The 57,671-nt window shown below is 35.2% G+C and carries 46 protein-coding genes and 1 riboswitch (1 of these 47 only partly in view); of the genes, 6 read left to right on the top strand and 40 right to left on the bottom strand.

The genetic code is table 11. The annotated features are described in order from the left end of the window. From feoB to BQ5367_RS07655, 19 genes are all read right to left on the bottom strand, one after another. Positions 1-1,463: the 5' portion of a ferrous iron transport protein B gene (gene feoB, locus BQ5367_RS07745; protein ID WP_202615282.1), read on the bottom strand. It extends 868 nt beyond the left edge of the window; the window shows 1,463 of its 2,331 coding nt (coding positions 1-1,463); its start codon is at positions 1,461-1,463; the stop codon falls past the left edge of the window. A 48-nt stretch (positions 1,464-1,511) separates the two neighbouring features. Beyond that, a complete protein-coding gene (locus BQ5367_RS07740) occupies positions 1,512-1,733 on the bottom strand; it encodes a FeoA family protein (RefSeq protein ID WP_071441965.1) in 222 nt (73 codons plus the stop codon). A gap of 9 nt (positions 1,734-1,742) precedes the next feature. After that, the gene (locus tag BQ5367_RS07735; protein WP_071441964.1) at positions 1,743-1,955 is read right to left on the bottom strand and encodes a FeoA family protein; all 213 of its coding nucleotides are present in this window, start codon (positions 1,953-1,955) and stop codon (positions 1,743-1,745) included. A 151-nt stretch (positions 1,956-2,106) separates the two neighbouring features. Then, complete coding sequence (locus BQ5367_RS07730; protein ID WP_071441963.1) at positions 2,107-3,090, bottom strand: Gfo/Idh/MocA family protein; 984 nt, start codon at positions 3,088-3,090, stop codon at positions 2,107-2,109. Between the two features lie 14 nt (positions 3,091-3,104). Continuing rightward, complete coding sequence (locus BQ5367_RS07725; RefSeq protein ID WP_071441962.1) at positions 3,105-3,926, bottom strand: Cof-type HAD-IIB family hydrolase; 822 nt, start codon at positions 3,924-3,926, stop codon at positions 3,105-3,107. 81 nt (positions 3,927-4,007) lie between these two features. Beyond that, positions 4,008-4,598 carry an energy-coupled thiamine transporter ThiT gene (locus tag BQ5367_RS07720; protein WP_071441961.1) on the bottom strand — a complete coding sequence of 197 codons (591 nt, stop codon included), beginning with the start codon at positions 4,596-4,598 and terminating at the stop codon, positions 4,008-4,010. Positions 4,599-4,627: 29 nt separating this feature from the next. Then, a riboswitch (TPP riboswitch) is annotated at positions 4,628-4,714 on the bottom strand. A gap of 47 nt (positions 4,715-4,761) precedes the next feature. Beyond that, complete coding sequence (locus tag BQ5367_RS07715) at positions 4,762-5,490, bottom strand: gamma-glutamyl-gamma-aminobutyrate hydrolase family protein (protein ID WP_161940483.1); 729 nt, start codon at positions 5,488-5,490, stop codon at positions 4,762-4,764. 124 nt (positions 5,491-5,614) lie between these two features. Beyond that, on the bottom strand, positions 5,615-6,799 hold the full coding sequence (gene tuf, locus BQ5367_RS07710; RefSeq protein WP_071441959.1) for an elongation factor Tu: 1,185 nt from the start codon (positions 6,797-6,799) through the stop codon (positions 5,615-5,617). A 76-nt stretch (positions 6,800-6,875) separates the two neighbouring features. Next, on the bottom strand, positions 6,876-8,945 hold the full coding sequence (gene fusA / locus BQ5367_RS07705) for an elongation factor G (RefSeq protein ID WP_071441958.1): 2,070 nt from the start codon (positions 8,943-8,945) through the stop codon (positions 6,876-6,878). A gap of 14 nt (positions 8,946-8,959) precedes the next feature. Then, positions 8,960-9,430, bottom strand: coding sequence for a 30S ribosomal protein S7 (gene rpsG, locus BQ5367_RS07700; protein WP_071441957.1), 471 nt, complete (start codon positions 9,428-9,430; stop codon positions 8,960-8,962). Between the two features lie 22 nt (positions 9,431-9,452). After that, positions 9,453-9,872 (bottom strand): 30S ribosomal protein S12, encoded by a 420-nt coding sequence (gene rpsL / locus BQ5367_RS07695; RefSeq protein ID WP_071441956.1) that lies wholly within the window; start codon positions 9,870-9,872, stop codon positions 9,453-9,455. Positions 9,873-10,204: 332 nt separating this feature from the next. Further along, entirely contained in the window at positions 10,205-10,678 is a 474-nt protein-coding gene (locus BQ5367_RS07690; RefSeq protein ID WP_161940482.1) for a PTS sugar transporter subunit IIA, read from the bottom strand. Positions 10,679-10,696: 18 nt separating this feature from the next. Continuing rightward, positions 10,697-11,656: a DUF7916 family protein gene (locus tag BQ5367_RS07685; RefSeq protein WP_071441954.1), complete on the bottom strand. Its 960-nt coding sequence runs from the start codon at positions 11,654-11,656 to the stop codon at positions 10,697-10,699. Continuing rightward, on the bottom strand, positions 11,656-13,050 hold the full coding sequence (locus tag BQ5367_RS07680; RefSeq protein ID WP_071441953.1) for a PTS transporter subunit EIIC: 1,395 nt from the start codon (positions 13,048-13,050) through the stop codon (positions 11,656-11,658). The genes BQ5367_RS07685 and BQ5367_RS07680 overlap by 1 nt, the downstream gene beginning before the upstream one ends. A 126-nt stretch (positions 13,051-13,176) precedes the next feature. Next, the gene (locus BQ5367_RS07675; protein ID WP_071441952.1) at positions 13,177-14,007 is read right to left on the bottom strand and encodes a PRD domain-containing protein; all 831 of its coding nucleotides are present in this window, start codon (positions 14,005-14,007) and stop codon (positions 13,177-13,179) included. A 238-nt stretch (positions 14,008-14,245) separates the two neighbouring features. Then, on the bottom strand, positions 14,246-15,436 hold the full coding sequence (locus tag BQ5367_RS07670; RefSeq protein WP_071441951.1) for an aminopeptidase: 1,191 nt from the start codon (positions 15,434-15,436) through the stop codon (positions 14,246-14,248). Between the two features lie 15 nt (positions 15,437-15,451). After that, positions 15,452-16,798, bottom strand: coding sequence for an MATE family efflux transporter (locus BQ5367_RS07665; RefSeq protein ID WP_071441950.1), 1,347 nt, complete (start codon positions 16,796-16,798; stop codon positions 15,452-15,454). An 82-nt stretch (positions 16,799-16,880) separates the two neighbouring features. Then, complete coding sequence (locus BQ5367_RS07660; RefSeq protein ID WP_071441949.1) at positions 16,881-18,026, bottom strand: DUF3810 domain-containing protein; 1,146 nt, start codon at positions 18,024-18,026, stop codon at positions 16,881-16,883. Positions 18,027-18,036: 10 nt separating this feature from the next. Next, positions 18,037-18,567: a DUF402 domain-containing protein gene (locus tag BQ5367_RS07655; RefSeq protein WP_071441948.1), complete on the bottom strand. Its 531-nt coding sequence runs from the start codon at positions 18,565-18,567 to the stop codon at positions 18,037-18,039. 103 nt (positions 18,568-18,670) lie between these two features. On the opposite strand from BQ5367_RS07655, the gene BQ5367_RS07650 reads away from it, so the two are divergent. Genes BQ5367_RS07650 through BQ5367_RS07640 form a run of 3 tightly spaced genes read left to right on the top strand, consistent with a single transcriptional unit; the run spans position 18,671 to position 19,616 of the window. Then, positions 18,671-18,874 (top strand): hypothetical protein, encoded by a 204-nt coding sequence (locus BQ5367_RS07650; RefSeq protein ID WP_071441947.1) that lies wholly within the window; start codon positions 18,671-18,673, stop codon positions 18,872-18,874. Continuing rightward, a complete protein-coding gene (locus tag BQ5367_RS07645; RefSeq protein WP_071441946.1) occupies positions 18,874-19,140 on the top strand; it encodes a spore coat protein in 267 nt (88 codons plus the stop codon). Before BQ5367_RS07650 ends, BQ5367_RS07645 begins: the two co-directional genes overlap by 1 nt. Positions 19,141-19,175: 35 nt before the next feature. Next, positions 19,176-19,616: a GAF domain-containing protein gene (locus BQ5367_RS07640; protein WP_071441945.1), complete on the top strand. Its 441-nt coding sequence runs from the start codon at positions 19,176-19,178 to the stop codon at positions 19,614-19,616. Positions 19,617-19,638: 22 nt separating this feature from the next. On the opposite strand, the gene BQ5367_RS07635 is transcribed toward BQ5367_RS07640, so the two are convergent. From BQ5367_RS07635 to BQ5367_RS07620, 4 genes are all read right to left on the bottom strand, one after another. After that, the gene (locus BQ5367_RS07635) at positions 19,639-20,271 is read right to left on the bottom strand and encodes a hypothetical protein (protein ID WP_071441944.1); all 633 of its coding nucleotides are present in this window, start codon (positions 20,269-20,271) and stop codon (positions 19,639-19,641) included. A gap of 80 nt (positions 20,272-20,351) precedes the next feature. Next, on the bottom strand, positions 20,352-21,119 hold the full coding sequence (locus tag BQ5367_RS07630; RefSeq protein WP_071441943.1) for an AAC(3) family N-acetyltransferase: 768 nt from the start codon (positions 21,117-21,119) through the stop codon (positions 20,352-20,354). Between the two features lie 11 nt (positions 21,120-21,130). Continuing rightward, positions 21,131-21,589 (bottom strand): phosphatidylglycerophosphatase A family protein, encoded by a 459-nt coding sequence (locus tag BQ5367_RS07625; RefSeq protein ID WP_071441942.1) that lies wholly within the window; start codon positions 21,587-21,589, stop codon positions 21,131-21,133. A gap of 83 nt (positions 21,590-21,672) precedes the next feature. After that, positions 21,673-21,963 carry a hypothetical protein gene (locus BQ5367_RS07620; protein ID WP_143052369.1) on the bottom strand — a complete coding sequence of 97 codons (291 nt, stop codon included), beginning with the start codon at positions 21,961-21,963 and terminating at the stop codon, positions 21,673-21,675. 133 nt (positions 21,964-22,096) lie between these two features. On the opposite strand from BQ5367_RS07620, the gene BQ5367_RS07615 reads away from it, so the two are divergent. From BQ5367_RS07615 to BQ5367_RS07600, 3 genes are all read left to right on the top strand, one after another. Beyond that, positions 22,097-22,717 carry a TetR/AcrR family transcriptional regulator gene (locus BQ5367_RS07615; RefSeq protein ID WP_071441940.1) on the top strand — a complete coding sequence of 207 codons (621 nt, stop codon included), beginning with the start codon at positions 22,097-22,099 and terminating at the stop codon, positions 22,715-22,717. Between the two features lie 262 nt (positions 22,718-22,979). Further along, complete coding sequence (locus tag BQ5367_RS07610; RefSeq protein WP_071441939.1) at positions 22,980-23,465, top strand: hypothetical protein; 486 nt, start codon at positions 22,980-22,982, stop codon at positions 23,463-23,465. An 891-nt stretch (positions 23,466-24,356) separates the two neighbouring features. Continuing rightward, positions 24,357-25,853 carry a carboxypeptidase M32 gene (locus BQ5367_RS07600; protein ID WP_071441937.1) on the top strand — a complete coding sequence of 499 codons (1,497 nt, stop codon included), beginning with the start codon at positions 24,357-24,359 and terminating at the stop codon, positions 25,851-25,853. 19 nt (positions 25,854-25,872) lie between these two features. Here BQ5367_RS07600 and BQ5367_RS07595 read toward each other — a convergent pair whose 3' ends face one another. The 17 genes from BQ5367_RS07595 to BQ5367_RS07515 form a co-directional block, all read right to left on the bottom strand. Next, positions 25,873-26,736, bottom strand: a complete 864-nt coding sequence (locus tag BQ5367_RS07595; RefSeq protein WP_071441936.1) for a DUF4097 family beta strand repeat-containing protein — start codon at positions 26,734-26,736, stop codon at positions 25,873-25,875. Continuing rightward, positions 26,733-27,368 carry a DUF1700 domain-containing protein gene (locus BQ5367_RS07590; protein WP_071441935.1) on the bottom strand — a complete coding sequence of 212 codons (636 nt, stop codon included), beginning with the start codon at positions 27,366-27,368 and terminating at the stop codon, positions 26,733-26,735. Before BQ5367_RS07590 ends, BQ5367_RS07595 begins: the two co-directional genes overlap by 4 nt. After that, positions 27,361-27,681 (bottom strand): PadR family transcriptional regulator, encoded by a 321-nt coding sequence (locus BQ5367_RS07585; protein ID WP_071441934.1) that lies wholly within the window; start codon positions 27,679-27,681, stop codon positions 27,361-27,363. The genes BQ5367_RS07590 and BQ5367_RS07585 overlap by 8 nt, the downstream gene beginning before the upstream one ends. 85 nt (positions 27,682-27,766) lie before the next feature. Beyond that, complete coding sequence (locus BQ5367_RS07580) at positions 27,767-33,322, bottom strand: beta-N-acetylglucosaminidase domain-containing protein (protein ID WP_071441933.1); 5,556 nt, start codon at positions 33,320-33,322, stop codon at positions 27,767-27,769. Between the two features lie 24 nt (positions 33,323-33,346). Further along, complete coding sequence (locus tag BQ5367_RS07575; RefSeq protein ID WP_071441932.1) at positions 33,347-38,839, bottom strand: discoidin domain-containing protein; 5,493 nt, start codon at positions 38,837-38,839, stop codon at positions 33,347-33,349. Between the two features lie 179 nt (positions 38,840-39,018). Next, positions 39,019-45,378: a discoidin domain-containing protein gene (locus BQ5367_RS07570; RefSeq protein WP_071441931.1), complete on the bottom strand. Its 6,360-nt coding sequence runs from the start codon at positions 45,376-45,378 to the stop codon at positions 39,019-39,021. A gap of 619 nt (positions 45,379-45,997) precedes the next feature. After that, positions 45,998-46,267: a hypothetical protein gene (locus BQ5367_RS07565; RefSeq protein ID WP_083383202.1), complete on the bottom strand. Its 270-nt coding sequence runs from the start codon at positions 46,265-46,267 to the stop codon at positions 45,998-46,000. Positions 46,268-46,382: 115 nt separating this feature from the next. Further along, on the bottom strand, positions 46,383-48,473 hold the full coding sequence (locus tag BQ5367_RS07560) for an elongation factor G (protein ID WP_071441930.1): 2,091 nt from the start codon (positions 48,471-48,473) through the stop codon (positions 46,383-46,385). 10 nt (positions 48,474-48,483) lie between these two features. After that, positions 48,484-49,152, bottom strand: a complete 669-nt coding sequence (locus BQ5367_RS07555) for an ankyrin repeat domain-containing protein (protein WP_071441929.1) — start codon at positions 49,150-49,152, stop codon at positions 48,484-48,486. A gap of 225 nt (positions 49,153-49,377) precedes the next feature. Further along, positions 49,378-51,621 carry a peptidase U32 family protein gene (locus BQ5367_RS07550; RefSeq protein WP_071441928.1) on the bottom strand — a complete coding sequence of 748 codons (2,244 nt, stop codon included), beginning with the start codon at positions 51,619-51,621 and terminating at the stop codon, positions 49,378-49,380. Beyond that, on the bottom strand, positions 51,609-52,049 hold the full coding sequence (locus BQ5367_RS07545) for a threonine/serine exporter family protein (protein WP_071441927.1): 441 nt from the start codon (positions 52,047-52,049) through the stop codon (positions 51,609-51,611). Before BQ5367_RS07545 ends, BQ5367_RS07550 begins: the two co-directional genes overlap by 13 nt. 1 nt (position 52,050) lies before the next feature. Further along, positions 52,051-52,803 carry a threonine/serine exporter family protein gene (locus tag BQ5367_RS07540; RefSeq protein ID WP_071441926.1) on the bottom strand — a complete coding sequence of 251 codons (753 nt, stop codon included), beginning with the start codon at positions 52,801-52,803 and terminating at the stop codon, positions 52,051-52,053. 132 nt (positions 52,804-52,935) lie between these two features. After that, on the bottom strand, positions 52,936-53,421 hold the full coding sequence (locus tag BQ5367_RS07535; RefSeq protein ID WP_071441925.1) for a hypothetical protein: 486 nt from the start codon (positions 53,419-53,421) through the stop codon (positions 52,936-52,938). A gap of 43 nt (positions 53,422-53,464) precedes the next feature. Continuing rightward, complete coding sequence (locus BQ5367_RS07530) at positions 53,465-54,046, bottom strand: hypothetical protein (RefSeq protein WP_071441924.1); 582 nt, start codon at positions 54,044-54,046, stop codon at positions 53,465-53,467. Between the two features lie 107 nt (positions 54,047-54,153). Then, complete coding sequence (locus BQ5367_RS07525; RefSeq protein ID WP_071441923.1) at positions 54,154-55,563, bottom strand: FtsX-like permease family protein; 1,410 nt, start codon at positions 55,561-55,563, stop codon at positions 54,154-54,156. Then, positions 55,560-56,237, bottom strand: a complete 678-nt coding sequence (locus tag BQ5367_RS07520; RefSeq protein WP_071441922.1) for an ABC transporter ATP-binding protein — start codon at positions 56,235-56,237, stop codon at positions 55,560-55,562. The genes BQ5367_RS07525 and BQ5367_RS07520 overlap by 4 nt, the downstream gene beginning before the upstream one ends. Positions 56,238-56,247: 10 nt before the next feature. Continuing rightward, on the bottom strand, positions 56,248-57,615 hold the full coding sequence (locus BQ5367_RS07515) for an FtsX-like permease family protein (protein WP_071441921.1): 1,368 nt from the start codon (positions 57,613-57,615) through the stop codon (positions 56,248-56,250). Positions 57,616-57,671: the final 56 nt, after the last annotated feature.

The raw sequence follows: 57,671 nt of genomic DNA, 5'->3' as shown, positions 1-57,671 counted from the left end.
CGACTTGCCATGATTGCAGGTACACCACAACCCGTTCCTATTAACATAGGAATAAAGCTCTTTCCGGACAAACCAAATTTTCTGAAAATTCGATCCATGATAAACGCAATTCGTGCCATATAACCACAATCTTCAAGAAGTGCCAGCAAAAGGAACAAGACCATCATCTGTGGCAAGAATCCTAATACTGCACCTACACCACCGATAATACCATCAATGATTAGTGAATATAGCCAATCTGCGACACCTGCTGACTCTAATACGTCTCCTACGATAACTGGAACTCCTGGTACCCAGATACCATATTCGGAAGTATCAGGCTCACCTGCTTCAACGATTGTTTCGGCTTCATTGACAACGCTATCTGTAATCGCAACAGTTTCAATTTCTACATCTTCATCATCATAAATAATAACGGTTGTTTCACCCTCACTAGCGGCACTTAGAATCTGATCTGCACGACTGTAAGCAGCGGCATCTTCTTCGTATTCACTCGTACCAATACCGAACAGATGCCAGCCTTCACCAAATACACCATCATTCGCCCAGTCTGTTGCCCAAGTTCCAATGGTTGTTACTGAAATATAATAAACCAGCCACATCACAACTACAAAGATCGGCAAAGCTAACCAGCGATTCGTAACCACTTTATCGATCTTATCACTCATCGATAAATTGGATTGATTCTTTTTAACATAGATATTTTTTAAGATCGAACCAATTCGTTCATATCGTTCAGATGTAATGATACTTTCCGCATCATCATCCATCTTTTCTTCAAGTGCTGTTCGAATCTTACTGATCTCATTTTTAATACTTTCTGATAGTTCAACTTCCTCAGCAACTTTTTCATCATTTTCCAAAAGCTTCACGGCATACCAGCGTAGTAAATGATGTTCAAATTTGCCATCAATCAAAGCACTAACTTCTTCTAAGCTTTTTTCAAGCTCACCCTCATATTTTAAATATTTTTGAGCTCGCTGTTTTTCAAGCTGATGAGCGGCTTCCATTAATTCTTTGCAGCCTTCACCACTCACAGCACTGATTTCAACGATCTTACAGTTCAAACGTTTCTCTAACTCTTTAACATTGATTTCATCCTTATTCTTTCGAACAACATCCATCATATTCAATGCAATGACCATCGGCACACCTAATTCCATGACTTGTGTCGTCAAATATAAATTTCTTTCCAAATTGGTCGCATCTACAATATTGATAATAACATCCGGATGTTCATTCACGATATAATTACGTGCAACAACTTCTTCCAAAGTATAAGGTGATAACGAATAAATTCCAGGTAAATCCTGAATGATCACATCTTTTCTGCCTTTCAGCTTTCCTTCTTTTTTCTCTACGGTAACACCTGGCCAGTTTCCTACATACTGACTACTTCCCGTTAGTTCATTGAACAAGGTCGTTTTCCCACAGTTGGGATTCCCCACTAAAGCATATTTCATAAGTCCCTCCATTATAGTTAGTTCAATCTAACTCCTCTTTTAAAAAAATTACTTAACTTCCACCATTTCTGCATCTGCCTTACGTAGTGACAACTCATACGAACGGATATTAATTTCAATAGGATCTCCTAAAGGAGCAACTTTACGTACCAAAATTTCAACTCCCTTTGTAATTCCCATATCCATGATTCTCTTTTTTACCGGTCCGCTTCCATGAATTTTCACAACTGTAACCTTCTGATTTGGTCTACACTCTCTCAATGTTTTCATATTCCCCTCCTAATTAACAAGAATACGGCTTGCCATTTTTTTATCTACCGCAATACGTGTTCCCTTCACATTTAAGATCAAATTACCGCCAAGCTCATTGACAACGCTCAATTCAACGCCTTCAACAAAACCTAAATCAGCCAGATGACGCTTTACATCATCCTTACCAATGATCCTATAAATACGCATTGTCTTACCTGCACTCGCTAAAGTTAATGGCATATGACCTCTCCTTCCAGTTAGTTGTATCTAACTTACAGAAGAATATTACCACCAGCTAACTTTTTTGTCAATAGGAGTTTTCTAAATATTTCCTATTTCTATCATTTGTTTTTTCTCATTTGCCTAAAAAAGTACAGGTCTTATTCCTGTACTATTTTCTGTCTGCATCAAATACGATTCCGGCACTCTTTTTTGCCATATCAATGACTTTCATTACATTTAAAGAATGCTCCAGCATCTTATAACAGCTCTCATAATCTTGTTCCTTGATCATCTTCAACATGGCTCCGCCATAATAATAATGCGCTCCATCATGTTTCTGATCATCAAAGACAACCTCTTCACCATTTCGTAAATGCATCACTGCCTTCTTGGTTAAGCTACTGGCACCCTCGACATAAATATAACCCTTTTCACCTTGAATCTGGCAAAAATTAACACCAATATTATCCTTGCTTCCCACACAGCTTACGCTTATATCGCCATAGTTTAAACACAATACTCCGCTTGTATCGATTCCTTCTTTGATATTCGCTTCATAATAAACATTTTGCGGCACACCTAAAAGACCTATCACAAAATGTAAATTATACACATTGATGTCCATCAAAGCGCCTCCAGAAAAAGTCAGCGTAAACACATTAGGTTTCTTTCCTTCTAAGAATGCATCATATTTACGAGAATATTGTGACATATTACACTCTATGACCTTAATTGGAGAAATCTCTTTCAGCTTTTCTTTGATTGCTAAAAAGTTTGGATTATAAACCGTTGTAATGGCTTCAAAAAGAAAACATTTTGTTTCTTTACATAATTCAATCAATTCTTCACATTCCTGTACATTTGAACAGAAAGGCTTTTCTACGATTACATTTTTATTTGCCAGCATTGCCTTTTTCGCATGTTCATAATGCAATGAATTCGGAGATGCTACATAAATACAATCTATTTCATCATCCTTTAACATCTCATCTAAATCTGTATAAATCTTTTCTACATGATACTTTTCTGCCAATGTTTGTGCCGTTTCTTGTTTTCTTGAATAGATAGCTACATATTCATTTTCCTCATATTCAAGCAGCTGTCCCATAACCCAATCTGTAATGGATCCTGTACCAATCGTTCCTATTTTCATTTTTTCCTCCCAGATTACCAATTAAACTTCTTCATAACATGTTCTTCCATATAACAAGCAAAGCCATCCTCATTATTAGTCTTTTCTGTTATATCATCAGCTATTGCTTTTGTATCATCACTGCCATTTGCCATGCAGACGCCCCATCCTGCACACTCCAGCATAGAATTATCATTGGTCGTATCACCAAAAGCTAGCACATTTTGTAAATCAATCTCATTCATCTTACAATACTCTTTCAGTGCATAGGCTTTTGATGTTCTTTTATCCGCAAATTCAATCAGATTTGGCTGTGTTTTAAACCCTTTATAAGGTGCATCCAGTTTTTCAAGCATTGCTTCAATTTCTTTCATCTGACTTTCTTTGATACGAAATAAGATCTTGGCGTTCTCTTCTGCATAAAGTTCTTTTAACTCTTTGACCACCACTACTTCTTTACCATTCTTTTTTGAAGAACGCTTCATATTTTCATCATTATCTCTACACATCATGATATCATGATAATAAATGAAAGGATTGCCATGATAAGGCTCCATTAATTCAATAATTTCCTTCATCCACTCTCGTTTAAGCTTATAATAATCAAACTGTTTTTGTGATCTTTCATCCCACAGTTCTGATCCATTCATGCCGATCAAAACATCAAAATTATAATCAAAGCCCCATAGCTTTGCTTTTTTATTCACCTCATTGATAGGTCTTCCTGAAGCTATGCCAAATCTGATACCATTTTTATGAAGACGGTCAATGATATTTTTTGTATGAGGTGTCAGCCTTTGATCATCCGTTATTAAAGTACTGTCAATATCACATAATACAAGCTGGATTCCATTCATGCATATCCTCCTTTTGTAAAATTCAAACCTCTTTCATTTTATCATAAGAAAAGCCTGTTTGAAACTCAAACAGGCAAATAATTAATCTTTGATCCCTACAAACTTCACCGTATGTAATCTTCTAACTGAATATATCAAAATTGGAGTAATGATCAAGGCCACTGCTAAAGTCAATAAGTTATAAGCCAGATTATACGTCCATGCAGAATAGATCCATGCACCTAAACTGCCAGCAGCTTCCCCGGCAGGGAACCAGAAATAAACGCCTGCCAAAACATGAGAAGCATATTTTAGGAACATACAGCCAACAATACCCGTATAAATATTACTAATTGTAAAATTACCTAATTTAATCCGCGGAAATAAACTGGCAAGACCTAATAGACCATAAGGAATTACATAATCCAAAGCTATCTGCATAGGACCAACGTAAAAATAGTGTAATCCAAAAAATGTTCCGATCACCCAGCTTAACAGTGATACAATGACACCTCTTACCCATCCTAAGTGGTAGCTGGCTACAAAGCAGGCAATCACGGCATATTCCAGTGATCCGCCATTTGGCATTTGAATGATCGGGAATAGTTCATTCAGATAGGTCAGAACCAGTGATAAGGCCACATAAAAGGCCATATAAACTAAATTCAATACTTCATTTCTAGTTTTATTCATAAAAAAACACCTCCATGAGGCGTAAGAACATCAAAAAAACATTGACTCCCTACGCTAGTACTAACTAGATCAGGTCAAAGGGACTCTCTCAGCTTAATGCACCCCTGTCGACGTTTATATTATAGACGTTTTTTTATAAATGTAAAGAAAAAAGATGACAGAATCATCTTTTTTTACATCGGTTGATAAATAATTGAAAGATAGCCTTCATTTTTTCATCAGTAGCTGCCATCATTTCCGGATGCCATTGAACACCTAGCATCCAGTTTCCTTCTTTTTTTAAAACAGCTTCAATGATTCCGTCTGAACTTTTAGCCAATATCTCAAAATCTTCAGACAAATCTTTAATCGCCTGATGATGAAAACTGTTAACTTGTGTCTTATCTGAAAAGATATCATAAAGAATTGAATCTTTTTTGATTTGAACTTCATGAAAAGGAAGATGGCGAGGCTGGTTTTGAGAATGTTCTGTCACGTTTTCTTTTTGAACATGAAGATCCTGGTATAAAGTCCCTCCATAAGCAACATTCAACATCTGGTGACCTTTACAAATTGCTAATAATGGCTTATTTAACTTCTCTGCAAGTTCAATGGCCCATAGATAAAGCTGATCTACTTCATGAAAGATCTCCCCGCATTCAGCTCTTGTCTTTTCATGATAAAAAGAAGGATCAATATCATTGCCTCCTGGTAAGATGATTCCATCTGCAACATCCAATAGTTTTTCTACATCCTCAATCTTTTTCTGTAATGGAATAAGAAATGGAATCCCTCCACACATTTCAACAGCATCTACATATTCCTGTGTGATATAACTGTAAAGTTCCCCTTCAAAAACACCTTCTTCTTTGTTTCTTTTAAGGCCAGAAATGATTGCAATTATTGGTTTCACTTTATTACCTCCAATATCATACATTATAAGCAATTCAAATAATCAATTCAAGATTTGAATCATTTTTAAAATGACATAAAAAAAGGGCATTAACCCAAATGAGTTCAGCCCTTTTAAACTTTCATTAAGCGATAACTGAAGTAACGTTTCCAGCTCCAACAGTTCTACCACCTTCACGGATCGTGAACTTAGTTCCCTGTTCAACAGCGATTGGGTGGATCAATTCAACTTCCATTTCAACGTTGTCGCCTGGCATAACCATTTCAACGCCTTCTGGAAGAGCGATAACACCTGTAACGTCAGTTGTACGGAAATAGAACTGAGGACGGTAGTTAGCTACGAATGGAGTGTGACGTCCACCTTCTTCTTTAGTCAGTACATACACCTGAGCTTTGAAGTGATGATGTGGATGTACTGATCCTGGCTTACATAATACCTGTCCACGCTGAATTTCATCACGGTTGATACCACGTAACAATGTACCAATGTTGTCACCTGCTTCAGCAAAGTCAAGTAACTTACGGAACATTTCGATACCTGTAACAACAGTTTTCTTTGTATCTTTGATACCAACGATTTCAACTTCTTCACCAAGTTTTAAGATACCACGTTCAACACGTCCAGTTGCAACTGTACCACGACCAGTGATTGTGAATACGTCTTCTACAGCCATTAAGAATGGTTTGTCAGTTTCACGAGCTGGTTCAGGAATGTAGCTGTCAACAGCATCCATTAATTCGTTGATCTTTTCAACCCATTTAGCTTCTCCGTTCAATGCACCTAAAGCAGAACCACGGATAACTGGAGCGTTGTCTCCATCGAATCCATATTCGCTTAACAATTCACGAACTTCCATTTCAACAAGGTCGATTAATTCTTCGTCATCAACCATATCGCATTTATTTAAGAAAACAACGATATTTTCAACACCTACCTGACGAGCAAGCAAGATATGTTCACGAGTCTGAGGCATAGGTCCATCAGTAGCAGCAACTACTAGGATTGCACCATCCATCTGAGCTGCACCAGTGATCATGTTCTTAACGTAGTCAGCGTGACCTGGGCAGTCTACGTGAGCGTAGTGACGAGTAGCAGTCTGATATTCAACGTGAGCTGTATTAATTGTAATACCACGTTCTTTTTCTTCAGGCGCACCATCGATTGCATCATATGCTTTAAATTCAGCTTGTCCTTTTTCAGAAAGAACTTTTGTGATCGCAGCAGTTAATGTAGTTTTTCCGTGGTCAACGTGACCGATAGTACCAATATTAACATGCACTTTGGATCTGTCAAATTTTTCTTTTGCCATTTCTTGATTTCCTCCTAGTTTTTTACTTTTTTATTTTAATTCAATTTTTCTATAAAAGCAACACTAATCACATTGATTAAGCATTGTTTTTAACGATTTTTTCTGCAATTGACTTAGGAACTTCAGCATAGTGGTCCATTTTCATAGAATAGTTTCCACGACCCTGAGTAAATGAACGTAAGTCAGTTACATAACCAAACATTTCTGAAAGCGGAACGTAGGCACTAACCATAACTGCATTTCCTCTTTCTTCCTGTTCTGTGATCTGTCCACGACGAGATGAGATATCACCCATAACGCTTCCCAAATATTCAGCAGGAGCAGTAACTTCTACTAACATAATTGGTTCCAAAAGTACTGGCTTACACTTCTTAGCAGCTTCTCTTAAAGCCATACTAGCAGCGATCTTATAAGCCATTTCACTTGAATCGACATCATGGTAAGAACCATCGAATAATGTTGCCTTGATATCGATTACCGGATAACCAGCAATCAAACCATTTTCAAGAGCAGCTTCTGTTCCTTCGTTGATAGCCTTGATGTATTCCTTTGGTACAGAACCACCAACAGTTTCATCATAGAATTCAAAGCCTTTGCCTTCTTCATTCGGTTCAAATCTGATCCATACGTGACCGTACTGACCACGACCACCTGACTGTTTGATATACTTACCTTCACAGTCAGCAGCCTGACGAATCGTTTCACGATAAGCAATCTGCGGAGCACCTGTATTGGCTTCTACTTTAAATTCTCTTCTCATACGGTCAACGATGATATCCAAGTGAAGTTCACCTACACCGGCAATGATCGTCTGACCTGTTTCTTTATCTGTATAAGTCTTGAATGTTGGATCTTCTTCAGCAAGCTTCTGCAATGCTAACGTCATCTTATCCTGATCACCTTTTGATTTTGGTTCAACAGAAATCTGGATAACCGGTTCAGGGAAAACCATTGATTCAAGAATTACTGGTGCATTTTCAGCACATAGCGTATCACCTGTTGTTGTTTCTTTCAAGCCAACACCGGCAGCGATATCTCCTGAGTAAACCATATCGATTTCCTTACGGGAATTCGCATGCATCTGCACGATACGTCCAAATCTTTCACGTTTATTCTTTGTCGCATTCAATACATAGCTTCCTGCTGCACAAGTTCCTGAATAAACACGGAAATAAGTTAATTTTCCAATGAATGGGTCCGTCATGATCTTAAATGCTAAAGCAGAAAATGGTTCATTGTCATCAGCGTGACGAGCCACTTCATTTCCATCCTCATCCGTACCTGTAATAGCAGGAATGTCAAGTGGTGAAGGAAGATATTCTACAACACCATCCAGCATCAGCTGAACACCCTTGTTCTTATAAGCTGAACCGCAGAATACAGGGAAGAATTCACCTGTACATACAGCACTACGGATTGCTTTCTTGATCTGATCGATGCTAGGTTCTTCACCTTCAAGAACCATCATCATGATATCATCATCAAAATCGGCAATTGCTTCAAGCAATTCCTGACGTTTTTCTTCCATTTTATCTTTTAAGTTTTCAGGTACAGGAATCTCAACAACGTTTACTCCTAATTCACCTTCAAAATCAAAAGCTTTTCTCTGAATAATATCAATAACGCCCACAAAATCTGATTCTGCACCAATTGGCAACTGTACAGCTGCTGTTTTAGCACCTAGACGTTTTTTGATCGTATCCACTGACATCTCAAAATCGGCACCGATCGCATCCATCTTGTTAACAAATACGATACGAGGAACACCATACTGAGAAGCCTGACGCCATACTGTTTCTGTCTGTGGTTCAACACCCGCTTTTGCATCCAGAACAGTTACAGCACCGTCCAGTACACGAAGTGAACGTTCTACTTCAACAGTGAAGTCAACGTGACCTGGTGTATCGATAATATTAATTCTCGTACCTTTCCAGTGTGCCGTTGTTGCAGCTGAAGTGATCGTAATACCTCTTTCCTGTTCCTGAGCCATCCAGTCCATGGTAGAAGCACCATCATGTGTTTCTCCGATCTTGTGATTTACTCCTGTGTAGTAAAGAATACGTTCAGTGGTTGTTGTTTTACCGGCATCGATGTGCGCCATGATACCGATATTACGAGTATTTGCTAATGAATATTCGCGTCCCATATTCTAAACTCCTTTTACCAGCGATAGTGAGCAAATGCTTTATTTGCTTCAGCCATTCTGTGAGTATCATCTTTCTTCTTCACTGAAGCTCCTGTTCCATTCGCTGCATCAATAATTTCGGCAGCCAGTCTTTGCTCCATCGTTTTTTCGTTTCTTAAACGAGAATAATTAACTAACCATCTCAGTCCCAAAGTCAGTCTTCTTTCCTGACTTACTTCAACAGGAACCTGATAGTTGGCACCACCAACACGACGAACCTTTAATTCAAGAACTGGCATAACATTTTCAAGTGCCTGTTCGAATACTTCCATCGGCTGACGTTCTGTTTTTACTTCAATAATGTCAAACGCATTGTATAGAATCGTCTGTGCAACCCCTCTTTTACCATCGATCATGATTTTATTGATCAGACGAGTAACCAGCTTCGAGTTGTAAATTGGATCTACTAATACATCACGTTTTGCGATATGTCCCTTTCTAGGCATACTGATTTCCTCCTTTCACGATCTATTTCTTTGCTTTAGGTTTTTTCGTTCCATACAATGAACGAGATTGATTACGGTTATTTACACCGGCGCAGTCAAGAGTACCACGAATGATGTGATAACGAACACCTGGCAGGTCCTTAACACGTCCTCCACGAATCAATACGACGCTGTGTTCCTGCAGGTTATGTCCGATTCCTGGAATATAAGCTGTAACTTCCATTCCATTTGATAAACGGACACGGGCATACTTACGAAGCGCTGAGTTAGGCTTCTTTGGTGTCATCGTACCAACACGAGTACATACCCCACGTTTCTGTGGTGAACTTAAATTTGTTGGACGACGCTTTAATGAGTTATACCCTCTGTTCAATGCCGGGGATTTACTTGTCCATACTTTCTTTGTGCGTCCCTTAGTAACTAACTGATTAATTGTAGGCATATTGTCCTCCTTTCATTCAAACACACATTTCCGGGTGTGTCATTTCAAGCAATAAATGAATGTTCCCATAAAATAGGAACACACTTACGCTAGCTTTGATATAATAGCATTTTAAAGGCCCGGATGTCAACAGCTATTTTTTACTTTTTAAAAAAAATATTCACAAAGAAATAAGATCATAATTCTCTTTTTCCTCTAAAGCAAAAGGATCATGGCGGATAGTTATTAAATTATTGACCGTTACAAGAAATCGGCAATCATTTAAAATTACAAAAAAGACGAAGCTTTCTTAATAAATCAGCTATTCGTCTTTTTTACATAGATACTATATTTTATATTTGTTCATATCTAAAAATTTCAGTAATTCCAGCCACTGTTGGCATTTCATTTCGTTCAATAATCTTAAATCTTTCATTATTTGCAATTACAATTGCAGTTTCTGTAGAAATATTTGCTTTTTCAAATACTTGAAAATCAATCTCACAAAGCAAATCTCCAGCTTTAACTTTATCTCCTACATTGACATAAGACTTAAATCCTTCACCATTTAAATCAACAGAATCTATACCAATATGAACAAGAAGTTCGATACCGTCTTGACCCACGATTCCATATGCATGTTTACTATCTGAAACTACTCTTAACCTTCCTGTTATTGGTGCATATACCTTTTCATTATCAGGTATGATAAATACACCATCTCCTAAAACTTTTTTTGCAAATACAGAATCTGATATTTTTTCAATCGGCAGTACTTGACCTGTTTGTGTAGCATACACAACATTTCTTTTTTCCCTTTTAAACAAATTGAATTCCTCCCTCAATTATCGAAGAGGCGACTGAGCCATCCTGCGATAAGTATGTCTTCTTCCTTTTACAGCTATACATATATTTTCTAAGGTTTCGGGAAGCGTAACACTTTCAAATACGCCGCCAGCAGCTATATTAAACATATCTACGCCACATACTTTGTTATCTAATATTATTCTTTCAAGCACTTCCTTGCTTGATGCTTCAAGCGAATGAGCAACGCTAGAAGCCGCTAATGATTTTTCTCCATGAATTGCATCAACAAGTTTTGTAACATAATCAATACTATATCCAGGAACAATTCCCACAGCTGGAATATCAACAATATCAGCACCCGCCTGTGCTAATTTTCCTACAAAATCAGGAGTTACAATTTCTTTTAAATTATAAGGGGGAAAATTCTGATCAATATTTCCTGGCCCATGCGGAATTCCAGCCTCAATGACTATTTTATCTTTAAATAGTTCGTGAGCTTCATGCACTGCATCTAGCATTTCTTGCTGGCCATATCCGCATAAACAAATAAAATCATATTTTTCATCAATAAGATATTCCATCATTTCTTTTGAATATATAGAATTTTTGTAGATCCCGCCAAAAACTTCATTTTTACGAGGAACTAATAAAATCATCCCAATCGGTCTACCAACAATCTTTTTTAATTCGGGAATACTATAACCTATACCTAATTCTACTTGTAATAAATCTTTAGTCATCTTATCATCTTCAGATTTTTTTGATGGCAGTCCTGGTATTTGTAAATTCTTTGGATCATATCCTTCAAGTGTAATATAATCAGCACCAAATGCAGCAGCCAATTCAATATTTGATACTTTTTCAAGATAATTTGGTGACAAAGGGCAGACATAAGCACCTGCAACTCTACCCTCCGAAGCACGAATTCCATCTAAAAAATCTTTCTTTGAAAGTTCTGTTAATTGTTTTGGGGTAAATTCTAAATATCTTTTGCTCATTACATATTCTCCTTATTTCTATATTGAGGAATTATTTCTTCATCTCCGGCTTTATAACCCCAAATCCATACAGCTACAAATGAAAGAACAGCCGTCATAACAGCACCAATTACCCAATAAACAAAAGTATCAGTAAAATATAAAGGAATTGATCCAAGAGGAGATAAACCCAATGCTATTGCGCTAACCTTAAAAATTCCATAAAAAGCACCTCCGATACCGCTGCAAATACAAGAAATGATGAGTGGTTTTTTTAGTGGTAAGCACACCCCATATAATGCAGGTTCAGTCAACCCAATACCTGTTACAAGTGCACCTGTGGCAGCCACTGATTTAAATTTTTGATTCTTTGTCTTAATAAAAATACATAATGCTGCTCCTGCCAGTCCACAGTGAGCAATTGACATCAGCGGCATGATATAATCGACGCCAGTATGTGATATGCTATCCAGCATAAGAGGCACAAAACTCAAGTGAACCCCTGCCAAAACAACCAGAGGATAGAGAGCTCCAAACAACAAACTAGCAGGAATACTAGCAACAGCATATAAATTAGCATAACCTTCAGTTAATATATCACTTGCCCATTGTGAGAACGGACCAACGAAGGCAATCACAATCGGGCCTAAAACTAATAATTCAACAGCAGGAACAAGAACTGTTCCTAAAGAAGCAGGTATGACCTTTATAAGTATTTTTTCAGTTTTAGAAAGTAAATAAACAGACAAAAGCGGTGGTATAACTGATGATGAATAACTTAACAGACGAATCGGTATTACATCAAACAACATAAGGCTGCTAACTTCATCGGTAACAAGAGACATCCAAGTCGGGTGCATCAGTATACCTACTAATGCTATTGCCATATATTTATTGCATTCAAATCGATCTGCAGCACTTACAGCTACTAAAAACGGAAGAAAATAAAAGGCTGTGTTTCCCAATACCTCAAGTGTAACATAGAAACCATCTCCTGGTTGAATGAGTCCTACTTTATACAGCAAGATCTGTAGTCCTGTCATCAATCCCGATCCGCATATTGCAATAATCAAAGGTGTAAAAACAGCAGACATTGTTTCAGCAAACATCGAGAAAGGATTTTTATTTTTACTATTTCCCTTTGTTTCTTCTATATTGTCAGCACCATTGAAGCTTCCATATTTCAGCAATTCTTTATAAACATCTTTTACTTTTTCACCAATAACAATCTGATACTGATCAGCAGAATCTTTAGTTGTCATGACTCCTTCCAAAGCTCTCACTTCGTCATCTCTTACCAAATCATAGTTATATAGCGTAAGACGCAATCTAGTATGACAATGGATTGCTTTTTTGATATTTTCTTTTCCTCCTACTAACGGTAGCAAATCTTTAATAAATTGTTCATTATTCACTGTTCTTTCCTCCCTTCAACAATTTATCTTCATTAATATTTTGAATTTTTATGGCGGTATATTTTTTTTCATTGTCTATTTCCTCCTAACGATTACGAAAACACATTTCATTACAAATCTAAAAAATTAAGAAATTAAATTATGTAAATGAATCATCAAATAAGCTTTTTCATTCTCATTCAATTTAAAATCATATTCATCATCAATCTTTTTTTCTATCATACATACACATCTATAACATTTAGGAAGTTCATATTTTAACTTTTCATATATCATTAGCGAATTGTCATTTCTCAATGCCATATCCTGTTTAAAAATCCGACGTGCCAAATATTGTAAATGAATCAAAAAACGATTATACGGCTGATAATTTTCATCACACTGAACGTCAAATTCTGATTTAACAATTTCAAGAATTTGTCGAGTAAGTGCTATTGTCTTAACTGTGAAATCATCTTCTCTAATTCGAGAATCAAGTATATGAAAAGCAATATATACTGCTTCATCATTTGGCAAACGAATATTTAGTCTTTTTTCAATTATATCTAAAGCATTTAAGCCTACAGCATATTCTTTAGGGGCAATTTTTTTGATTTCCCATTTAAGCAAGCTGCTGATATCAATACCAGAATTATGACGTTCAATTGCAAATGAAATATGATCAATCAATGTTAAATATATTTTCTCATTTAAATTTTCATTTAATTGTTTTTTTGCTGAATTAATTATTTCATCGCAGACTTTTACATATTCTAATGGTATATCTTCAATGATTCTACTTAATTTTTCAGCAACACCTTTACCTTGAGTAGTAAATATCTTATCTGCACAATCAAGTTGTATATCATCATTAATTGACTTGCCATAAGCAATACCATTTCCAACAAGAACAAACTCCGTAAGCATTTCATTAACAGCTATGATGACATTGTTATTTAATTTTTTCTTTATTTTCATCTTTTCACCTCGTAAAAAATAAAAAAACCTAAAAAGCAGTTCTCCCTTAAACTACTTTTTAGGTTTATGCCTCAGATGAGTGAGTTACATCCCTATCTATTCTTTTGTACACATATATTATCACACACACCTTCTTCTGTCAACAGAGCAAACACTACAAAACTCTTCATTTTTCAGTTTATGCTTTGATTGAATGTTGCTTCATATTAAAGAATAAACATATATCGAAGATGCTGGATCACAAAGCAAAATCACCATCTTTAAATACTACTATTTCATGATCGTTTTGATCAATGCCCATGATCTGCATATCATGAGTACCAATCATAAAATCGACATGAATCGAGGAGTCATTAAAATTCTCACCTTTGCCAAAACCTCTTCCCAAAGCAAGATGACAGCTCGCATTCTCATCAATTAAAGTCGTATAGTAAACAAGATGACTCATCGAAATCGGTGAATGATATTCCACCAATGCACATTCGCCTAAATATGCTGCATTTTCATCCATATGAATCAAAGCCTCTAACATTTCTTTTCCTTCATCTGCCAGTACTTCGATCACTTTTCCTTTTTTAAAACGAAATCCAAAATTTTCGATACTTTTGCCACCCAATACCAACGGACGGGAAGCATACACAATACCTTCTGTTTGATATTTATCTGGTGTCGTACATATTTCCTCTGTTGGGATATTTGCGTTAAAAGGAAGTTGTTCTTCATTTGGTTTCTCATAACCAAACTTAGAATCTTTTGACAATCCGATCGTTAGATCTGTGCCATTGGAAGCTGTATAATGTAATTTCTTCAAATGCAAGGCATCGATCTTATTACCCATTAAACGCCTCTTTTCATTTAATTGCTTCCATGTTTCAACAACATCATTCTCTTCATCAATATAACAAAGCTTAAACAACAGCTTCCACAGTTCTTCTAAAGCTTTCTCACTATCTTTTTCATTTAATATATAGCTAGCCCATTTTTTAGTGGGAATCATGGCTATTAGCCATTGACAATGTTTTTCACGGCTTGCTTTGCGCATGATATTTCGAATGGCATCTACATGAGCGAAAATCGCATTTGACTGTTCTTCGCTCACATCTTTCATCAATTCTACATCAACCCCTTCTAAGCGTACATAACAGGCTCCATCTTCTAAATAAGGTTCATGCATCTCCACTTCCCACTTTTCAACCTTACGTACATCCTGATCACTGCGATATTTTGCAGCAACTTTCATATTTGCCATATCTAAATAATGAACAACGACATTTCCAGCCCCCAGTTTATAACATTCTTCCGCAAAAACTGGCGTAAATTCATGTCCTTCCACACAGGCTTCAACTAAGACAGTCTGTCCTTTCTGTACATTTAAACCAACTTTAGCTAATGTATACGCATATTTTCGAATCATTTTTTCTAAATTCATCTTTATATCCTCCCTTTATATTTTTACATTTTTCTTATATACAAATATCCAAAGTATAAATTGAATGATCGAGGTAAATAACCAGCTAATTGGAAAACAAATATAAATGCTTTCAAGTGTCTGATAATATGGAAAAGCAAAATAAAGCCACACAAGCCGTAATCCGCATATACCAATGATCATAAGAAGCGTTGGCAAAGTAGATACTCCCATTCCTCTCATGGAACAGACGAAAACATCTAAGATACCATTTAAAAAAAGCCATACCACAACATACTTTAACCGTATCATACCATATTCACGGACCATGGCCTCATTCGTATAAAAGCCTAATAATGTATTACCAAAACCATATACTAATGCACTAATTAATAAAGAACTTAAAACTGTCAAAGCAAGCGTTACCAGCATTATTTTTAAAACAGCATCCTTTTTCCCAGCTCCCATATTCTGGCTTGTAAAAGTAATCGTTGCCTGTGTAAATGCCATCATGCCAATATACGCAAAATTTTCAATATTTGCTCCGGCGCTATTTGCGGCTACGATCGTAGAGGAATTAAACGAATTGATATTTGACTGGATCACTACATTGCTCAAAGAAAAGACAATCCCTTGAATACCTGCTGGAACTCCAATTTTTATGATATCCCATGCAATCGTTTCATCTAACCGAAGCTTACGGAAGTCTAAATGTGTTGCATCTTCCTCTTTAACTAAAGCAATTAAAACAAGGCAAGCAGAAACAGCCTGAGATACTACTGTCGCAATTGCAACGCCAGCTACACTCATCTGAAAAACAATTACAAATATCAGATTTAATACAACATTTAAAATTCCACCTGCAAATAAAAAATACAAAGGTCTTTGAGTATCTCCTTTAGAACGAAGAATTGCAGCTCCAAAATCATACACCAATAAAAACAATGAACCGCAAAAATAGATCTGCATATATAAATTACTTAAATCAATGATATCTTTAGGAGTTGACATCGCTATTAAAAATGATCTGGCAAAAATAAAACCAATTACCGTTAATATAGCTCCTCCGCCTAAAGCTACAAATATAGAGGTATGTACAGCCCTGCTGATCAGTTCATCCTTTTTTATTCCCATACAGCGTGCAATGACAACATTTGAACCTGTAGCTAGTCCATTAAACAAAGAGGTGATCAGAAAGACAATCGATCCCGTGGCCCCTACTGCAGCTAAGGCTGTTTCACCTGCAAATTTTCCAACAACGATCGTATCTGCTGCATTAAATAAAATTTGAAGAAAATTAGTAAACATCAATGGAACTGCAAATAAGACAATATTTTTTAACAAGGGACCATTGATCATATCAATACTATATGTTTGCTTCATAAGATACCTCCACAAATAAAAATATCTATATGAAAGTTTATCATTTTTATGAAAATATGTACATTATTTTTTACATATTTTTTCATTTATTGTAATAAGCAGCAATCAGCTCGACAATCCGGCTATAGCTTTGTACACCTTCTGATTCACCATTCGCCTTTAAATAAAGATCATTCATTTGATTGGATACTTCCGATACAACTCCTTCATAATGATCCCAAAACTCATTATTCGCTAATAAATCTTTTTCTATCGCTTTGTCAAGCAATCCCCTTACTTCCCGCCAGCTTTCATCATCCATACGATATAAAGCATTCATACAGTAAGCCCAGCCAAGCATATAGCCACTATATTGAAAATCAATATTTTCATCACGAATGCATGCTAGAAAAGCAATGAAATTAGCTTCATCTTCCTGCATAAAGCCTCTTAAATGAGAAAGCTCATGACAAGCGGTAAATGGCATATTATAAGGAATCATATCACCATTGTAATTTGCTTCAACTGTAAAAGGTAAATAGATACCTGATAAGCCCTGATAAGATAACAGCTCAGAAACGATCAACTTCTTTGGCCGAGGATAATAACCAGAAAGACTCTCATATTCTTCACCTAGAGATCTCATTGCTGAAATTGCCTGTTCACCTTCATCTACGCTCAGCACCATGATTCCCTTTTCATTTCGTAAAACCTGATCACTCAATTCATTTAATTCTTCCGTAAGCTGCACACAGATTTCTTTTAATTCTTCAGCACTATATTCTATAGGAATGATCCCGCTTTCTTCAGAAAAAGAAGTACGTCTATAATTGATGCCACAACAAATAACATAAAGAAATATCAAAAAGCCTGCTCCAAGCAATACACCTGAAAACCATGAAATTAGATAAGATTTCTTAGAATCCTCTGTTTCCATATTCAAATATGGCAAAGAAACATCTTCTTTATTCTTTTTTGATAAGCTACTTTTTTTTCTGATTGCCTGAACTAACGTATATATGAGCCAGATCAAAAGGATATATATGAATATTTCACACAATGAAAAAGAAAAAAAGCCGCTTATACGCCCAATAACACTTACTAACAGCGGATAAATATGAGTTGCATACCATTGCGCAAATCCATTCACTTTTAAAGAAACAAGCATCAATATCACACTGATGAAAAGCAACGCAAATGCCCCAATCAGCCGATATTGAACCTTCTTTTCAAATTTTATATTTTTCATAATTCCTCATTTAACGCTGTGTTTCTTCTAAATAGCGTTCATAAATAGCACTCACTTCATCATGATCAAAAGGGCTTTTACGATCTGCCACTAATTCAATGACCTGATCAAGCCCTTTTTCAATCGCTTTTTTCAGTTCCTCTGAATACCCCATTTCAATGCCATGTTCAACATATTCATCTTCATCCAGGATCGTCCACCCATACTGGGGATTCACTTTTAAATCCAGATCATAATCAATATTTTTTAGACTTTCTCCATCATATATGCTTGGTGAAGCAATATTACAATAATAATAGATACCCGTCTTACGTATCATACTGATGACATTAAACCATTTATCGGGATAGAAAAAATAGATTGCCGGTTCACGAGTCACCCATCTTCTGCCATCACTTTCACTCACCCACGTCTTATTTGTAACACAGACGATTCTTTTTTCATTAGCTTCCATGACATAACCCTTAGCCCATGTGCGATGAAGTGAGCCATCATGCTTAAAGCTTTGAATATAAATTGATTCTTTTACTTTTGGCAGCATCCTCTCACTCCTTACTAACTTTAATTATTATACACAAAAGATGACCATTTTTGAATGGTCTTTTTATTTGTGTACATATTAGATACTAGTAAAGGAGATTACTATGGCCAAAAAATTAACGTTAACCCCTAAAGATTGCCTGTATATCGAAGATATCGTCAATGCATCTATGCTGATATACAAAAAAACAAAATTAGAAATGGAACAGCTTCAAGACGAAGATTTAAAAACTTATCTTGAAAATATTTGTACAGATTTAAAAGATCAGGCAACAACACTTGTAGATCTAATGGGAGGTGCCAAATAATGAAATTCAATGATGAGCAGATCATTAACTGCGCCCTTGTATCTTTAAAACATTTAAGAATGATGTATGCTTATTTCGCAGAAGAAGCAGGAACACCTGAATGTTTTCAAACAGCCAACGAATTATTTGAAGAAGTTACTCAAATGCAAAGAAACACTTATGATCTGATGATCGAACAAGGCTGGATGACAGTACAGGCACAAACAGCAAGTGCTATTGAAAAAAGCCATAAACAGTTAAAAACAAAAATAAGTGAAATGAAATAGTTGAAGAACTCCTTCAACTTTTTTATAATATCTTTATGAAAAATCTAATTTATGAACAAATCAAAACCATCACTGAAAATGAAAAAGACTTAATTGCCAATCTTTCCAATATTTCAGCCTGTTTAAATGAAAACCTTACTGATATCAATTGGGTAGGCTTCTATTTGATGAAAGAAGGAGAACTTGTTTTAGGACCTTTCCAGGGAAAAGTTGCCTGTATCCGAATTCCTATAGGAAAAGGTGTATGTGGCAGTGCAGTGAGTGAAAGGAAGATATTACGTATTGATGATGTCCACCAGTTCAAAGGACATATTGCCTGTGACAGTGCCTCAAATAGCGAAATTGTATTACCTATCTATAAACACGATGAGATCGTTGCAGTGTTAGATATCGATTCTCCATCGTTCAATCGTTTTTCTGAAGAAGATGAAAAAATATTAAATGAGATCACAGCTTATATAAGTAAATTATTTTAGTCAATCATAGGATTGACTTTTTTTAATTCATCTTTTCTAATTCATAAATCCGAATATTTAAAATATTCTCATTTTTGATATTCATCCATCCTACATAATAATCAAATAAATCAGAAACATCATGAATATCAAACTTCAACATATCTTTTAACATCCTGGCTTTCATATCAATTTTATAAATCTTATTTTCCATTTCATATTCACATGGCATCCCCCTTGTTTCAGGACAACTGCACACACCATCAACTTTACCATAACTCGCAATTTTTCTTAGTATGACACCATCTTTCAATTTTTTAAAATATCCAAAATCTTTCATTGCTAAGAAAACATAACTTGTTTCCTTTGAATAATGCTTTTGAAGAATTTTAAAAACTTCACTTGTATGATAATTTCCAAAAATCAAACTTCCTATCTCTTTCATCTCGATGATCACAAGTTGATCTTTTTTGATACATTTATTTAGATATTCACAATTAAACTCACAACTCTCAGCAACCTTATGGCATCGGGCATTTTGATAAATATTAGGGTAACGGTAGATTAGTTTATATTCATCAGCACCATCCAATATCTCATAGACCGGTATAAGCATCACAAAATATTCATTTTCAAACAATTCAGATAACTCACTTTTCTTCTTTTTAAAAAACATATTCTCCTCCAGATACTTTATACTATATTATACAAAATTTATTGATCAAGAAAAAAAGATTTCCGCCTTATGACGAAAATCTATATAGAATTAAAATATTCATTTGCACATTCCTGTGCTGATTTAGCGGAATACAAACGACAGAAAGATTTACCTAAATCGGTTGTCTTTACGATTTGTTTGTCTTCCATAAGCTTGCCCACTTCGTTATAGCCTTCATTACTCAGTTCTAAATCAAGTAATTGGATCCAGCTGGTCGCTCCACTTTTTTCTATTGGACATGAATAGATACGAATCGGACATTTCATCGTTTGATACTGTACTAAATGGAAAATCTCACAACGATCATAATCCACACCGATATTCACAACATATCCATTATATTCTCTAATTTTCCCTAGTGGTGAATCCTGATTCATACCAAAATGTAATGGATGCTTCTCAATGATCAGCTTTGCATATTTGCCCCATGCCAAGAAAGACACCATCGGATGGTTGCTTCTCAATACAGCATCGTTACGCATAAACTGAATTGGCACTTCTCCCACTCCACTTGGAACACTCAACTTTTTATTGAATGGCAAAGCATTTTTTCTGGCTTCTGCCACCTGATCTCGTGGAACTTTTCTTATTTCTATTGGATCACATAAATGCCGAGTTGGCGCTGCCATTACGATCGTTCCATCATATCCCACAAGCTCCATCAAAGCTTCAATGATGCTCTGTGCACCACCAACCACATAACGAAATGGTTTCATGGAAGCAGATACATACAAAAGCATCCCCTTCTTTACTCCGATTCTCTGTAATGCGGCTTTAATATCTTCTTTTGTTAGCATCTCTTCCATTCCTTCACCTCCTAGCGGTTATGAGCAAAACGGCTTGCAGCACTTGCGGCAATCGCTCCAACAATATCATCTAAAAAGGTATTACACTGTTTTCCTTTAGAGTTTAGTTTACTGATGATCAAAGGTTTTACCTTATCAATATACCCATAATTTGTCAATGCAATCGAACCGTATAAATTACAGATACCATAAGCTAACACTTCATCAATTCCATATAATCCTTCATCTTGTAAAAGCATTTCTGAAAGTGGACCTTCCATCTTCCCCTCTTCAGCACTTTTATCTAAAAATATCCCTGTCAGAATTGCATTCTGTACTTCTCTTTTTTCTAGCACCGCTTCAACGCCTTCAAGCGCCATATCAACGGTTAATTGTGGATAATATTTTGACTGCAGAAAAACAACACACTCTGCAATATCTTTTAGCTCAACGCCTCTTTCATTTAATAATCTGACACATAATTCTTTCATCTCATCCCTCCTTTTCTTATATTATAAGCCTTTTTACCTTAAATTGTAAGTAGGGTACAGGAATAATAGTAATCCACCCCTTTTTATTCTAATTCCATCAAATAAAAGATAGCTTGTTTAGAAATTGATTCATCTACTACTTTAAAGATAAATTGTTCTTTATTTGAAAAATGAAGTTCTGCCTTTTCATTTTCAAACTGAAGAATTACAAAATCACTCGTTTGTACAGTTTCAGATATTTCATAATCATCCGCTACACGATTCTTTTCCCCTCTACTTAATTTACCATCTTTTACTTCGTATATCACATATTCATTTTTATTTGCCCAATACAGATACCGGGTTTCATCTTTTTGATTATAAAATTTATTCAATCCAGCCATATAGTATTCAGAAGGATCATTCTCATCAGACTTAAAGTGCAGCCCCTTGTTTTGTTCTATCGGCTATGTTAAAATAAAGTCAACTTCTTTGATTTGTTTTTATTTTACAAAGGGAGGTGATGTGATGCCAAAGGTAGCTTATTCTGAGGAGGATAGAGAACGCATTAGAAAGGAACTTGTTGCAGTTGGTCTTGAATTGATGGCAAAACAAGGCATACAGCATACTACTGTGGAGCAAATATATAAAAAAGTTGGCATTTCTCGAACTTTCTTCTATTCTTTTTTTGCAACGAAAGAAGACCTGATCGTTGAAACACTCTACTTGCAACAGCCTAAAATTATTGAACAAGTGCGGAAGCTCTTATCCGATCCTGCTTTGAGCTGGCGTGATGCCGTGAAGCAATTTCTCTATGCCTGTTGTTACGGAGAGAAAAACGGTATCGCTGTTTTAACAATTGAAGAACAGCAACTTATTTTTAAGCGTCTGTCAAAGGAAAGCTATCAAATATTCCGTCAAAAGCAGCTACGTCTATTTGGAGATATTTTAGAAAATTTCGGAATAAGGGCAGACGAAGCAAGAATCAATTTATTTACAAATTTGAGTCTGACAACGATGGTTGTACGCATGGCAATCCCTGATACGTTACCCCTGTTTGTTCCCGAAGCTGCTGATGAAACGGTTGATTTCCAAATAAACGCTATTGTGGATGCCTTGGAAAAATTAAAAACAGAGTCTACGCCCTGATTGATGGACATAGAAAAGTCCGTTCGAATATTATGATTCGGTCTTATATTCAGACGGATTTCATTTTAGCCAAAATAAAAACAAATTTAATAATTTGCATTTATTTTGAAGTAATAGAAACTAAAACAATTTGTTTTACCTATACTTTGGAAAATGTGTCCTAAAGTGGTATAGCTATTTTCAAAGTATTTCATTTATGATGCTATGGTTTCTGCCCCATTTAGCTTCATATAAAAACATTCAAACATTTAGGAGGAAAAATATGGGAATTTTTAGCAAATTATTTAAGGGCCCTGAAATTGACATGGAGAAGAGCAATGCAAACGCAAAGAAAATGCGTGCTCTCTTTAATCAAGTTGTAGAGAACGGGGACAATTACAGATTAATTTTCGGATATACCGAAGATGTGAGTCGATTTAACTATGGGTTTGTTCACGGAAGCAAAACAAAGATTGGAAATTTAATTGTCGGCTGGAATGAAGCCAGTCAGACGATTGTGGTCGTTCCCACAGTACCCAATCTTTCCGGCTGTGGCGATCCGACCTATTATCGCCGTTCTGAAATTTTGAAAGCATATCGGAACAAATATCCTACCGATGCTTTTATCATTTATCCGGACAAAAAAGGATACATTGGGATCAATGCCTATGACTGGCTGGAAGATGAAAAGTTATTTGTTTATGTATCACAAGATGATGAATTAGCTGCTTTTACCGACTTCTTTATGAACTACTTTGCAACAAAGTGAGTAAAAAAATGCCTATCGCAGAAATCGGGACGTTCCTGCTGCTTCTTGTGATTGTGTTTATTGTTGGTAATCTATGGTTTCATTTCGTAGAATCAATACTGCGACAGATTAATAAACTATTTACACGCCACAGTAAATCTTCGGCATGGCATCCTCTTTCACCGGGCAAGGAAAATGTTCGACATAAAGAAGATTATAAAACAGGCACGATAAACAAAAGAAATTGACACTCACTTCTATGAAAGAAACTATGAAAAAACAAATAGCGAATCAGTAAAATGAGGTTCTCATTTTTGAAAAAGCACATCTGTACCTGCCTCTGAAGTGAAAGAACGGATTGCTATTAATATCTTTCCTAAAAGGTTGCAGAGAATCTCCATAACTGACGTGAATTACCCAGCCGTATTTTGGCAGCCTAATGTAGAAACTGCTTTGTGGTGATATTTCCACACAAAGTAAATCAACTTTACATTTTTTCTGAAAATTATTGTATTCATCACCCAACAATGAAAACAGCATATGAAATGTTGTTTCGGCAGTTTACCTTCATGTATTTAAATAAACCACAGTAGCCTTTCGGCGATTTTGAAACAAAGAATTTCAAATCGCCTTTTTATATTAAACCCGTTCTCGGACTGTCGGCTTTCAACATGCAATCAAAGATTATCGTACATCAGCAGATACATCTAAGCCAAAAATTATTCCGCTATAAACAATCCTTTTTTTATAGACTAAATAGTCAGTGAAATTATAAGCAAGGTTATTAGGATATTAAAAATGATTCTTCTCAGATATATTCAACTGACTTTTCCCTCTTTTTCTATATTATCTCATAAGTTTACTTGTAAGTAAAAACGTTTTCAATTAAAATAAAGAAGAGGTGAAATTTATATGAATAAGGAAGAAGCATTATCATTTTATAAACAATATCGTGATAAATGTAACGCTTATCAGTTAGCGGAAACAACGATATTTTTTGATATGTCAACTATCGCACCTGAAAATGGAAATGATTACCGGATTAAGATGATGTCTTTATTAGGTGGTGAAGCTTATGACTATCAGACAGCACCTGAAAACATTGAAAAGTTAGAAGAAATGTCTAAGCTTGATTTAGGTGATGTAATGAATGAGGAAATACGTCAGGTTCTCAAGGATCTCCATCGTATCAGTAAATTACCACGTGACTTTTATATTTATATGCAGGAGTTATCTGCAAAAGGTGAAATAGCGTGGAAAAAGGCAAAAAAAGAAAAAGATTATTCTCTTTTCAAAGATGTCCTTAAAGAATTAGTTGAAATGCGTAAGAAAGCATATGACTACTATGGTTATGATAAGACATTATATGATGCGATGTTAGACGATTATGAAACAGGTATGACCATTGAGAAGTACGATAATTTTTTTGCTTGTATCAAAGAAAGACTTGTTCCTTTTATTAAAAAATTAGAAAAAGAAGGAAAGAAAATCGATGATCATCCTTTACATCAGACTTTTGAAATTGAAGGACAAGAAAAAGTCATGGATATATTAAAGGATTATATGAACTTTAATCCTAAAGAATGTTATATGGGATTAAGTGCCCATCCATTCACTTGCAGTTTTTCTTTACATGATGTACGTATTACAAATAAATACATTGAAAATTCATTAGTCAGTTCAATCTTTACGATCATTCATGAGTATGGACATGCTTTGTATATGATGCATGTAGATGAGAAGCTGGAAGGTCTCTATGTTAGTGGCAGCATGACTAGTGGCATGCATGAATCACAAAGCCGTTTTCTTGAAAATTATATTGGAAAACGTAAATCATTTTGGGTCAATAATTTTTCTAAAGTTAAAGAAATCTTCCCTGAGCAATTAAAAAATATTGCTTTTGATGACTTTATGGAAATGATCAATGTTGTACAGCCTTCACTTATTCGCACAGAAGCGGATGAACTTACCTATCCTTTACATATCCTTGTACGTTATGAGCTTGAAAAAGAAATGATCAATGGTAACATTGATATTGATCATCTAGATCAAATATGGGCTGACAAGTATGAAGACTATCTGGGTATTCGTCCTCAAGATGCCAGTGAAGGTATTCTTCAGGATATTCATTGGTCTGATGGCAGCTTTGGTTATTTCCCTACATATGCTTTAGGAAGTGCTTTTGGTGCTCAATTTTTTAAGGCAATGCAGAAAGATCTTGATGTAGATGTAGCATTGGCAAGCAATCATTTTTCACTGATTGAGGATTGGCTAAGAGAACATATTCATCAATATGGTGCTTTATATAAAGCTGATGAAATTATTGAAAAAGTATGTCATGAGCCTTTTGATCCAAATGTTTATATTGATTATCTGATTGATAAGTTTTCTAATATTTATGGAATATAAAAAGCACAAATTGTGCTTTTTATTTGTTTACATTTGTTTGTATTTTAATATTACCGTAATCTGTATGAATAGATAAATCATGCATGCTGTTAGTTTCATTGACATAAGAAGATGTCCTTGGATCATTATTTACAGAAACAAAACCAACATCAGTACTTGCATTCAGATTGATTTCTTTTTCTTCATGTACGATACCTGCATAAATATCACCATGCACACTGCTCATTTCATTTTTCCCATCAAGATGTATCATATTGCTCCAAATGCCTTCATTTTTTGCATAAAAAGTTGTATTTTTTATTTTACATGAACTCAGCATGATATGACCTGAAGTTTTTATATGGCTATTTTCAATCATAAAATTACCATTAAGCATTATTTGTTTGTTACCGATTATTGTATTGTTTTCAAGAATACTTTCTTTTGGAATTTCAACTACTATAATAAATTGAGTGATATCTGGCCTTCTTTCTTCATCTGATGTTGTTTCAAGATGAAACATGTCATTTTCATCTATATAATATTCATAAGAATCATAAGATGTATATTGAACTTTCATATGATATTGACCATCTTCTGATTCTCTAATTTCAAAATACGCTCCCTGTGCATTTACAATTACACCATGAATCTTTTCAAAATCTATTTCATCTACATAGCAATCTGTTTTTTCACTTTCTTTTATTTCTGATTCACTTATTATTTCTGATTCACTTTTATGAAAAGATGCATCTAACCAATTTCGGGAGATTTCTGACAAGCTATAATTTTGACCATAAACCTGAATTATCAAACCTTTTCCACTTACTATATAAGCAGTAGCCATCAGACAACATCCTAAAATAATACTGCCTATAAACATACGTAAACATATTTTTTTCATAAAACATCCCTTTTCTTATATAAATTTTTTAAAAACTGATTTTCTTTCATTATTTTTTTATATTCATTTTTCCATCCATAAATGGATAAGCCAAAAACACCTATACTGATCAGCATTCCACCAATTAAATATAAACCGTCAGCTAGACTCATTGAAGAACTTAAAGTAGTGTTAAAAGAAATAAAGACCCAGCTGCTGCAAATAATTAAAACGCTAAAAATAGCTAAAGGTAAGACCATGATATTTTTAGAATAACTGAACACAATTGAACTGAAAAGAATTACTACAACGAAAAAGAAGGCAAATTCATTTAATAAGGTATAAGCTAATATTGATAAAAAGATGCTAGTTACCATCATCAGCATCATCATAAATGCATGATTCGCTTTTATAGTTTCATAATTATTTTGATAGCGCTGGTATTCTTTTGGATTTTCTCGGATACCGATGATATATTCATCTTTGATACGATCAGCGAATTCATTCGGATTTCCTAAGGCTTGAACTGCTTTTTCATCATTGCCAGCATCTTCAAAATATTCACTCACATAGAGAACCGCTTCATCAATTTCTTCTTGAGGAAGAACAGCTAGTCGTCTTTTTATGATTTCTATATATTCTTGTTTATTCATGATCATCCTCTCCTTTCAATATTTCTTCTATCTTCCCTGAAAACTCTTTCCATTCTTTATAATAAATAGTACTCTGTTCTTTTCCCTTTTCTGTAAGGCGATAATAGCGGCGATTACGTCCCATGACCGCTTCATCATAGGTGGTCAGCAGTCCTTCTTTTTGCAAGCGTCTAAGTACAGGGTAAAGCGTTGATTCACTTACGCCAAGTTTTTCTTTGATTTCCTGATTTAACTGATACCCATATGTATCTTTTTTTCTCAATACGCTTAATACACATGCGTCTAATATAGTTGATCCTACTTGAAATGACATGTTTATACTTTCCTTTCAATAATATTATATATTATATAATATTATATGTCAATAAAAGGAGGACTATAACCTCCTTTTATCTATTTTAGAAACATTCCTTTAATTTTTTTCTCAGTATGACCAATAATGCAATTGCACTTGCACCCAGTAACCCAAGATATACTCCCCTCATCGAATTATCATTTGTTGATGGTGTTTCTGGATTTGGCTTATCTGATTCTGTTGTTTTTTCAACTAAACCTTTATATGCATTTTCAAATGCTGCTTTAGCCTGATTAAACTCTTCAACAGAAACATCATCCAAATCTTTTGATAATGCTATTAAAGCATCATATGCATCTTTATATGCCTGATAGCTTTCTTCAGTATAGTTAGATGCATCTTCAAGAATAAGCTGTTCAATATATGTTTTTGCATCCTCATCTTTTACTTTAACAGCTAAATTCTGAATAGCTTCTTCAAGAGAAGAAATTGATTGAGATACCGTTTCAGAGGTTCCATTTACAAGAACTTCTTTTGCCTTTTCTACACTGTCAAGTAACTGTTTGTAGCTTGATGTTGTGTATAACATCTGATCAAAACTATTCGCTCTTTCCAGCCACTGATTTAAAATCTTTACTGAAACAAGCTGTCTTTGAGCCAACTCTAATTTAGCGATAGCTTCTTTTAACTGTTCAGAAGATAAATTATTCAAGTCTAATGATTTCATTTCATTTAAAGTTAATTTCATTTGCGCATAACTTTCAGAAGTATAATCTTTTTCTGCACAGCTTTCCAGCTGAGTAATCAGTGCATTCAATGTTTCTAAAGATGCCTCATCTTTGATAACCAGCTGTTTTCTTGCACTTTCAATAGATGTAAGTGCGCTTGCTACAGACTCTTTGCTGCCATCCACTAACAGAGTTCTGGCATCATCAACCACCTTTTTATAAGCATTATAAGAGGCTTCTGTATAAAGTTCTTTATTTACTTCTTCAAAGACACGGATAGCTTCTACTAATTCTGAAATATTCACTAAATTCTCTTTAGCAGTTCTTACATCTTCTAATACCTTTTTAAATTCATTTGGATGAATCGCACTTGTATCATTTTCCTTGATCAAATCATCCATAGCTTTTTTCATGGCCAGATAAGCATTCCAGGATTCACTCGTATAAGTATTTTCAGGAACCTCAACAGAATCAATAAATTCTCTTTCAGACTCCGACATTAGAATTGCCTCTTCCAAAGCAGATGGATTGAAAACTAATGCCTCTTTTGCCGAAGTATAATCAGCAATTAGCTTTTCTACATCACTTACGGATACATTTTCAGGATCAGTTAAAGCATTTTGGATAGTACTTAATACATTTGCATATAAACGCCAAGAACGAACAGTATAATTTTCACTATCTGTTAATGCCTGATCGGCAATATTCTGAAGCTGAGTAATATCTCCCTTCAATTCAGGAGCATTTAAGATATTCTTGATTGAAAGAACTACAGAGTCAATACTTTCCTGAGCAGCATATTCACTTGTATATACTGCTTCTGCTGTATTCAGTACATCCGCATATTGATCAGCTGTTTCCTTTGTCCATAATGTAGTATCTGCAGGCGTATGTAGAAGTTTTTCTAATTCTTCTTTATTTACTGCAACAAACTCACTCTTTGACAGGATCATTTCAGAAATACTTACATCTGTATTTTCCCATTCTAATTTAATATCTAGTAAAACCGTATTTTCAGGCAAGATAAATTCATTTACAGTTTGTGCCAGTGTTCCCAGTGTCAACCACTTGCTTTCTGATTCATTTGTTAATACACGTGCATAAACAGTTGCATTTGAAATTGCATTTGCATTCTGAATAATCTTGATTCGATTCATATCATGATTATCAGATACAGTATAATTCAAAATTCCACTCTTACTATCCGGAATAAACGAAGTAGCAAGATTATTATCAGTCATGTAGGCAAATTGTCCATTTTTGGTATCATTACAACCGCTAAATGTAGGATCATTGACACTTGGTACATACTCACCATTATTAATTTCAATTTCCTGGAAACGCAGCCATTTATTTGATCCGGCTTTAGTACGTGTAATCTCAACCTTTAAATAGCGTGCATCCATATTGACATCAGTCACTTCTTTTGCGTTATAAGAGGTCTCATGTAATGGCAATACATCATTGATATCATCTTCATTCGTAGCCTCACCTTCATTTGGGCCTTCCTGATTTCCGATAAACATGATATCTGTCCATTCTTTTCCATCCATCGAAACAGATACTTTCGCATGACGAGGATAATCAATTTCACTATCTCTGCAGACAACCTTTAACGTATCAATATGAATCGTTCTTCCCAAATCATAAACAAACTGATTTCCTTGAGTCTGATTATACATGAAATTAACCTGTGTCGTACGATCACCATCAAATAAATTACCTGCTGGAGTGGTACTATCCAATGTAAAGTTCTTCGTCAATTCTAACGATAAAGACTTTTCATAAAACTCAAGTGTATTTACACGAAGCTCATGAATACTAAAAGTCACCGGTGCATTTGTATGATTGATCAATCGAATATAACGTGCATTGATATTTCCGTTATTTTCATCATAAACGGTCCATTCATAACCATTTAAAGATGTTTCTACAGTTATATTATCAGCATTTTCCAATACTTTCTGAATCGTAGTCACTTCATGAACACGATCCAGCTTGATTCCGATATATTCATCTTGATTCAAAGTAATATTACTCTGAGGATCAAGATAAGCATGATCTGTCAATACATTTACCCCAACATTGCGATATGCCTCTACATTGGTATAAGCTTTTGAATTAAAATAGACTTTCGATTGTACATCAAATTCACGCATACCGATCCAGTTCTTCTGAATAGCATTATTTACAACACGGACATATTGAGCCGTAATATTCTGATCAGAAAGATCAATCTGAATATGACGTGTATTGGTATACGATTGAATATCATGCCAGTCATTGTCATTACCAGTTAATGACCACTGCAATGTAACATTTTTAAAATAATCATTCGTAGTATCATCCATACCCTGCAGGATATCAATTTTTCCTAAGACGATCGGCTGTGATAACTTAACGCCGATAAAATCGCCTGGCATAGCTGTATCACGATTATCACCAGAACCCCACCTTACAGAATAATGAACTCCACTAGATAAATTACCATCAATAAGATAGGCTTCATCACCATCATAAACTGCCCAGCGATCCTGTGTACGAATCACTTCTTTTGTGAATGTTGCGCCTGCCGGTTCCAGAAGCACTTCAAATTCACGCATAGAAGGCCATTTATTGCCGCTTCCTGTTCTTGTACATTCATATCGAACAGCCACTACATCTTCAATCTCAATACCACTGACATTTACCGTTTCAGCATATTCACCATACTCTTTTCCACCATCTAAATCTTTCCATTCATCAGAATCAGAAGTCTTATACTTTAACTTTGCATAACCAAAAGTATCTTTTTCTTTACCGCTTTGGCTTGCGCCATTTAAAATATTGACCCCATAAATTGTTGCTGGAACACTAAAATTTACTTGATAGTACTGACCGGCAGCTTCATAACCATCATGCCATGCATGTGTATTATCTTTACCATCGATAATATTTTCAACAGCACCCGAATAGAAAGTATTAAAACTTGATTCAGCTGTGATTACTAGATTATTATCTTCTCCGGAAACATAATCATTGATAGGATCCGCTAATGTTTCCTGAAGTGTAGTCGCAAGGGGAATCAAATGAGTGGATCCCGGGCTCACAACTTGTAAGCTGCCATCTACCTTATTTTTCGTATATGTCTTTGACTGGTTCAAATAAGCTGTTCCATCCGTATAGCAATTAAATGCTGTATATAAATCATTTGAATCCAAAGCAATCTTAGCTTCTACAAAGGAACGAATTGAAATACATAAGTCTTTCAATGATTGGGTAAATGGCAATAACTCTTCCTTAAGATTTGCATTTTTACTCTTAATATGGAAATTTTCACAAGCATCAATGATGATATTCATTTCTAAAATTAATTGATTACCCGTTTCTTCAACTGAGCCATTTCCTTGCAGAGCCTGTTTAAATAGATCAATCAATGGCTGAAGTTCTTTTGATTCTTCTAATACGAGACCATGACCATTTGGCTGTGGATTTGACATATGTTTCGCAAGTGTATGCAGTTCTTCCGCAGCATCTGGTTCGATATATTCAAAAGAATCTTCCCAGCTTTTATCAACATCAAATCCTTTTACATTCCAAGAATAATCAGCTACTGCAAAAATGGCAACTTTTGAAGCCTCTGATTCCTGCATTGGATTTGTAACTAAACCGGCAATATCTTCGATATGAATATCTGTATGTAAAAGACTTGCTTTTCCCATTAGCAAGCGTCCATGATTGATATCATTCACAGGCCAGTTCAGCCAAAATAAAGGTGCACGTCTTTCCCCATTATTTGCATTGTAATCTCTGAAATGATCCAAAGTTTTCTGTTCAACGGGCTGGCAAACTGCCTCACCTGTCCAGAAGATCTGAACATCATCCGGGAACCCGGCATCATAATCATTTAATTCAGAATAATTTCCTTGCCATGAATGATTGTATCCTGCCGGACAGAAAACTGTATCATAAACATCACCTTTTTCTTTGGCCCATTCAGATACAGCATTCATCATCTTAATGACGATTTCACGATCAAGTGTTCCTACATCATCTCCAAGAACGCCAAACTGTCGAACACCTGCATCATAAAGCTGATCAAATTTTCTTAAAAGGCTCTGAATTTCTTCATCAGCTTTACTAGCATCAAAGCCACCCATAAAAGGATGAGCTGTCCAAACGAATCGACATTTTGATTCATTTCCTACCTTAACCATTTCTTTAATTGCATTGATTTCATCTTCAGGATATAGCTCACGCCATTTTCCTTTATGATATGGATCATCCTTTGGCGCAAAAATATAAGAAGTCATCTTAAAGTCGCCGCCAAACTCCATCAATGCCATACGATCTTCATTTGACCATGGAATACCATAGTACCCTTCAATAAAGCCACGAATATTAACATCTGCATAATCATTCATTTCAAAGTTTCTAATCGTTGACCCATCCATTTGATTAAAGATATGCTTTAAAGATGTTATACCATAGAAAGCTGCATCTGTATCAAGACCTAAAATAACGATTTCATCATTATTTGAAGCCAACAAATAAGAACCATAATGACTAAATAAGTCATCATTGTAATCATAATGATTCTGTACATACTGGTCTACATATCCATTTGACTGATAAGTACCTACAAGAATATTGGTTTTTCCTTTTACAATTTCATTGCTTACTGTAACATGCTTATCTTTAATCGCTAACACTTCTGCCATTCTATTTTTTGTTACATCATCAATTCCTTCTTCATAAACAACATTTACTTCAGGCCGGATAACATATTCTCCTTCTTGATAAACCATAGAATGTGGTGTCGGATAAATTTCATATTCTATATTGGCTGCTTCTACATTTGTAACTGCCGATGGTTGAATCATTGACAATGTGCTAAATGCAAGAACAAACGCCAATAAAGATTTCAAAACTTTTTCACAAATTATCCTCATTTTCTTCTCCTTTGAATTTAATCATTAATGCTCTTGTCTTCTTTTTTTGAATAATACAACCATTACCATTGCACTTAAAAGCAACAATCCTGCATAAATAACCATCATATTATTATCACTCGTTGTTGGAGTTTCAGGCTCTTCTGGTGTTTCATCTGTTGGTTTTTCAGGATCTGCCGGTGTATCTGGATCGGTTGGCTTTTCTGGATCTGTCGGTGTATCAGGATCCGCTGGTTTTTGCAATCCGCTAATTGCATCTTCTAACGCTTTTACAGCTGCATCCACTTCTTCCTGTGTTGCATTTGCATTTGTCAATACTTTTTCTGCTTCTGCCATTGCTTTATCAAGAACTGCTACACTTTCTTTTGTGTATTCGCTTGTGTTGATAGCTTTTGCTTCGTTTAATTTATTCTGCAATTCTGTTTTATCAACTTTCACCAATCTATCAATCGCATCATTTAGTTCAGCAGCAGCAAGATCAATTGTTGACTGTAGTGCATTATTATTTTTTGCCACTTCTTTGGCAGCAGCTAATTTTTCTTGCATAAATGCCCAGCTTGTAGCTGTATAGTCACTTTCTTTAAGTGACTCTGCCTTATCGATGGCAGCGTTCAACTCAGTTAAATTTCCTTCTAAGCGAAGTTGAGTAACTCTCTTAGAAATGTCATAAATCATCTGAGCAACCTCATTAGCATCAGGTGTTGAAGAAGAAACTAATGCTTTCGCATCTGCAAGTAAGTTTTGAACATCTGTCCAAGTTGCTTCAGTAAAATCTGTCTTATCTAATGTAGCTAATAATTCTTCAGCATCTTTAATTGCCGTATTTAATCCTTCAATATCAGCATTAATATTTGCACGAACTACCTGGAGCTCTGCTGCTGAACCGTTATTGTTTGCTGCTTCAAGATAGACAAGACGTATATGGGTCGTTGTTACAGGATCAAACTCAATCGTTTTAACAGTAGAATCATTCTTAAGCGTTCCACTTGTAATTGTCTTATATGTTCCATCAACAAAAACTTGAATTTCATATTTTGTTGCATTACCATTTGTGCCTGATTGGCGTGGTGTATAAACTAAACCATTAATTTCTGTAGGTTCGCTCAATTCAAGATCAATCCAATGAGGCATTGAAGTAATATTCCAATCTGTATGCCACATTGTTGATGGATTGCCATCTAAAACATTACTTGGTTTTGATCCATCCTGCTGATAACTAGAAGCAGTAGCCGTCATGGTTGACTGATCTACATAATAGAGGTTTGTCAAAGGTTTTGTTTCTAGTCCTTCCATAGCTTTCAATAGATCATACTCATAACCATCAACCGTATCTTGAAGTTCAACAGGTAAACTATAACGGATACTATCTAAAATCCTTGTTACTGCTTTAGCACTTTCCTCTGTAAATGCCGAAAGATCTTCTACTAAAGACTTATATATGTCAACTCTTGTATAATCAGCTTTTTCAAAATCCTGTGCTTCAACAATCTTATTTATCTCATTAGATAATCTTGTAATTTCGTTCTCTTCTGGAGCATATTGTGTTAACAATGCTTTACCTTCTTTGATTAATGGTTCTAAAAGATCGCGATTATCATCATTTAATATCGCAGATGCGTTCCACAATGCATAATCAAGTGACATCGTACTTGTAAATGTAGTATCTTTACCAATACGAACATCATCAACATAACCAATAAATGCGTTTGTCTTACTTCCTATCGTAGCCATAGGGAACATCATTGTTGCCAGTAACGGACGACCTTCAACTTTTTCACCATCACCAATCGTATCTACCAGTTCACCATTTACATAAAGTGAAATTCTATTCTTCACGTTTTTGAATTCAAGTTCAACCCATTCATTCAATGGTAAAGTATAATTGAAAGAATAATCAAATCTCTCTCTTGAGAATCCTACTTTTCCAGTTTCTTTCTGAACCGCCTTAATACTTCCATAAGGGCTTTCAAATAGAATCTGTTCTTCAGTACTTGTAGAAGTTCTCTTCACTTTAACACGTAAACTATTACCGAACCCTGCTGTTTCAAGACCAGTTGTAATATAACTTGTAGAGCCTTTCAGTTCTAAAGCATCCTTTCCATCAGCTTCAACGATAGAAGCATTTTCACCTTCACTAACTTTAAATTCGTTTGCAGAAGTATCTTTCAGCTCATCCATCGGTAAATTCATGTATTCATCTGTTTCACTATCTACTTCATAATTAAAGTTTGTGCGAGGAGCATCGCCTAGTTCATCTGCACGAGCATTGGCATCATTAAGATTCAATTCTTCTTTGCCCCATAATTTAGCGGCAAATAATGGTAAATTATTAATACGATCATAAACATCCCATTCACTGATACCATTATCCAGATAATCTGTCATATCATTCCATACCGCAAATGCGCCACCGACCATTTGCTTATCACCTGCAGGAATCGTTACTCCGCCAATACTGTTGATATCTAAATTATACATCGTACCATCACTTAAATAATCATAATAATATCCTCCATTAGGAACGATATAGTAATTACCATCATTACAGTTGATCAGATCAAATCCGTTTTCATACATCTCATCCATATTGGCATAACCAAAATTCCAAAGGTTGATCTGTACTCTTGTACCATCATCTGCTACAGTGTCAATCACTTCACCCTTAGATGCTGCTGTAAAGCTTCCCCATACACGTACTTTTCTCTCATTTGTATCTCGAACATATTCGATCATATCATTTACGAATTTACGATAAGCTTCAGAAGAAGCATTATATTCATCCGCACCAATATGAACGATCGTTTCACTATCAAATACTGGATCTGTACCACTTAAATATTCATTAAAAATTGTCTGAACAAAAGTCAAACACTGTTCATATGAATCCACTAAATCCAAATGGTCATTTTGACGTCCGCTAGTTCCATAACGCAGATCTGGTAATACTTTTGTAAAAGCTAAGGAATGTGCCGGAGTATCAATTTCCGGAACGATATTAACACCTAATTCACGTGATTCCTGAATAAAGTTTTTAAATTCTTCCTTTGTATACCATAGATCCGTACTTGTTAGATCCTGCTGATAAACTTGTTCGTTACCGTTTACCGTAACAACATTACCATTCGCATCTATTAGTTTTCCACCTGCTTTTACAGTATCATTTTCTAAACGAAAAGCCGAATAAGCACTCATTGGATCCTCTTTGTTTTCCAGTCCAATCAGGTTATCATTCAAATGTACCTGGAAGTCATTCATCTTATACCAGGACATCTGTTTTACTAACTGTTCAAGATAATCCATCGTAAATGTCTTACGTCCAACATCTAAAATGAATCCACGCACTTCATATAACGGATAATCACGAGTAATTCCCTTAGGAATACTTACATAATTACTCTGTTTCAAAGCTTGAAGAAGTGTTCTAGTTGCCCAATACGCACCCGTCTGTGTTTCAGAAGTAACAGTGATGAAATCATCAATTTCCATCAAATAGCCTTCATCCATCAAACCAAGACTTACATCTGTTGTTTTTTCAAAGAAGAAATCACCGGCTTTGACATCTGTTTTTGTTCCCTTAACAACTTCAATCGTTTTTCCTGTTAGATCTTCATAATCAGCTTTCATTTCATCAGCTGCTGATTTTAAATCATCATCTGCGTAAACGATCTTACTGCCATCAGTTACTGTGAAACTGCCTTCATTTCCCTTCCATTCCTGAAGTTCTGGTAAAACTTCAGGAGCAGCATTATCATTCACAGCCACTGAATACTGCCCTGGTACAGTAACTTCTATTTCTTTAAATTGATACTCTTCAGTTTTATTATTCACGATCTTAAATGAAACTTTCACTGTTTTATCAACAACTGGCGTATAGATCGTAAGATTTTTATCAATTACCTGTTCAAGATCCGTACCATTATAAGTAACAGTGTATCCTTCTACATTAGGAAGTGTTACATTTAATTTTTCACTATCTTTCGTTGGCGTTTCCACCTTGATCATATTACCGATATCACCCATCGATATAGCAGGTGTTCCACCATATACTTCCATTTCATAAATTGAAATAGAATTCCAGATGACTGAACCATCAGGATCTTCGGATGTGAAATTATCAATATATAAACGAACATAGCGTGCTTTTTCAACATTTGTTAATGTAATGGTATCTGTCGTAGAACTTGGGCGCTCAGTTAAAGTAGCAACATCTTTCCAGTTACCTTCACCTGTAGTGGTATCTGTCACAGTATCAGCTACTTGGATTCTATATTCAGTTGCTTTTCTAGTTTCCCAATAAATACGTATTGTCTTAACATCTTTTGTTTCACCTAAATCTACAAAAACCCAGTGAGGCGCATTGCCCACCTTACTAGACCAGCGAGAATCACGAGTAGAAGTATCACCATCAAATGCTTTATTTGCGTTCAGGCCTTCAGCTTCATTACTACTTGAATAACCTGTTTTATTTAAAGCAACATTATCTTCCGGATCTTGAGGAATCTGTTGAGAATCATCTTTTAACATAACTTCAAATTCACAGGCAGATACATTCGGATATCCATTTACTGCTGTTACTTCTAATTTAACATAACGTCCTTGAACTTCTTTTTCTAATTCAATTACAGACGTTTTTCCAGCAGTATTATTAGCTACCTCTTTTACCAGTGTCCATTGTGTATCGTCATTAATCGTTTCTTCTGTTGTCGTATAAATATTGAAATCTTTTGCATAATTTGAATCACTCTCCCATAAAACCGAGAAATAATTCATATCATAAACAGCACCTAAATCAACATATGCCCAAAAAGGATTTTCTTTTGTTGGTTTAATGTCACTAGTACTACTTGTCATACGTGTTTCTGTTTTACCATCAGTAAGATAAGCAGTATCATTAACATTATATAAATTCGTTTCAACTGGTTTTTTTAGTGCCAGATTTGTATTTACAGGTGTTGTTGATTCACCTTCAACATTATAAATTTCAAATTCTCGCAATGATACTGCTGGATATGGAGCAGTATCGACCAAACTTACAACTGTCATCTTTACATACTGATAAGTTACAGCCTGATTAAGAGTTACAGTATAGTCAAGCGGATATCCTTCGTCTTTTGCTTCACCATGATATATTTCTGAATATGTACCATTGGCTTCATTACTACCTTCAATTTTAAATTCTTTGATTAATTGCTTTCCACCTTCTCTATCATTATTAAAGATAACAAAAGTGTTGAATGTTTGTTGTTTGCCCAAATTAATTAATAACCATTGATCAGTATCTTTTCCATAATTGGTTGACCATCTGGAGTTTGATGCAGTATTGCCATCAATTGCCATATTGGCATCAAAATTAGTACCATTTTCAATATCAGATACTGTAGCACTCACACCTTCTAATTGAGTTAAATTTGTATTTTTAGGGGTATCATTTGCCTGTACTTTCACTACACCCGATGAAAACATCGTAATAGCCATAGCCAAGCAAAGTATTTCATTTATTATCTTTTTAAATTTCATATTTGCTCCTTTGTTCTTATATACTGCCGTAAAAGAACTTTTTTAAGAAAGGGGCTGTTATTCAAAGAGAATACGATTACTTTTTGAATGTAACAGTCCCTTCTGCTATTTTATCTATGATGTCTGATATGCATTATCTAAATTAAATGCACCTCATAACAATAAGATATTATCATTTTTTAATTTGCTTCTTTTTTTCTTCTTAAGAATACGAACAGAGCTAAAACACTCACTGCCAATAAACCTGCATAGACACCTAACATACTATTATCACTCGTTGTTGGAGTTTCAGGGTCTGCTGGTGTTTCATCTGCTGGTTTTTCAGGATCCACTGGTGTATCAGGATCGGTTGGCGTTTCAGGATCCGTCGGTGTTGTTGGATCACTTGGATCTGTTGGTGTTTCAGGATCTGTTGTTTCACGCAAACCACTAATTGCTTCTTCTAGTGCTTTCACTGCAACATCTACTTCATCTTGAGTAGCATTTTCATTTGCTAGCACTAATCTTGCATCTTCAAGTGCTTTATCTAAAGCAAGAACACTTTCTGGTGTATAAGCAGATGTATTAATTGATTCTGCATTCTTGATAGCTTCATCAAGTGCTGAGAAATCAGCTTTCAGGGCTAATCCCTTCACAGCAGCATCTAATGCCTCATAAGCATTATCGACTGCTTCCTGAGTTGTCATGTTGTCATCTAACACTTGTTTCGCACTAGTTAATGCATTCTGGAAAACAGTCCAGCTAGCTGGAGTGAAATCGTCACTTACCTTATTTACATTAGCATCATATAAAGCGCTCAACGCTGTTTTATTGACATCAGTAGAACCATAGATGATCATCTCTGCAATTCTACCATACATATTATCTTCAGAAGGAATTCGACCAACTGCACCATTAACAGTGAATTTAATGTAGCTTGCTTTTACAGGTACAAAACGTGCATCTACACGAACATTGTTGCCTCTCTTGTATTCATTTGCATCCACTGTTCCGCTAGTTACTTGCGTCCATTCACTTCCATCTTCGCTTACTGAAATCGTGTAATCAGTCACACCACCATTTTGAAGCGTATGAGAAATGAAGCTAATCTGTTCTAATACATAAGTATCATTCAGCTCTATTACAACATCTTTTGGAAGATTAGCATTGCTTCCTCCATAAGGAGATTCCCAATATGTTAATAAATCGTTATCAAACATACGATCTGCCGTATTGCTTTCACTGTAATCTCCACTTGCACTTGAAACAACTGTATCGGCATCTAATTCTAATGAAGAATCAACAGGAACAATTTCTAATGCATCGTAAGCTGCAAGCAATTCTGCTGTCGCACTTTCTACATCTGCACGAGTAGCCTCTTGATCATCTTTTACTTCTACTGCTTTTTCATATGCACTCTTATAAGCAGCATATGAATCCTCCGTATAAATAGATTCAGGAGCGCCCATCGTCTTATTGATTGCATCAATTAAATCAGACTTATCTACACCAGCTATTACAGTTAATGTATAAGTTTTAGTCACAGTACTATCGGCAGCAGAAGTCAGAGTAATTTCTGTTTCCCCAGCACTAACACCTAATACCTTGTAAATTGGATCACCATTCTCATCCGCTAAAGTAATGATAGATGCAACTTCAGGCTTACTGCTTGTTACTGTGAAATACTGATTTGGATATCCTTCTGGAAGAATGATTGCATCTATATCACCGACATATCCAACATATACCGATGTAGCTGAATCATCCGTTGGTTCAATTCCTGTAGGAGTTGAATCGGCTGCACGATATAGTTCAACCTCACTTGTTGATACACAATTTACATTTTCACCTGCAGTTAGTTCTAACTTAACATACTTCGCTTGTGCTGCATCAAATTCAACGTAAGTCATATTTCCATCAGTAACAGTTTGTGTTGCAACTTGCGTCCATTCTGTGCCATCTAAGCTTACAAATACAACATAGCTATTAAGTTGACTCAAATGTCCTGCTCCTGCACTTCTTGCCTGGACACCTACTTTGTTAATTGGCATTGTATCTTTCAGTGTAAATGTATACACCTGTGGATGTGCCAACTCTACACCTGTTTGGCTTCCATTACCACTATAGTTACTATTCGTATAAGTAGATGTATTACCATCTAGACTTGCCCAAATATCATTACCATCACCTGTAGGACCTGTTGATTGTGCAACTGCATCAATAATATCATCATGAGCTACAAGTTTTCCACCTTGATCTATGCCAGGTAAAGTAACATCCGATACAACTTTACTTTCCTTAACGCTAAAGTCAGGACCTATCAAAGTAACTGTAGAAAGATCAACGATAGATGCATCACTCAAATCAACATCCGTAGTTGCTCTCATTGTAATGGTAGCTAAAACTTTTGAACCACTTACTAATGGCTGATCACCCATGTTGATTGCATTGTGATTAATATAAGCTGTTCCATCTTCATTGTTAATGTTTCCAGTCATACCTTGAGTGTACATACCACCAGTACCTACGTATTCAACACCTACATATTCCAATTTGCTTGGATCATAATTAATAATTGAACCATAAGCATTCAGATTAGCAATATCAAGTGCTGTTACATCAATTGTAAATGTATCACCAGCAGAAACTGTTGTTGCACTTGGCAATAACATGATATCACCCAATACACTTCCAGTCTTCGTCGTTCCACCATTTACATAGAATGCTGTGAACGCATAATCCCAAACATCAGCTATACCATTAAAGTTAATATCACCAAATAGATTCTGAACTTCACCTACCCAGTTATCATTCTTATAAGAACCATGAGCGGAAGATTCTTTTTGGAACATCTGCTGGAATGTAGCTAATGTAGGTTCGCTTGTTCCTACAGATGAGATATTTCCTACACGGAATGCACTCGCTGCATATCCTGTTCCATTTTCAACTGTATATACTTTAATTTCACTTGCAGAGAAGAAATCGCCTAATGATGCTAACGGAGTAAAACGAATATAACGTGCACCGATCGAAGCAGCTCCTGTGTTAGGGTCTTTCAAATCAATTAGCTTGGTTGTGCTGTCCAAACTCCAATTATGAGTTCCCTGATCAACCCAGTTCACACCGTCTAAGCTTGTTTCCACTTTCATCTGAGTAACTGTACCATTACCAGCATCATTACGTGGATAATATTCGATTTTATCTAATTCATAAGCAACACCATAGTCAACGGTTAATGTCTGTCCTATTGCATTTCCATCTGAATGGAAACCTTCATCACCATTCTGGAAAATTTGGTCAAATGCTCTATCAGCAGTATGTCCACCATAAATATTACCTGTCCATTCAACTTTTTCTGGTGTTGGAGTATACATGAATGGATCTTCTGCACTTGCTGTTTGCAATTCAGTGCTCCATGCAGAATGTCCATCCACATTCACAGCACGAACGCGATATGTATGATTTGATTTATATTCTAGATCAGCATGTGTAAATGTCGTTCCTTCCGAAATAGAATAAACAGCACCACTTAATACATTACCATTATCATCAATTGTTCCATCAGCTAAAATCTGATAAGAAGCAGCACCATCTACAGCATTCCAAGTCAATGTAATACTGCTAGGTGTCTTTAATTCTTCATTTTCTGTTAAAGCTGGTACTTCAAGTTTTTCATTTAAGTCTGTTGATTCTAAATCACCTTCATTTGCAAATCCATTGATTACAAGCTTCTGTTCATTAGCCTGAGTATCTGTAACTGCAAATTTCACATATAATTTTGGTGATACTTCAATATCTTTTACCATTTCTGCAAGATTTGTTTCAGATTCAGATGCGTAAGTTTCAATTGCAGGATTTGCATCATAGAACCAGACAGTTTCATTTTCACCAGCTGCATCAAATTCAGCTTTAGAAGATACTTGTTTTGCTTCTAATTGAGTAGTTCCGTTAAATACCTGAATTGATTCAGGTGCTTTAGATACATGTACAATAAATGTCGTATCTTTATTTGAATCATAGCCAGTATATTCTCCTGTAGACTTTTCAGCTGTTAAAGTAGCTGTTGTGCCTTCTACTACAGAAGTATATTTTGTTGTTACATGTTCACCATAAGAAACATTGTCAATTGCACCATATTCTGAATCTGAAGTATCTAATTCATTTTTAATATAAGATCCATCATCTTCAATTACGCTGAAATCAGTTGTTCCAGCTGGCCAGAATTCTACCAAACGAATGCTCTTATCAAGAACTGAACCATCATCTGACGTTCCACTAACCGTATTATGTTCTTCATACATAGGGATAATAGCACCATTTTTGACAAACAATGGGATTTTCCACAATGGAGCATCGAAGTTTGTTAAAATCTGTCCGCCACGATATTGTTCACCTGTGAAGTAGTCGATCCAAATCTGATCTTCTCCACCTGGTAAATAAATACCATTACGTACATCATTACCCATATTATCAGCCTGAGTATCCTGATAAACAGGAGCAACTAATAAGCTTTCTCCCCACATATACTGATACTGTGACAGCGTTTTTTCATATGCTAATGCTTCATCTGTATATTCTAGGAACATAGCACGAATCATAGGAAGTCCTGTATCATCATTGCCTGTTTCAAGATTAGCTGCTGCATATGCATTTGTATAAATATAAGGCATCATCTGAGCTTTTAATTTCAGATACATACGACTTATACCAGTATAAGGATCACCATGAACATAAGGACCTTTTGCATATGAACCCCAGCCATCCATATCTAACATCTGTGGCGCAAAGCTCTTCCACTGATAATCACGAGTTGCAATGATCGGATCTCCTCCCCAAATACCATCCATGTCAGAACCAATATTTGGATTACCACTTAATGATTGTCCGATAAATGTTGGAATATGGAAACGGATATACTCCCAATTACCAGCTGTCTGGTCTCCTGTCCATACAGAGTTATATCTCTGTGAACCAGCCCAGCCATCCAATGAAATGATGTTTGGACGACTTGTTTCTACTGCATTTCCTTCATCATCTTCTGTCATAGTTGTCATGATGTCATAAGCCTGTTTAACACCACTTAACTGGAATGAATAACCCCTTCCTACCCATGCAACGTCAGTTTTTAGAGTAGTAACACCTGCTGCAACTTCACCTTCAAAATCACGAAGCAGATGCCATTTTTCTTTTGGATTTGATTCCGGGGTCAGAGCACTCTGTGTCCACAAACCGGTTGCGACACCTTTTTTTGCCGCATAATCTGCAAAATCTTCCAAATTTTTTAAATTTGCGTTTAAAGCTTCTACATATTGCTTCTCATCGACTCCACCTGTCACATTATAGCCATTCCTGCCGTATCCGGTGCCATATCCGTCATTTGGCACGAAGAAGCCAAACGGCATATCATATTCCAGATATTCATCTAAAACAGCTCTTGCGCTAAACTCTTCAGGATAGGTTACTCCTTCGGGTATATTGTCAGTTGCTACTGTAGGACCATAACCATTTAATGATTCTGATTGCTGTCCTGCACTGATTTCAAAACCGGTTCCTCCGGCTTCATAAGTTGTTGTGCCTTGACTTTGGTAAGACTCATTACCTTTAATCGTCCAATTTGTACCAATATCTTCAGTAGATGACCATGCATCACGGTTATAAGCATTTAAATGTCCTAAATAGAATCCGTATTCAGGTAACAATACTGGATTTCCTGTAACCTTGAAATAACCTTGTAATAATTCCTGAGTTACATCACTAACGCTTTCTTCACCAGATACAAAATAATAAGCATCAAATTCATTTTCGTTATGAGTTGCCGTTACTGTACCATCCAATGTACTGCCAAAATCATAAACACCGTCACGGTAAGTATTTCTAAGAACACCATATCCATTTGTCGTATAATAGAATGGATTTGGAGATGAAACACCACCATCTACCCATTTGCTTTCATTTGCGATATTAATGCTTTCACCAGTATGTACAAAGCGTCCATTCTGTGTTCCGCCTCCAAAATACTGCTCATCAAGATTGCTATTTGACTCACTTGCATCATGCTGCACCAATGTCTGAACCGTTGATGACGCACTTAAAGCAAGGGCCGCACTCTCTTCCATGACTGTTTTATCGCCATATTTTACAGTCATCAGCGCAGTGTCTTTATCAAATAGAATGGTCGTTGTACCATTAGTAATCCTAATAATTCCATCAGCCTCATTCACGGTAGCTGTTGGATGAGAATATCTATCTGAATCATCTGGCTGAGCCTGAATTTTTGCCGTATCAGGATAACCGCCACGAACATCAGCATATTCTCCAAATTCGCCGCTTGGATCTACATTGTAACGGAAAATATTATCTTCCAGAAATGTGATTCTGCCCTTCACTGCACCATCATTAAAACTAATTTCAACTACATTACCATTAGCAGTTGCTGAATCAACAGTAGTAAGTGATCCAGTAAAGGCTGCCTTTACAGGAGTAGCAACATAAGCAGAAATTGTTGATAGCATCATTGCAGATGCAAGCAGCATGCTAGAAATTTGTTTAAACTTTTTCATACCTTCTCCTTTCATTTGTTCCTCTATTCAATTGTACTTTTTTTTGTTTCAGATCCCTCCTTTGTGGTTCCATCCTTCAGTTTCACCCTCAAGTCTGTAAGAATAAGCGTAGCTTTTAATTCGATACATCATACTTACAATTTTTTGAAGATAGACTTTTTTACAAGTCTTTTTTTTTCGAACGATAAAGTACAGATTATCATTCAGAATCTTAAAACATGAATATCTGATATGTTTTAATGCTTAGAAAGCGCTTAAAATCGAATGAAAGCCCTCACAAATAAAGTATAACCATATTTTGGTAATTTGACTTTGTACTCATTAAGCGAGATTTTGTATTTTTTAACAATGCGTATATTTGCATATTTTAATTCATACAAACCAACAACCAAATTATGCAAACGTTTACTATTTTGATAAATAAAATAATCAATTATGCTTATTTCCATGTTTAATATAATAGTTTTCAACAATTCTAATTTATTTTTTATAAACCCTCCAAAAATGTAAATAAAAAAAGAGTATTTTAGGAACTCATTTCCATAAAATACTCTATTATGATATCAATCTACCACTTTTATCAATTTAATAAATGACAACCTGCGATTTAGTTCAACATTTATTGCTTTTCTAACAGCAATCCAACACCATAAAGTATTGCGGCATAAACAAGACATGGGACAGTCGCAGCTAAAATCGTCTGGAAACCTAAGAACCACTGGTCCATCTTATCTAAACTATAATTTTCACAGTAAACTGCAAATGACTGATAACTCGTAATGGCACTCATTCCCATATAAAGCAGCAAAAGTACCGCTAAAATATAAAAAATCATCGACTTATTGCTTTTTTTCGTTTCTTTCTGAATTTCATCTTTGTTTTTATTCATGTTCTTTCTCCTACTTTCTTATAATCCTTCTAAGTATAACACAAACTTTTCACATTGATAATTTTTTTCATATTATTAAAAAAAGGATATCGGTCATCCGATATCCTTTCATCATCTATTCATCGTCATCATCTTGTTTATCTGCATTTGCAATGATCTTTTCAGCGATATTTGCTGGTACCGGATCATAATGATCAAATACCTGCGTATATTTACCACGTCCCTGAGTCATTGAACGCAAGTCAGTTGGATATTTCATCATTTCTGCCAAAGGTACAAGTGCATTGATAACTTGATGTGTTCCTTCCATATCCATACCCATGATCGTTCCACGACGTTTATTAAAATCGCCAATGATCGTTCCTGTATATTCATCCGGAATCACAACTGTTGCGCTAACAATTGGCTCCAATAAGATACATCCTGCTTTCGGCATAGCATCTTTAAATGCCAGATGAGCTGCCAGCTTAAAGGCCATCTCGCTTGAATCAACATCATGATATTTACCATCTTTCAAATTAGCTTTGACATTCACCATTCGATAGCCTGCCAGATAACCCTTTGCCATACATTCTCTTAAGCCTGTTTCTACAGCCGGAAAATATTGTTTAGGTACAGCTCCGCCAAATACCGTTTCTTCAAAGACCATATCTTCACTATCCGGGTTTGGTGAGAATTCCACAAATACATGACCAAACTGACCATGTCCTCCAGATTGTTTCTTATGACGTCCTTCACCAATGACTGTCTTTTTGATTGTTTCATGATATGGTACTTTTGGTGTTGTCAGATTGACTTCTACTTTATATTTCGATTTCATCTTATTGACGATAACATCAATATGCTGATCTCCTACACCATATAACACATTTTCCTTTGTTTCTTTATTATTTACAAGACGTGTAGTCGGATCTTCTTCACACATTCTATTCAGAGCATTTGATAACTTGTCATCATCATTCTTAGATTTTGGCCATACAGCTACACCCAGCATTGGTTCTGAGAATTTAATTTCATCAACAACGTAGTATTTACCTTTTTCACATAATGTATCATTTGTCTGTGTATAAGCCAGTTTTGTTACAGCACCGATATCACCTGTAAACAATTTACCGACAGCCGTCTGATGTTTACCTTTGATAATAAAGATTTGTGAGATCTTTTCCAGTTTATCCTTTTTTGGATTATATACAGTCGTATCGCTGCTTAAGACACCACTGCGTACCTTTATAAAGCTGATTCGGCCAACAAACGGGTCAACGATCGTCTTGAAAACCTGTACCGTCAGATCACCTTTCTCATCCGTCAAAAGTTCAACCGGTTCATTCTTATCAATATCTGTTACCGTTATGGTTCCTTGTTCACCATAAGTTGGGAAGTATTTATCGATCAGATCAAGCAAACGCTCAATACCTGTCATATTAATAGCACTTCCTGAGAATACCGGACGAATCTCTCCATTACGTACACCTAAACGTACGCCACGAGTCAATTCAGCTTCTGTAAATGGTTCTCCAGAGAAGAATTTCTCCATCAGATCATCATCACCCATCGCAATAGCTTCAGCAATCTGATTCTTATAATCAGCAACAACTTCCTTCATATTATCAGGAACATCATAGCTCTTATTGCGATCAGCCTTATCACCTTTAAAATACCAGGCCTTATCACGAAGAATATTGATTGAACCGATCACTTCATCATTTTCTAGAATCGGAACTTCAAAAGGAATGACGCTCTTACCAAAAGCTTCACGCAATCCCTGATAAGCCTTATCAAAAGAAGCATGCTCCTCGTCCACTTTATTCACAAAGAAAATTGTTGGCAGTTTCTTTTCCATAGCCACTTCCCATGCTCGCTGTGTACCAGACTGAACACCTTCTTTGGCTCCTACGACGATTAAAATATTATCTCCGGCTGCACAACCGCTTTCCATTTCACCGACAAAGTCTAAATAACCTGGAGTATCGATAAAATTGATTTTTGTATCTTTCCATTCAATAGGTACGATCGATGTATAAACCGATAATCCTCTTCTGACTTCTTCAGGATCATAGTCAATGATCGAACTTCCTTCACTCGTTTTTCCAAAGCGATCGGTCGCTTTCGTAAAATGAAGCATGGCTTCCAATACAGCAGTTTTTCCGGCACCACTGTGTCCTAATACCGTTACATTACGAACTTCATGCGCTAAATAGTCTCTCATAAGGGCACCTCTATTTCAAAATTGGCTTTAATTCAGCCAGACAATGTTCTCTTACATAATGAATCGCTTTATTGCCATCCTGATCGGTCATTTCTTTATCTGCACCATGTTCCAGCAAATAATTCACCAATTCCGTATATCCGCCATAAGCCGCACGCATCAAAGCCGTACATCCACGTTTATCCTGCATATTTACATCCGCACCAGCCTCTACCAGCTGACGAATGACATCAAACTTAAACGCTAAACAAGCTTCCATCAAAGGTGTTCTTCCTTCATTATCCTGTGTATTGATCTCAGCTCCAGCTTTAAGCAGTTCTTCAATAACACGATCCATTCCCTGGAAAGCTGCTCGCTGAAGCGCTGTTCTTCCTTTATTATCCGCTACATTGACATCAGCACCTGCTTCAATTAATTTCTTACAGATCGTCTTATGACCTTTTTTTGCTGCTCCCATTAATGCTGTCTTGCCACGTCCGTCTAAAAGATTGACATCAGCACCATTATCAACCAGCAAACGTACGATATCTTTATATCCACGCTTAGCACTTCTCATTAAAGCAGTTCTTCCTTCACCATTTTGATAATTGACATCAACACCCTGCTTAATTTGGGCTGCAACCACCGTTACATCACCGTTAGCACATGCATCCCAGAATGTTTTGTTGAATTGATCCATATTATGTTCCTCCTTCCAGATCAAATGAAGAGACAAAAAAAGCGAACGCACACAAACGCTCGCTAAAAACTCACAAAACCCCGCAAGGAACCCCATGAATCAATTTGCCGATTGTCTGCACAACAACTGTTTTCATGGTCCTCACTCCTCTTCCTTATGACTCTATTGTAAACACTTTATCCAAAAAATGCAAGCGTTTACAGCCTTTTTCTTCATGAAAATTTCTTACATCTTAGAAAAGAGCCTATTTAAGATATTTTTACTTTCTTCTCTATCTTCAAAAGTTAAGGTCACACCAAAATTGGTGATTCCATATTGACGATAATCATTGATACGATCTATTTTATCAAAGATATCACTATGATAAATTTTCAAATGACAATCTTCATCACCTACAAGACGATAAGCTTTATTTTTTTGATCTTTGAGATAATATGGATATTGATGACATTGCTGACAGTGATCAGCCGTATGCAGCTGACTCTTGATCAGACAATTTTCAAGTACCATATTTTCAACTCGTCCATAAACCTCTATTTCAAAATTCCCTGAATGTTTTGACAATCTTTGATAATCAGAAATCAGCTTTTCAAGATCTTCATCTCTACACTCATATGAAAGAGAAATACATTTTACTCCTTCTTTAAATAATACATAAGCACTGTAAGCATTCATACAGTTCATATAAGGACTTGCCATGTCTGCCTTCTCTAAACCGCCGATCTCATGAATCATCCCTGAATCTGAATAAAGATGATGGACGACACGTGGATAATTATAGTGAACATGACTATTTTCTTTTTTTAACTTTTCATATAGTTCTGTATCAGCTATATAAATCTCACATGGATATTGTTTAACGACATCATATTGCTGTTCATTTGTAATGCTGACTCGAATTTGATGAGTCATCTCTACTTTGACTTCATCATAAGGTTTTTTCTCAAGAACTCTTTTATTTACTTCCATCCGTCGTTTTATTAATTCATCACAGGCTTTCCGACGACATTCATTTAATTCAGAAATAGGAAAAGAGATCCTGTCATCCATCTCAATTTCGATATCATGACATATAAAAGGTGTATTTCCTAGTTTTTTCAGCTGTGTTTCAATTCGTTCACGATCCAAAGGAGTTTTTAAAGCATTCTCAACAATATTTTCACTCTTAACAATAACTTCACAAGTTCCATCACTTAGATGCAGCATAAAAGGCTGATGAAGTTTCAGACAAGCCTTGATCTTGATTTCTACTTTACGTACTGGAAGCTTACCTAGTTCTTCCAGCTGTTTTGAATCACTGGTTTTCATCACGATATCGCCAACTTTACATTTGACTTTCTGCAGTTGAATCGTTTCATTGTTCGCTGAAGAAACCAGTTTATTATTTTTATAGATATAATTGACAATAAATCCTTGATCTTCTTTCTCATTCAAGATACGGATACCATCATGCTGATGCAGTTCTTTTTCTAAGGCAATGCTCATCTTATCACCATGAAAGCCAGCCACTTTACCGATACGTACCCCTTGATGATTCGGACGAAGCGTACTCATCAAAACCATGCCCTCTTTTTTATCGAGATAACCACTTGTGAAGCCACGATTAAAGACCTTCTTCATTTCTTCTGCTATCTTTTCATTTACATCAAATGGTTTTCCCTTATAATAACAGTCAATGGCCTGACGATAGATACGGCACATACAGGCAACATATTCAGGACGCTTCATCCTTCCTTCAATTTTAAAAGAAGACACTCCACATTCAATCAATTCAGGAATCAGAGGTAACGCATTTAGATCTTTCATCGACAAAAGATACTTCCCCTCTGTTTTGATTCTTTCTTCTTTGCCATCATTCATTCGATATAAAGTATAAGGCAAGCGACAGCTTTGAGCACATTCACCACGATTTGCACTGCGATGTCCGATACTACGGCTCATATGACATTCTCCAGAATAGCTGACACAATAAGCACCTTGTACAAATACTTCGATTTCAATACCTTGCTGACACATTTTTGAAATCTCATCCAAGGGTGTTTCTCTTGCCACGACACAGCGCTCCAGCTGCCATTTCTTACATTGTTCTACACCCATTAAATTATGAACATGCATCTGTGTAGAGGCATGGATGCTTAAAGAAGGAAACTCATGCTGGATCATGGTCATGATACCTAGATCCTGGACAATGATCGCATCTACCCCCATTGCTTCAAGTTCCTTAAGATAAGCACGGCATTGATCTAACTCATCATCATGAATCAGCGTATTCAATGTCACATGAATCTTGACACCATATAAATGAGCCAAAGAAACTGCTTTTCTCATTTCTTCAAGAGTAAAATTTGTAGCATTTGCTCGTGCTCCATACATTTCTCCCGCTAAAAAAATTGCATCGGCACCATTATATAAAGCCGCTTCAAAAGCTTCATAACTTCCTGCCGGGCATAACAGTTCTACTTTTGACATATCTGTCTCCTTTTCATCTGTGAAAAAACACGAGTCATGCTTGAAACAAGAATACAGCCGATTGCAATACAACAAGCTTGAATGATCGTTTCAAATCCCAGTATGATCGCTCCATCAATATTATTTGAAATAACTTCTAGCATCGTGTAATACATTCCACCACCCGGTACCAAAGGAATGATCGCACAAATAAGAAAAGTCGTTACCGGACATTTTAATAAACGGGCAAAGATTTCCGAAAGCAAAGAGACCATGATACTAGCCAGAAACAAGCTCATTCCCTCACTATTTCCAAATTGCAGGCAGACATAATAGATAACACCGCCAATACCGCCAATCAAGGCGGCTACGAGTAATTTATCCCCTCTTACATTAAATAATATTCCAAAACCCAGCGAAGCAAGCACTGCACCCAATCCATTCAACATATCAATATCCTCCTAAAAGCGTAAACACAAGTCCGCTTCCTAAAGCAATCGCTACAGCCACAAAAAGAGCCTCTGCCGTCCTTGCCAGGCCACTGACAAGATCTCCGCTAACCGTATCACGAATGGCATTCGTAATCGCCAGTCCCGGTACTAAAAGCATGATGACCGATATGATCAGTGTATCGATCGAATGACACAAACCCAGTTTAGATGCCAAGATAGCACAAAGCGTTGCAAATGCACCCCCAATTAAATATTTAAAAAATGAATTAAAATCAATTCGATCCATTTGAATCATCATAAATTTTAGGGCTACACCTAGCACGGCAGCACATAGTGCATCTTTAATTGTTCCTTTAAAAAAGAATGCAAATCCAAAAGTACATATAGCTGCCCCTAATAAAATGATCCGGCAACGATAAGGACTTTCCTGATTGATCTTTTCAAGCCGAAAACAAAATTCTTCTAAAGACATACTGCTTTCAAGAATACTTCTTGAAAGATCATTCACTTTATCGATCTTACTCAAATCTACACTTTTGATTTGAGTACGTTTAATATTATGACAAAGCTCACCATGAATCGAAAAAGAAATCAAAAGCATCGTTGGTGTTGCATAAGCATCCACCACCTCTGCCCCATAAGCAAAACAGATACGTTTCATCGTATCTTCTACTCGATATGTTTCTGCACCACTTTCCAAAAGAATCTCCCCTGCTTTTGTCGCAGCACGTGCCAGCTGATTACAATCCATTTTTTATCACCCACTTGATTATACAAAACTTTTAAACCGAAAAAAAGTATTTTGTCATTCAACAACACAAAAGAGATGATCAGCGCTCATATCTATCATCTCTTTTTTATCATAAAAATTTAAATATTCTATTTACTGAACCTTGTCTGTATAATCATCATATAAATCAACGATCTTTGACACAGTATCTTCATCAAACTGATACATTGCATTTTCTCCATAACCAGAAATACTCAGATAACCATCTCTAAAAAACTGAACTACAACCTCATTACCATCTTCACTATATTTAAAATTAAGAAACAAATCATTTATTGGAGTCTTGCTCTTATCTATGTCTATAGATGTATACTCTGTTTCATCTAATACTGCCATTAACTGCGTTTTAAATTCTTCAATAGCTTTCACAACCTCATCATTTGGCAAAGCAAACATATCATTTTCTTCCTCTGATGTTGTAAAAGTAAATGAATCAGACGTTGTTGGTTCATATACATATTCACCCACACCCTCATAATCCTCACTTTGAATCACAGATAACACATGATCCAACGATATATTCGATTTTTCAACACAGCCTGATAAAAGCACTACGATAATAAGTAATATTCTTTTCATAATCAACTCCTCCCCTTCATTATTCCTATATAATGATCTAACATTATTTCATGCGTTGAAACCCTTGATTTTCAAAAAGAGTTATATAATCTGATAAATATTCATTTGCAATATGATCTATTTGGACTTTTTTCATTTCATGAACATCACTAATCATATCATCATCTACATATTGTATTAGCTTATCGTTATTAACATATAAATTTTCATATAATCGTGCCTGATAACTCTCAGTATCTTGCTGATCCAAAATATAAATACTTATATAGTCTCCATCATTTATATAAACCATCTCAGAATCCATTACGATACTAGATTTTTTTATTACATCCAAATTGATTTCATTACTAAATAGATCTGTAATTTCAAACTTAACATTTTCCTTAATAAAAGATAAGTATGGATCAGAACATTCAAAATTTACAGTATCGCCATTAAAAATAGTTTCTTTATTCTCTAATCTACAATTTAAGTTTGTATCTAATTCATATTCAAATGTTACCCCATTAATCCCATTGTAACTAAACTCTATATTTTCAATTTCCCTATTAAATTGTAAATAATAATAGCCACATGAAAATAATAATATTATAACTATACTTATAAATATATACTTCTTTTTCATATCTAATTCTTACTCCTATACTATCGCAAAATGAATGAATTGATCTTTATACATCAATTATAAACCTTTCCTATATTCATGTAAATATTCATTGTTAGTATTATTTATTATTGAAGCAGATTTTTTTTAGGATTTAATTTTAAGATATATGCTATTGGTATAACAGAACACACACAAATAATTGTAAAACCACTTATGTATATATTTATGATATATGAAACACTAAATTCTACATCATACTCCTCCAATAATTCTTTTTGCGAATAACCATCAATGTAAACATATTGATTTGCTTCAATTTCATTTTGAACAATCTTTTCAGCATACATATCACCAATTTTTTGACCACTAAACATCGCAAGTGTAATTGCACTCATCCCAATGATTAAGACTTCTAAAAGAATTTGGGTAATGATCTTCACTTTCCTTTGTCCCATTGAATATAAAATTCCAATTTCATATCTTCTATCTTTCAAAAAAATAAATACACTTAATCCTAATAATACTGTAACACCTACAGATGATGACATTCTTAGGAAGAAAGCTATATTTTCGAGTGATTTTAGTGGTACTGCTAATTTTTGATATAAATCTTCACTGGTATTTATAATATATAATGATTTCCCACTCATATTTTTCGCAAGCAATGGATTTTTCATATCTAATGATTTTTCAAATGATTCTTTTAAGTTTATATGCTTGAGTTTTAATTTTATATGTTTTAATTGTATATTTGTAAAATCAGTAGCTCCTTGATATTGTTGATACAAGTTTTTCATTGTACTATATTCATTAAATAAAGTTGTAGAAGGAAGATAAACATATGTTTCATAATTATTTATATCATAACTATCATGATTTACTAATGTTTGCACTTTAGAAAAGATACCTACAACCGTATAGTTTACAGATTCTCGATAAAATTCATTAAGTTTAGCATCATAGATTACACGTTCTAACTGAATGACATCACCTGGTTTAATTTCATCCTGTTTATAAGTAAACTTATCACTTAATAAAATAACATTTTCCGCATGAGTGATTTCTTCCTCTGTAAAATATCTGCCCTCAATGATTTCTACAATTTTTTCATTAGCATCTACAAACTGTGACTCACTTACACCATATAAATATAGTGAACCCGGCTTGTCACAAAACTGATTTGTCAGATACTTATTTGAAAAGGACAGATTTTCTGAAATGAATCCCGTCATTAAAAATTGTGCATCATTATACTGAAAATAATTTTTCTTAGCCATACTATTGATATTGTCTAATAAACCATCAATACTCTCCTTAATAGCTTCATAATCCAGATAATTATCTTGTTCATCCTGTACAATATCTATTTTAAGACCTAATTGAGTCATAAAACTTTTCTGTAGAGCCCCTAATGATGTTGCGATAGCAATGGAGGCACATAAAACATTTCCTAGTAAAAAAACAATAAGAAATAAAATAACCGACTTTGTCAATCTTCTTGTAATACTTAGCCATAATCTTTTTACGAAGCTCATACTTGAATAACAAAGTTTTGAATCGATGTGTCAAGAAACAAAACAACATCAGATTCATCAGAAACTTCTTTAGAGTGAGTCACTACAATAATACATTTATTTTCATTATGGGCTAAGTTTTTAAAGATCTCTACAATTTGCCTGCTCGTCTGCTGATCGACATTCCCTGTTGGTTCATCTGCGATAATAATATCTACATCTGTACTTAAAGCTCTTGCAATTGCAACTCGCTGCTGTTCTCCGCCACTCAATTTGGTGACGAGGCGATTTGCTTTAGAATGATCTATTCCTACCTGACTTAAATAGTGATAGGCTTCTTTATTTTCAATTTTAGCTGATTCCTTACTGATCGACATCGCAAGTAATACATTCTCTATAGCTGTCATATAGGTAATCAGATTATAATTTTGAAAGATTAGCGCAATATTTTTGCGTCGATATTTATCCAATCCTATATCATTAATATTTTTACCCATATATTCAATACACCCTTGCTGAGGAATCTCTAAAGCACCGATAAGTGATAAAAAAGTTGATTTTCCTGATCCAGATGCACCAAGAATAGTATAAAATACACCCGTTTCGAAAGAAGTATTGACATTGTTTAAAATTTGTCGGTTTTGTTCGCCATCTTTATATGCAAATGATAAATTTTTTGTTTCTAATATTTTCATAGTTTTTCTCCTACAACAAAATATCTTTTGGCCTGGATTTAAGAAGATGCCAAACAGGGATGATACTTGAAATTATTATCACTACAGCACCGATACCATACATACAAAAGATATAAATGATATCAATATTTACTGAATAATCTTCTATTATTGCAGAAGGTATATTTAATCCATGATCCATGATCACATTTCCTAATATGCTGCTTGCAATAAGTGATAAAGATAAACCGATCAATCCCAATATCGCAACTTCACAAACAAGTTGAATTATAATCTTTTTCTTATATTCACCCATCGATATCAATATCCCGATTTCTTTTGTTCGATCTTTCAAATATAGATAAATTATCAATGTACCAATAAAGATACTTGTAACCCCCGCAATGAACATTGTAACACTAGAAATCATGGACATATTATCTAAACTGCCTTTTATATCATAATAATATTCATCTCCAGTTGTTATTGCTTCATAATGATCACTATCATTAAAAAGTCTTAAATAATCATTTCTAAAATCTTCTATTGAGTCTACAGAATCAAGCTTAAATAAAGCATTTAAATAAATAAAAGTGTTATTTTCATAGTTTAAATTTTTATTTAAATTGGTAGTTTCTATTTCATTTTTTATTTGACTAAAAAGATTATTTGGAATAAATAACGGATACATAAGATATGTTTCATCTAAAAATTTATTACGTCCAATATCTTTCATTTCATATTTTCCGATTACTTCAAATTCATATTCCAAAGAATTTAATTGCGTAACAGTTCCATCAGTTTCAAGATCAAATTTATTATATTCTACTTTTACTATATCTCCAATTTGAATTTCCGAACCATCAGGATAAGTATAATCTTTATCAATGATGGTTACATATCTTTGATTCTCAATATCTTCTTTGTTAATACATCTTCCTTCTACTATATCAATAGTTTCTTCATAAAAATCAAAAAACAGTAAGTCTGTTCCCATAATTGATACAGAATATTTTAAATAATCCACAAAAAAACTAATTGAAGGGTGGCTTATATTACTATTCCACGAAGAAAAAGAAGTATACTTTGTATATTGAAGAAGGCTGCTATTATCAACATATTCTTTCATTGAGATTTCATTATATTTCTCTAAAAATTTATTTTGATTATCTTTATACTCTAAATTATTTAAATTTTTATATTCATCTATATCTTTATAGCTTATAACAACATAAGTATCTAAATTATCTTTGATATTTGTTTCCAATCCATTTACTGCCCTACTAATCAAATAAGAAGAACCAATAAAAGTACCTAATGCAAATGATAAAACGAGCAGTAATAGGCTTTTTATTGGCCTTCGAGTGATACTAAGTATGATTCTTTTAACTAATGTCATAAAATTCTCCCAGTCGGTTGTCCATAACTGTTAAATCATTTCCACTCATAGCAATT

It is taken from the genome of Traorella massiliensis (genome assembly GCF_900104665.1).
Lineage (GTDB): Bacteria > Bacillota_I > Bacilli_A > Erysipelotrichales > Erysipelotrichaceae > Traorella > Traorella massiliensis.
The sequence above is the reverse complement of the archived record's forward strand: the minus strand, read 5'-3'. Positions and strand labels throughout refer to the sequence as shown.

Excerpts from the sequence above, each read along its gene's own strand:
- BQ5367_RS07740 (WP_071441965.1), bottom strand. The coding sequence starts at position 1,733 with ATGAAAACATTGAGAGAGTGTAGACCAAATCAGAAGGTTACAGTTGTG.
- BQ5367_RS07735 (WP_071441964.1), bottom strand. The coding sequence starts at position 1,955 with ATGCCATTAACTTTAGCGAGTGCAGGTAAGACAATGCGTATTTATAGG.
- BQ5367_RS07730 (WP_071441963.1), bottom strand. The coding sequence starts at position 3,090 with ATGAAAATAGGAACGATTGGTACAGGATCCATTACAGATTGGGTTATG.
- BQ5367_RS07725 (WP_071441962.1), bottom strand. The coding sequence starts at position 3,926 with ATGAATGGAATCCAGCTTGTATTATGTGATATTGACAGTACTTTAATA.
- BQ5367_RS07720 (WP_071441961.1), bottom strand. The coding sequence starts at position 4,598 with ATGAATAAAACTAGAAATGAAGTATTGAATTTAGTTTATATGGCCTTT.
- tuf (WP_071441959.1), bottom strand. The coding sequence starts at position 6,799 with ATGGCAAAAGAAAAATTTGACAGATCCAAAGTGCATGTTAATATTGGT.
- fusA (WP_071441958.1), bottom strand. The coding sequence starts at position 8,945 with ATGGGACGCGAATATTCATTAGCAAATACTCGTAATATCGGTATCATG.
- rpsG (WP_071441957.1), bottom strand. The coding sequence starts at position 9,430 with ATGCCTAGAAAGGGACATATCGCAAAACGTGATGTATTAGTAGATCCA.
- rpsL (WP_071441956.1), bottom strand. The coding sequence starts at position 9,872 with ATGCCTACAATTAATCAGTTAGTTACTAAGGGACGCACAAAGAAAGTA.
- BQ5367_RS07685 (WP_071441954.1), bottom strand. The coding sequence starts at position 11,656 with ATGAGCAAAAGATATTTAGAATTTACCCCAAAACAATTAACAGAACTT.
- BQ5367_RS07675 (WP_071441952.1), bottom strand. The coding sequence starts at position 14,007 with ATGAAAATAAAGAAAAAATTAAATAACAATGTCATCATAGCTGTTAAT.
- BQ5367_RS07670 (WP_071441951.1), bottom strand. The coding sequence starts at position 15,436 with ATGAATTTAGAAAAAATGATTCGAAAATATGCGTATACATTAGCTAAA.
- BQ5367_RS07665 (WP_071441950.1), bottom strand. The coding sequence starts at position 16,798 with ATGAAGCAAACATATAGTATTGATATGATCAATGGTCCCTTGTTAAAA.
- BQ5367_RS07660 (WP_071441949.1), bottom strand. The coding sequence starts at position 18,026 with ATGAAAAATATAAAATTTGAAAAGAAGGTTCAATATCGGCTGATTGGG.
- BQ5367_RS07655 (WP_071441948.1), bottom strand. The coding sequence starts at position 18,567 with ATGCTGCCAAAAGTAAAAGAATCAATTTATATTCAAAGCTTTAAGCAT.
- BQ5367_RS07650 (WP_071441947.1), top strand. The coding sequence starts at position 18,671 with ATGGCCAAAAAATTAACGTTAACCCCTAAAGATTGCCTGTATATCGAA.
- BQ5367_RS07645 (WP_071441946.1), top strand. The coding sequence starts at position 18,874 with ATGAAATTCAATGATGAGCAGATCATTAACTGCGCCCTTGTATCTTTA.
- BQ5367_RS07640 (WP_071441945.1), top strand. The coding sequence starts at position 19,176 with ATGAAAAATCTAATTTATGAACAAATCAAAACCATCACTGAAAATGAA.
- BQ5367_RS07635 (WP_071441944.1), bottom strand. The coding sequence starts at position 20,271 with ATGTTTTTTAAAAAGAAGAAAAGTGAGTTATCTGAATTGTTTGAAAAT.
- BQ5367_RS07630 (WP_071441943.1), bottom strand. The coding sequence starts at position 21,119 with ATGGAAGAGATGCTAACAAAAGAAGATATTAAAGCCGCATTACAGAGA.
- BQ5367_RS07625 (WP_071441942.1), bottom strand. The coding sequence starts at position 21,589 with ATGAAAGAATTATGTGTCAGATTATTAAATGAAAGAGGCGTTGAGCTA.
- BQ5367_RS07615 (WP_071441940.1), top strand. The coding sequence starts at position 22,097 with ATGCCAAAGGTAGCTTATTCTGAGGAGGATAGAGAACGCATTAGAAAG.
- BQ5367_RS07610 (WP_071441939.1), top strand. The coding sequence starts at position 22,980 with ATGGGAATTTTTAGCAAATTATTTAAGGGCCCTGAAATTGACATGGAG.
- BQ5367_RS07600 (WP_071441937.1), top strand. The coding sequence starts at position 24,357 with ATGAATAAGGAAGAAGCATTATCATTTTATAAACAATATCGTGATAAA.
- BQ5367_RS07595 (WP_071441936.1), bottom strand. The coding sequence starts at position 26,736 with ATGAAAAAAATATGTTTACGTATGTTTATAGGCAGTATTATTTTAGGA.
- BQ5367_RS07590 (WP_071441935.1), bottom strand. The coding sequence starts at position 27,368 with ATGAATAAACAAGAATATATAGAAATCATAAAAAGACGACTAGCTGTT.
- BQ5367_RS07585 (WP_071441934.1), bottom strand. The coding sequence starts at position 27,681 with ATGTCATTTCAAGTAGGATCAACTATATTAGACGCATGTGTATTAAGC.
- BQ5367_RS07580 (WP_071441933.1), bottom strand. The coding sequence starts at position 33,322 with ATGAGGATAATTTGTGAAAAAGTTTTGAAATCTTTATTGGCGTTTGTT.
- BQ5367_RS07575 (WP_071441932.1), bottom strand. The coding sequence starts at position 38,839 with ATGAAATTTAAAAAGATAATAAATGAAATACTTTGCTTGGCTATGGCT.
- BQ5367_RS07570 (WP_071441931.1), bottom strand. The coding sequence starts at position 45,378 with ATGAAAAAGTTTAAACAAATTTCTAGCATGCTGCTTGCATCTGCAATG.
- BQ5367_RS07565 (WP_083383202.1), bottom strand. The coding sequence starts at position 46,267 with ATGAATAAAAACAAAGATGAAATTCAGAAAGAAACGAAAAAAAGCAAT.
- BQ5367_RS07560 (WP_071441930.1), bottom strand. The coding sequence starts at position 48,473 with ATGAGAGACTATTTAGCGCATGAAGTTCGTAATGTAACGGTATTAGGA.
- BQ5367_RS07555 (WP_071441929.1), bottom strand. The coding sequence starts at position 49,152 with ATGGATCAATTCAACAAAACATTCTGGGATGCATGTGCTAACGGTGAT.
- BQ5367_RS07550 (WP_071441928.1), bottom strand. The coding sequence starts at position 51,621 with ATGTCAAAAGTAGAACTGTTATGCCCGGCAGGAAGTTATGAAGCTTTT.
- BQ5367_RS07545 (WP_071441927.1), bottom strand. The coding sequence starts at position 52,049 with ATGTTGAATGGATTGGGTGCAGTGCTTGCTTCGCTGGGTTTTGGAATA.
- BQ5367_RS07540 (WP_071441926.1), bottom strand. The coding sequence starts at position 52,803 with ATGGATTGTAATCAGCTGGCACGTGCTGCGACAAAAGCAGGGGAGATT.
- BQ5367_RS07535 (WP_071441925.1), bottom strand. The coding sequence starts at position 53,421 with ATGAAAAGAATATTACTTATTATCGTAGTGCTTTTATCAGGCTGTGTT.
- BQ5367_RS07530 (WP_071441924.1), bottom strand. The coding sequence starts at position 54,046 with ATGAAAAAGAAGTATATATTTATAAGTATAGTTATAATATTATTATTT.
- BQ5367_RS07525 (WP_071441923.1), bottom strand. The coding sequence starts at position 55,563 with ATGAGCTTCGTAAAAAGATTATGGCTAAGTATTACAAGAAGATTGACA.
- BQ5367_RS07520 (WP_071441922.1), bottom strand. The coding sequence starts at position 56,237 with ATGAAAATATTAGAAACAAAAAATTTATCATTTGCATATAAAGATGGC.
- BQ5367_RS07515 (WP_071441921.1), bottom strand. The coding sequence starts at position 57,615 with ATGACATTAGTTAAAAGAATCATACTTAGTATCACTCGAAGGCCAATA.